Annotated in this window: 42 protein-coding genes, 1 tRNA gene, 1 other RNA gene and 2 riboswitches; of the genes, 13 read left to right on the plus strand and 31 right to left on the minus strand. The window is 44.2% G+C overall.

Annotation, left to right across the window (positions count from 1 at the left end):
- Positions 1-231: 231 nt before the first annotated feature.
- The 14 genes from ACWNM1_RS23030 to rpoE all read right to left on the minus strand — a co-directional run bounded on the left by ACWNM1_RS23030 (position 232) and on the right by rpoE (position 13,110).
- Positions 232-489, minus strand: a complete 258-nt coding sequence (locus tag ACWNM1_RS23030; protein ID WP_371915754.1) for a pro-sigmaK processing inhibitor BofA family protein — start codon at positions 487-489, stop codon at positions 232-234.
- Between the two features lie 43 nt (positions 490-532).
- Positions 533-784, minus strand: coding sequence for a DUF2508 family protein (locus ACWNM1_RS23035; protein ID WP_339268124.1), 252 nt, complete (start codon positions 782-784; stop codon positions 533-535).
- Positions 785-920: 136 nt separating this feature from the next.
- Positions 921-1,520, minus strand: a complete 600-nt coding sequence (gene recR / locus ACWNM1_RS23040; RefSeq protein ID WP_042123249.1) for a recombination mediator RecR — start codon at positions 1,518-1,520, stop codon at positions 921-923.
- A gap of 39 nt (positions 1,521-1,559) precedes the next feature.
- On the minus strand, positions 1,560-1,871 hold the full coding sequence (locus ACWNM1_RS23045; protein ID WP_449602784.1) for a YbaB/EbfC family nucleoid-associated protein: 312 nt from the start codon (positions 1,869-1,871) through the stop codon (positions 1,560-1,562).
- Between the two features lie 47 nt (positions 1,872-1,918).
- On the minus strand, positions 1,919-3,694 hold the full coding sequence (dnaX, locus tag ACWNM1_RS23050; RefSeq protein ID WP_449602785.1) for a DNA polymerase III subunit gamma/tau: 1,776 nt from the start codon (positions 3,692-3,694) through the stop codon (positions 1,919-1,921).
- Positions 3,695-3,831: 137 nt separating this feature from the next.
- Positions 3,832-4,100: signal recognition particle sRNA large type (gene ffs / locus ACWNM1_RS23055), an RNA gene on the minus strand.
- 116 nt (positions 4,101-4,216) lie between these two features.
- Positions 4,217-4,414, minus strand: a complete 198-nt coding sequence (rpmE, locus tag ACWNM1_RS23060; protein ID WP_042123239.1) for a 50S ribosomal protein L31 — start codon at positions 4,412-4,414, stop codon at positions 4,217-4,219.
- 131 nt (positions 4,415-4,545) lie between these two features.
- Positions 4,546-5,823, minus strand: a complete 1,278-nt coding sequence (locus ACWNM1_RS23065) for a radical SAM protein (protein WP_042183978.1) — start codon at positions 5,821-5,823, stop codon at positions 4,546-4,548.
- A gap of 25 nt (positions 5,824-5,848) precedes the next feature.
- The gene (gene rho, locus ACWNM1_RS23070) at positions 5,849-7,201 is read right to left on the minus strand and encodes a transcription termination factor Rho (protein ID WP_042123234.1); all 1,353 of its coding nucleotides are present in this window, start codon (positions 7,199-7,201) and stop codon (positions 5,849-5,851) included.
- A 163-nt stretch (positions 7,202-7,364) separates the two neighbouring features.
- The gene (locus ACWNM1_RS23075; protein WP_060623903.1) at positions 7,365-8,618 is read right to left on the minus strand and encodes a UDP-N-acetylglucosamine 1-carboxyvinyltransferase; all 1,254 of its coding nucleotides are present in this window, start codon (positions 8,616-8,618) and stop codon (positions 7,365-7,367) included.
- 187 nt (positions 8,619-8,805) lie between these two features.
- Positions 8,806-9,660 carry a class II fructose-1,6-bisphosphate aldolase gene (gene fba / locus ACWNM1_RS23080; protein WP_036679934.1) on the minus strand — a complete coding sequence of 285 codons (855 nt, stop codon included), beginning with the start codon at positions 9,658-9,660 and terminating at the stop codon, positions 8,806-8,808.
- A 208-nt stretch (positions 9,661-9,868) separates the two neighbouring features.
- Positions 9,869-10,255, minus strand: coding sequence for a response regulator (locus ACWNM1_RS23085; RefSeq protein ID WP_449602786.1), 387 nt, complete (start codon positions 10,253-10,255; stop codon positions 9,869-9,871).
- 369 nt (positions 10,256-10,624) lie between these two features.
- Complete coding sequence (locus ACWNM1_RS23090) at positions 10,625-12,232, minus strand: CTP synthase (protein ID WP_042183974.1); 1,608 nt, start codon at positions 12,230-12,232, stop codon at positions 10,625-10,627.
- A gap of 326 nt (positions 12,233-12,558) precedes the next feature.
- Positions 12,559-13,110, minus strand: coding sequence for a DNA-directed RNA polymerase subunit delta (gene rpoE / locus ACWNM1_RS23095; protein ID WP_042183972.1), 552 nt, complete (start codon positions 13,108-13,110; stop codon positions 12,559-12,561).
- Between the two features lie 458 nt (positions 13,111-13,568).
- On the opposite strand from rpoE, the gene ACWNM1_RS23100 reads away from it, so the two are divergent.
- Positions 13,569-14,738, plus strand: coding sequence for a S8 family peptidase (locus ACWNM1_RS23100; protein WP_449602801.1), 1,170 nt, complete (start codon positions 13,569-13,571; stop codon positions 14,736-14,738).
- 128 nt (positions 14,739-14,866) lie between these two features.
- Here the strand turns inward: ACWNM1_RS23100 and argS are convergent, their stop codons facing one another.
- From argS to ACWNM1_RS23115, 3 genes are all read right to left on the minus strand, one after another.
- On the minus strand, positions 14,867-16,552 hold the full coding sequence (gene argS / locus ACWNM1_RS23105; protein ID WP_449602787.1) for an arginine--tRNA ligase: 1,686 nt from the start codon (positions 16,550-16,552) through the stop codon (positions 14,867-14,869).
- Positions 16,549-16,992 (minus strand): DUF1934 domain-containing protein, encoded by a 444-nt coding sequence (locus tag ACWNM1_RS23110; protein WP_449602802.1) that lies wholly within the window; start codon positions 16,990-16,992, stop codon positions 16,549-16,551. The genes argS and ACWNM1_RS23110 overlap by 4 nt, the downstream gene beginning before the upstream one ends.
- A gap of 326 nt (positions 16,993-17,318) precedes the next feature.
- Positions 17,319-18,503, minus strand: coding sequence for a WD40/YVTN/BNR-like repeat-containing protein (locus tag ACWNM1_RS23115; protein WP_449602788.1), 1,185 nt, complete (start codon positions 18,501-18,503; stop codon positions 17,319-17,321).
- Between the two features lie 224 nt (positions 18,504-18,727).
- On the opposite strand from ACWNM1_RS23115, the gene ACWNM1_RS23120 reads away from it, so the two are divergent.
- Positions 18,728-20,788, plus strand: a complete 2,061-nt coding sequence (locus ACWNM1_RS23120; protein WP_449602789.1) for a transglycosylase domain-containing protein — start codon at positions 18,728-18,730, stop codon at positions 20,786-20,788.
- A 202-nt stretch (positions 20,789-20,990) separates the two neighbouring features.
- Positions 20,991-21,464 carry an AbrB/MazE/SpoVT family DNA-binding domain-containing protein gene (locus tag ACWNM1_RS23125; protein WP_449602790.1) on the plus strand — a complete coding sequence of 158 codons (474 nt, stop codon included), beginning with the start codon at positions 20,991-20,993 and terminating at the stop codon, positions 21,462-21,464.
- A gap of 87 nt (positions 21,465-21,551) precedes the next feature.
- Here ACWNM1_RS23125 and ACWNM1_RS23130 read toward each other — a convergent pair whose 3' ends face one another.
- Positions 21,552-22,058 carry a YwhD family protein gene (locus ACWNM1_RS23130; RefSeq protein WP_449602791.1) on the minus strand — a complete coding sequence of 169 codons (507 nt, stop codon included), beginning with the start codon at positions 22,056-22,058 and terminating at the stop codon, positions 21,552-21,554.
- Positions 22,059-22,161: 103 nt separating this feature from the next.
- On the opposite strand from ACWNM1_RS23130, the gene ACWNM1_RS23135 reads away from it, so the two are divergent.
- The 6 genes from ACWNM1_RS23135 to ACWNM1_RS23160 all read left to right on the plus strand — a co-directional run bounded on the left by ACWNM1_RS23135 (position 22,162) and on the right by ACWNM1_RS23160 (position 28,068).
- Complete coding sequence (locus tag ACWNM1_RS23135) at positions 22,162-24,168, plus strand: M1 family metallopeptidase (protein WP_449602792.1); 2,007 nt, start codon at positions 22,162-22,164, stop codon at positions 24,166-24,168.
- Positions 24,169-24,179: 11 nt separating this feature from the next.
- On the plus strand, positions 24,180-25,010 hold the full coding sequence (locus ACWNM1_RS23140; protein WP_341126937.1) for a hypothetical protein: 831 nt from the start codon (positions 24,180-24,182) through the stop codon (positions 25,008-25,010).
- Positions 25,011-25,224: 214 nt separating this feature from the next.
- Positions 25,225-25,363: riboswitch (cyclic di-AMP (ydaO/yuaA leader) on the plus strand.
- A 53-nt stretch (positions 25,364-25,416) separates the two neighbouring features.
- The gene (locus tag ACWNM1_RS23145) at positions 25,417-25,845 is read left to right on the plus strand and encodes a C40 family peptidase (RefSeq protein ID WP_042193080.1); all 429 of its coding nucleotides are present in this window, start codon (positions 25,417-25,419) and stop codon (positions 25,843-25,845) included.
- A gap of 359 nt (positions 25,846-26,204) precedes the next feature.
- A riboswitch (cyclic di-AMP (ydaO/yuaA leader) is annotated at positions 26,205-26,346 on the plus strand.
- A gap of 5 nt (positions 26,347-26,351) precedes the next feature.
- On the plus strand, positions 26,352-26,843 hold the full coding sequence (locus tag ACWNM1_RS23150) for a C40 family peptidase (protein WP_042183954.1): 492 nt from the start codon (positions 26,352-26,354) through the stop codon (positions 26,841-26,843).
- A gap of 255 nt (positions 26,844-27,098) precedes the next feature.
- Positions 27,099-27,584, plus strand: coding sequence for a GNAT family N-acetyltransferase (locus tag ACWNM1_RS23155; RefSeq protein ID WP_449602793.1), 486 nt, complete (start codon positions 27,099-27,101; stop codon positions 27,582-27,584).
- Positions 27,585-27,711: 127 nt separating this feature from the next.
- Positions 27,712-28,068, plus strand: coding sequence for a c-type cytochrome (locus tag ACWNM1_RS23160; protein ID WP_042183950.1), 357 nt, complete (start codon positions 27,712-27,714; stop codon positions 28,066-28,068).
- 91 nt (positions 28,069-28,159) lie between these two features.
- On the opposite strand, the gene ACWNM1_RS23165 is transcribed toward ACWNM1_RS23160, so the two are convergent.
- Positions 28,160-28,447: a 4a-hydroxytetrahydrobiopterin dehydratase gene (locus ACWNM1_RS23165; protein WP_042123209.1), complete on the minus strand. Its 288-nt coding sequence runs from the start codon at positions 28,445-28,447 to the stop codon at positions 28,160-28,162.
- A 228-nt stretch (positions 28,448-28,675) separates the two neighbouring features.
- On the minus strand, positions 28,676-28,969 hold the full coding sequence (locus tag ACWNM1_RS23170; protein WP_060623910.1) for a hypothetical protein: 294 nt from the start codon (positions 28,967-28,969) through the stop codon (positions 28,676-28,678).
- 206 nt (positions 28,970-29,175) lie between these two features.
- Here ACWNM1_RS23170 and motA point away from each other — a divergent pair, with 206 nt between their 5' ends.
- Positions 29,176-29,979, plus strand: a complete 804-nt coding sequence (gene motA, locus ACWNM1_RS23175) for a flagellar motor stator protein MotA (protein ID WP_449602794.1) — start codon at positions 29,176-29,178, stop codon at positions 29,977-29,979.
- Complete coding sequence (gene motB, locus ACWNM1_RS23180) at positions 29,963-30,781, plus strand: flagellar motor protein MotB (protein WP_449602795.1); 819 nt, start codon at positions 29,963-29,965, stop codon at positions 30,779-30,781. The genes motA and motB overlap by 17 nt, the downstream gene beginning before the upstream one ends.
- Before the next feature lie 99 nt (positions 30,782-30,880).
- Here the strand turns inward: motB and rluF are convergent, their stop codons facing one another.
- Both rluF and ACWNM1_RS23190 read right to left on the minus strand, forming a co-directional pair.
- Entirely contained in the window at positions 30,881-31,582 is a 702-nt protein-coding gene (gene rluF, locus ACWNM1_RS23185) for a 23S rRNA pseudouridine(2604) synthase RluF (RefSeq protein ID WP_449602803.1), read from the minus strand.
- Positions 31,572-33,899 (minus strand): ATP-binding protein, encoded by a 2,328-nt coding sequence (locus ACWNM1_RS23190; RefSeq protein ID WP_449602796.1) that lies wholly within the window; start codon positions 33,897-33,899, stop codon positions 31,572-31,574. The genes rluF and ACWNM1_RS23190 overlap by 11 nt, the downstream gene beginning before the upstream one ends.
- Before the next feature lie 452 nt (positions 33,900-34,351).
- Here ACWNM1_RS23190 and tadA point away from each other — a divergent pair, with 452 nt between their 5' ends.
- Both tadA and ACWNM1_RS23200 read left to right on the plus strand, forming a co-directional pair.
- Positions 34,352-34,825 carry a tRNA adenosine(34) deaminase TadA gene (gene tadA / locus ACWNM1_RS23195; protein ID WP_449602804.1) on the plus strand — a complete coding sequence of 158 codons (474 nt, stop codon included), beginning with the start codon at positions 34,352-34,354 and terminating at the stop codon, positions 34,823-34,825.
- A gap of 112 nt (positions 34,826-34,937) precedes the next feature.
- Complete coding sequence (locus tag ACWNM1_RS23200; RefSeq protein WP_449602797.1) at positions 34,938-35,507, plus strand: GNAT family N-acetyltransferase; 570 nt, start codon at positions 34,938-34,940, stop codon at positions 35,505-35,507.
- Positions 35,508-35,611: 104 nt separating this feature from the next.
- Here the strand turns inward: ACWNM1_RS23200 and ACWNM1_RS23205 are convergent, their stop codons facing one another.
- The 9 genes from ACWNM1_RS23205 to guaB all read right to left on the minus strand — a co-directional run bounded on the left by ACWNM1_RS23205 (position 35,612) and on the right by guaB (position 43,577).
- Positions 35,612-36,703 (minus strand): hypothetical protein, encoded by a 1,092-nt coding sequence (locus tag ACWNM1_RS23205; protein ID WP_449602798.1) that lies wholly within the window; start codon positions 36,701-36,703, stop codon positions 35,612-35,614.
- Positions 36,704-36,805: 102 nt separating this feature from the next.
- Positions 36,806-36,958, minus strand: a complete 153-nt coding sequence (locus tag ACWNM1_RS23210) for a small acid-soluble spore protein P (RefSeq protein ID WP_042183936.1) — start codon at positions 36,956-36,958, stop codon at positions 36,806-36,808.
- A gap of 12 nt (positions 36,959-36,970) precedes the next feature.
- Positions 36,971-37,312, minus strand: a complete 342-nt coding sequence (locus ACWNM1_RS23215; RefSeq protein ID WP_042183934.1) for a hypothetical protein — start codon at positions 37,310-37,312, stop codon at positions 36,971-36,973.
- A 173-nt stretch (positions 37,313-37,485) separates the two neighbouring features.
- A tRNA-Ser gene (locus ACWNM1_RS23220) sits at positions 37,486-37,574 on the minus strand.
- 68 nt (positions 37,575-37,642) lie between these two features.
- Complete coding sequence (serS, locus tag ACWNM1_RS23225; RefSeq protein ID WP_449602799.1) at positions 37,643-38,929, minus strand: serine--tRNA ligase; 1,287 nt, start codon at positions 38,927-38,929, stop codon at positions 37,643-37,645.
- 73 nt (positions 38,930-39,002) lie between these two features.
- On the minus strand, positions 39,003-39,599 hold the full coding sequence (gene pdxT / locus ACWNM1_RS23230) for a pyridoxal 5'-phosphate synthase glutaminase subunit PdxT (protein WP_449602800.1): 597 nt from the start codon (positions 39,597-39,599) through the stop codon (positions 39,003-39,005).
- 19 nt (positions 39,600-39,618) lie between these two features.
- On the minus strand, positions 39,619-40,500 hold the full coding sequence (gene pdxS, locus ACWNM1_RS23235; protein WP_042123186.1) for a pyridoxal 5'-phosphate synthase lyase subunit PdxS: 882 nt from the start codon (positions 40,498-40,500) through the stop codon (positions 39,619-39,621).
- Between the two features lie 111 nt (positions 40,501-40,611).
- Positions 40,612-41,958 carry a D-alanyl-D-alanine carboxypeptidase family protein gene (locus ACWNM1_RS23240; protein ID WP_449602805.1) on the minus strand — a complete coding sequence of 449 codons (1,347 nt, stop codon included), beginning with the start codon at positions 41,956-41,958 and terminating at the stop codon, positions 40,612-40,614.
- A gap of 161 nt (positions 41,959-42,119) precedes the next feature.
- Entirely contained in the window at positions 42,120-43,577 is a 1,458-nt protein-coding gene (gene guaB / locus ACWNM1_RS23245; protein ID WP_234540954.1) for an IMP dehydrogenase, read from the minus strand.
- Positions 43,578-44,105 lie beyond the last annotated feature (528 nt).

Consider the following 44,105-nt stretch of genomic DNA (forward strand, 5'->3'; position numbering starts at 1 on the left):
TTACGTGATTTCCTACTCACTCGTTGTTCAGTTTTCAAAGATCAATGTCTCATCTTTCGTTGTCGTTGCTTGTCAGCAGCGACCTTTATAATATATCACAGCACCTTTGTTTTCGTCAAGCGTTTTTTTTAATTTCTTTTTTTCGCTTACCGTTTCAGCAAGTTGTTATTCAACATCTTGTCCAAAGGGGCGAGACTTAATGTATCATATTTTTCAAACTTACGTCAAGCATTAAAACAAAATAATTCTTAATCCTATTAACATTACTACGCCCGGAAGGCCAAGAACCGTTACTGCGCCTATGGTTGCGGGATTCAGAGGAATATGAACTTGTGTGATTAAACCCGAGAAATTCACTACATATATCGCGAGCGCAGCTAATACCAAATGAGCTCCGAACAGACTAAGCCATCCAAAACCAAGTTTTTTCCGGAATACAATTACACTCAACAACACAACCGATATGACCAGTACTCCTATAGCTAACATTCTTAGCATGTTGATCCCTCCTATATTTCCTATTAACTAGCGCCTACATCTGACTGCTATTTAATCCAATGCTCTTTGCATGTTTGAGATGTATCTGATACTTACGCTCTGCTGCCTCTAAGATATAAATAGCATAATCAATTTGATCTTGGCCCAACGCTTCATCAAACATTAGGTACGCTCTCTCCCACTCAGATTGCGCCTTACGAACCTCCAGCAACGTTTCCCAGCCCTCCGTATCTTTTCTACCCTGTTCTTCGTCTACTCCCCGCCACAATGAGCTCCACCATCCCATTACTCATTCCTCCTCAGAATAATTTCGATGCAAAATTACATCTCGTTATTCTCATTCATATCGGGATAGGGACAAACTTAGAACAAAAAAAGGAGGCCCAAGGGGCCTCCTTTTGAAAAACACGACTTTAGAGCTACTAGAATAGCTCACGACGACCTTCCAACGCTTTGGACAAGGTAACCTCGTCGGCATATTCAAGATCGCCACCAACAGGCAAGCCATGGGCTATTCTGGTGATTTTAATCTCAAAAGGCCGAACTAGACGAGAAATATACATCGCCGTTGCCTCACCCTCAATGTTGGGGTTGGTCGCCATGATAAGCTCACTCACTCTTTCATCACTCAAACGAGTCAATAATTCCTTCAAGCGAATATCATCAGGGCCTATACCTTCCATAGGTGAAATCGCACCCTGAAGAACGTGATAATACCCATTAAACTCTTTGGTTCGTTCTATTGCCACCAAATCCTTGGAGTCTTGGATCACACAGATTACTGAAGGATCTCTAGTTTTGTCCTGACATATCTTACACGGGTCCGTATCCGTAATATTACAGCAGACGGAGCAATAATGAAGATTACGCTTGACACTTACTAGCGCTTTAGCAAAATCAATGACGTCATCCTCTTTCATGTTAAGCACATGAAAAGCTAACCGGGCGGCTGTCTTCGGCCCAATCCCGGGCAAGCGCGTAAAAGCATCGATCAGCTTGGCTAGCGGTTCGGGATAATACAAATTAATAATTCTCCTTTAGAAGAAAGTGGAGTGAGTGAATTAGAACAAGCCTGGGATCTTCATTCCACCAGTAAATTTACCCATATCATTGTTCGCAAGGTCTTCAGCTTGAGTCAAAGCATCATTAACTGCAGTGATTACCAAATCCTGTAGCATTTCAACATCTTCCGGATCAACAGCTTCTGGCTTGATTTGGATAGAAAGCAACTTTTTGTGGCCATTAACTTGAACTGTAACTACACCGCCACCTGATGTGCCTTCAATCACCTTGCCACCTAGTTCTTCTTGAGCTTTAAGCATTTGCTCCTGCATTTTCTTAACTTGCTTCATCATTTGGTTCATATTATTCATACATCATCTCTCCTTTGGAATGCGCAATTTGCGCTAGTATGCTTACATTACTCTTTTATGACAACAAGGTCTTCTCCAAAAAGCTGGATAGCCTCATCAATCCAAGGTTCAGATTTCGCATCTGCAGTATCATGTTCATGCTCTAGCCGCAACTCTTCCTTGCTAGGCTGTCCCACTGACTTCTGAGCGGCTTCGTTCCAATCGCGCTGCATTATAGTTACTAGTCTATAAGGTTTACCAAGACGCGCTGCAAACACATTCTCAATGACCTGTCTGTTTGCTGGCTTCTCCGTTGTATCACGATGAATCGTGTTCTTAAACGCAACAAGCACAGCATCGTCCATTACAGATACAGGTTCTCCGTCTACAAACCACGCATGAACCGTTACCTTCTCCTCTTTTACCCCTTGCAAGACAAGACTCCACTGTTTGTAGATAGCTGCAAAATCAGGACTATCCTTACCAGCAATAAACTTATCAACATTTGGAGGCATTTTGGAGGTAGCAGAGATTCTAGGCGCAGAACTTGGAGTCGGATTCGATTTCGCAGAAGAGGCACCATCTCGCCCACCTCCGGAAATACCGCCGGACTGCAATGCCTGCTCCAGCTTTTTCTCCAGCGCAGTAATCTGTCTCTTGAGCAGATCCAGTTCACCAGAGTGGACTGCAGGAGCATTCGCCCCTGATCCAGCCTGCAATGCACCTAACGGAGTAGCTGATACGGTCTCACTTTCCTCTTGCTGCAAGCTACAAAGCTTCATCAGCGCGACTTCAAACAAAGTCTGCGGATGAGTAGCATATTTCATTTCACCCAGGTACTTATTAAGTGTATCTACGATCTGGAACAGACGATCCCGGGAAAATGCGGTGGCCATATCTTTAAACTCGGCGGGATTTAGCACTCGCTCCGTCAGTTGATCGGCCCCAGGTACCATCTTAATCATCAATAAATCACGGAAATAATACATAAGATTCTCTAGACATTTATCAGCACTCTTACCTTCATGCATAAGCTGTTCAACAAGCTCCAGCAGAAGACCCATATCACCTTCCAATATGGCAGTGGCAAGACGCGCAAATTGCTCAGAGGGTATTCCTCCGGTCATCCCCAGCACTTGTTCGTACGTAACTTTGCCATCTGTAAAAGATGAAATCTGATCCAGCAAACTCACTGCATCGCGCATACCCCCATCAGAAAGGCGGGCAATATACTGCAATGCGTTAACATCGGCTGTAATCCCTTCCTTCTCACAGATAGCACTTAGATGTGATGTCTGCTCTTCCAAAGCTACTCTGCGGAAGTCAAAACGCTGACAACGAGAAATGATCGTCGCTGGCAATTTATGAGGTTCCGTAGTCGCAAGGATGAACATTGCATGTGACGGCGGTTCTTCCAATGTCTTTAATAGCGCATTAAATGCTTCTGTTGTCAGCATATGCACTTCATCAATAATATACACTTTACGGCGCACCTCGGTAGGTGCATATTTCACCTTGTCCCGGAGGTCGCGAATCTCTTCTACGCCCCGGTTCGATGCCGCGTCTATTTCCTGCACATCCATCACATTACCCGCAGTGATTCGCAAGCAGGAAGGACACTCGTTGCAAGGCTCCGGACCTGGCCCACGTTCACAATTGACCGCTTTCGCTAAGACTTTAGCAGCACTTGTCTTACCAGTTCCCCGCGGACCACTGAACAGATAGGCATGCGAAACCCGCTGTTCACGAATTGCGTTCTGCAGCGTTTGGATAATGTGCTGTTGTCCAACCATGTCTTGAAACGACTGCGGCCGCCAAGCACGGTACAGCGCGATATGTTCCACTATGCATTACCCTCTCTTAGGCTGCCTCTTTCCCGGCATTTGTCGCAAATTTATTATACTATATTCATCGGCTATTGACCAAAAACAAAAAGCATCTTTGCTTGTGGCAAAGATGCTGTTATAAACAGAATTATAAACCGTGCACCTGTTATTGATGACTACGATCCAAGCGGCAACCCTACATGACTGCTCGGGCTAGGCCACCCTCCGGCACAAGAGTAAACTTACTTATGGCTGCTTCCTTCCGGACCTGACCAGGTTCATAAGCACTCATTGCGGAGGACCCAACCGTCAACACAGCCCGTAGGAACCAAGGCCTCACATCGATAGCACCTCTAACAGGAATTCAACCTCGCTACAGCGGATTGCGAGTTACAGGGCACCGCTACCTCCCCGTCTAGCACGGCGAAGATAAGTATAGCTCACGCTCGGACAAAAATCAACTCCAAGACATAAAATGAGCCCCCAGCGAGAAAGCTGGGAGCTCGATCTAACCATTAAGCCGCTAAGCGGCTATTCCAATTAGATACCGTATTTCTTCTTGAATTTATCAACGCGACCGCCGGCATCCAGGAACTTCTGCTTGCCAGTGAAGAAAGGATGGCAGCTGGAGCAAATTTCAACACGAAGCTCTTGTTTAACAGAGCCAGCTTCGAAAGAGTTGCCACATGCGCAGGTTACCTTAGTTAAGTTATACTTTGGTTGAATTGCTGCTTGCATTTTGAATTTCACCTCTCATGCCCTAAGCCTCATGCGGACCCAGAGTTATATGATTACACTGTGGTATTTTAGCACGAAAAATTCAATTGATCAATATGTTTCATTGGTAATTCATTGGTACATTTAATCTATTAAATGTTGAGTTGCCGTTGCTTTACCCGAGCCATATTTGCTGGTGGTACATGTGTGTAAGAACCAATAACAACATCCGGCAATTCGTCCCGGAAAATTTCCAGCATCGTCTTCATGCCGAGAATTTCACCCTTAGCAGGAGGAATTAACTCCAAATAACTCTCTGGATCAATGTTCAGATTACGCATCTGAATAAGCTTCAGATCCGTACGTCTTACAAACTCCACCATCGCCTCAATCTCTTCTTCGCGATCAGTTACTCCAGGGAAAATCAGATAGTTAATCGATGTGTAAACACCTTGCGAGGCAGCATATTTCAAAGACTTCTCTACATTAGCCAATGTGTAGCCACGTGGTTTGTAATAAGCATTGTAATGATCATCTAGAGCGCTAATCGTGCTGACACGCATCAAATCCAGCCCAGCATCGACGATTCCACGAATATGATCGCTTAAGCCAGCATTGGTGTTGATATTAATGTAGCCCATGTCAGTAATCGAGCGTACTTCACGGATTGCTTCTATAATAAGTTTTGCCTGCGTAGAAGGCTCACCTTCACAGCCTTGTCCAAAACTGATAATCGATTCAGGCGTCTTCAAGTGCTCCAACATAACTTGTGAAATTTCATTGACCGTTGGTCGGAAATTCATCCGAGTCTGAGGAGACACAAAACCACTATCATCAGGTTGCTCAGAAATACAGCCAAAACATCCAGCATTACATGAATAAGAGACAGGCACACCGCCCTCCCAACGCCCTAAGAAGGTGTTGGAGGAAGTCAGGCATTCATAACCAAGCGCACAGTTAGAAAGATGCTCATAGAGACGGTTATCAGGATATTTGGCAGTCAACTCGCCAACGCTTACCTCAAGATCCTGTTTATCACAGTTCAGTGGGTTCCACTTCTCCGGATTATCGGTTGGATCCGCAGCAACATAGAACCCGCCATCCTTCCACACTACAGCCGAATACCCAAACAGAGGAAGTTTGTAAGACTTATCTGTCTTTACATACCCAGGAAGACACAAGCGAGTATAGCCCTGAGGCAGCAGTGCGCCTACAGCCTGTGAGCCATCCGGCAACGCCATCATTTCACCTGTCTCAGGATCCATACCCACAGCCCGCGTACTAGGCAAGCCCACAAGAGTAGCTCCTTCAGGCAGCGGAATCAACTCTTCCTCCAACATTTCAACGATCATATCCCCACTACGGGCTAGCCCGTACAGTTCTGGATGATCATATACGTTTCCTTGCCCGTCGGCATATACCAAATACATGTTAGTCTCCTCTTATTATCAATTCTCAAGTTGTAGGTACTGAAGAAGTCTTTGCCCGTGTTGTGCGACGAGCAGCCGTACCACTGTTGGAAGTTCCTCCGCTACTTGCAGTTCCATTTGGCGATTGTTTAGCTCCCGCAACGTCAAATGATGCTAAGAATTCAGCATTAGTCTTTGTATCACGCAGCTTTTTGATGAATCCCTCCACAAAATCGTAGGATTCATTCATATTTTTGCGAATCGCCCATATCGTATCAAGCTCTTCTTTGCTCAAGAGCACTTCTTCACGACGTGTACCTGAACGACGAATATCAATAGCAGGGAATATACGGCGTTCCGCCAATTTGCGGTCCAAATGAAGCTCCATATTACCAGTACCCTTAAACTCTTCATAAATAATATCATCCATACGCGATCCGGTATCAATTAAAGCAGTTGCTAAAATAGTCAGTGAACCGCCCTCTTCTACATTCCGTGCAGAGCCAAAAAACCGTTTCGGCCGATGAAAGGCTGCTGGGTCAATCCCCCCACTAAGCGTGCGTCCAGATGGTGGTACCACAAGATTATAAGCACGTGCAAGACGGGTAATGCTATCTAAAAGAATAACTACATCCTTCTTGTGCTCAACTAAACGAAGAGCTCTTTGCAACACAAGTTCAGCCACTTTAATATGATTCTCTGGAAGCTCATCAAACGTCGATGCAACAACTTCGCCTTTTACTGAACGCTGCATATCAGTTACTTCTTCGGGACGCTCATCTATTAGCAATACAAAGAGTTCAATCTCAGGATTATTAGTGGAAATACTATTGGCAATTTCTTTCAAGAGGAGCGTTTTTCCTGCTTTAGGAGGTGCTACAATCAAACCCCGCTGCCCCAAACCTACAGGAGCGAGCAAATCCATTATTCGGGTAGACAAATGAGTAGGGGATGTTTCAAGCGGTAGCTTGTCTTGCGGATAAAGTGGTGTTAATGCCGGAAAATGTAGTCGCTCCGCTGCGCTAGCAGGGTTCTCGCCATTAACAGCATTGACTTGAAGCAGGCCAAAATATCGTTCATTTTCTTTCGGCGTCCGGCATTTCCCAGATACAAGATCTCCGCTTCTGAGATCAAACTTCCGAATTTGTGAGGCTGAGATATAAATATCTTCAGCGCTAGGCAAATAGTTAATCGGCCTTAGAAATCCATAGCCCTCGGGTAGAATTTCCAGTACGCCTTCCATAAACATAAGACCGCTTTGCTCTGCCTGTGCCCGAAGGATCGCAAAGATCAGTTCCCGTTTCTTCAGCTGTCCGTAATAAGGGATCTGGTATTTCTTTGCCAGCTTATACAACTCGGTCAGCTTCATTTCTTCCAAATCGGAAATTTGAAGATCCATGTAATAACCACCTATTCAATTTTTAAATGAGTTCGCCCTAGTCTATCTACTAGGCAAAATGATGAGTCTATTAAAATGCCCATTAGGATATTAATACCCAATTTGGAAGGATATATGCGGTAAATAAGCAAATAAACCTCCTTCCAAATGGGATATCCTAATTTTATTCGTTCTCACGCCAAACATGAGCACCAAGTTGTCGAAGGTTGCTCACTAAATTATCATAACCACGGTCAATATATTCTACGCCGGTCACCTCGGTGATCCCATCCCCTACTGTCAATCCAGCAATGACAAGAGCAGCGCCTGCCCGTAAATCAGTAGCTTTCACCTTTGCAGCGTTAAGCTTACCACCCTCAATAATTGCAGAACGGCCTTCAACGCGTATTTTCGCGCCCATTCGTACCAATTCTGGCACATGTTTAAAACGGTTGCTGTAGACGAAATCGCTAAGCACACTAACGCCTTCCGCCTGTGTCAACATACTTGTCATAGGAGATTGTAAATCTGTAGGAAAGCCAGGATAGGTCAACGCTTTGACATCTGCGTGCTCATATTTAGCTCTACCTATAACGCGAATACTTTCGTCAAGCTCTTCAATATCAACGCCCATCTCTAAAAGCTTGGCCGTTAAAGCTTCCAAGTGCTTAGGAATAACGTTATCTATTAACACATTACCACGCGTAGCCGCAGCGGCAATCATATAAGTTCCTGCTTGAATCCGATCGGGAATAATGGAGTGACGGCAACCGTGCATCTCCGATACCCCTTCAATTCTGATGGTTTCTGTACCGGCGCCTTTAATAACAGCGCCCATAGAGTTCAATAGGGTTGCTACATCTATAATCTCAGGCTCTTTAGCCGCATTTTCAATAATTGTGGAGCCTTTGGCACGTGAAGCCGCCAGCATGATGTTAATAGTGGCACCTACGCTTGATACGTCTAAATAAATCTTCGCACCGCGTAGCTCTTTAGCATATAAGTGGATAGAACCATGTTCGTTGGTAACTGTTGCTCCCAGTGCCTCAAATCCTTTGATATGCTGATCGATTGGACGAGGTTCGAAGTTACAACCACCGGGTAGACCAATTGTCGCTTCTTTGAATCTTCCAAGTAGAGCTCCCATCATATAATACGAAGCTCGAAGTTTCTTAACCGGACCATTAGGCATAGGTATAGATACAATACGCGAAGGATCAATTTTCATCTGGTTGCCTGACCAAGATACACTTGCGCCAAGCTCTTGCAAGATTTCGGAGTAAACGGCTACATCACTAAGGGACGGTAAATTATCAAGAACAACTTCAGATTCGGCCAAAATCGCCGCAGGAATAAGTGCAATAGCACTATTCTTTGCTCCACTGATGGTTACAACGCCCTCTAGCGGACGTCCACCGCCAATCATTAATTTTTCCATAGATTTATCAATTTCCCCCTACGTGTATTGCAGCTGTGTGGGCAATACGTGCTGTGGACTTTTAGTGATGAAAATGGAAAGACACCGGCTAAGCGGTGTGCTTTCCTCATCAAACTATTCAACTGGGCAGAGCTACACCCTGCCCTTTACAAATTGCTTGTCCACCTGTGGCGGAAGCTAACAATGATTAGGCTTTGTTGTTGGATCCAAATTCGCGGATTTTACCGATAACGGTTTCTTTGATCGCATCGCGACCTGGTGCGATGAATGTACGTGGATCGTAAGCATCAGGTTTAGCAGCTAGAACTTCGCGAACCACTTTTGCGAACACGATTTGGTTCTCAGTGTTTACGTTGATTTTGGAAGTACCCAAGGAGATAGCTTTCTTGATGTCATGTTCCGGAATACCTGTACCACCATGAAGAACCATTGGGATGTTAGTAGCGTCGCGGATTTCTTCCATTTCTTTAAATCCGAGGTTAGGCTCGCCATGGTAAGGTCCATGAACGGAACCTAGTGCAGGAGCCAAAGTGTCGATACCTGTTTCTTTAACAATACGTACGCACTCATCAAGCTTAGCATACATGATGCCGCCGATAACGTCGTCTTCTTGTCCACCAACAGTACCCACTTCTGCTTCTACAGAAACACCTTTAGCGTGAGCATATTCAACGACTTTTTTAGTCATATCAATGTTCTCATCGATTGGGTGGTGGGAACCGTCGATCATTACGGATGTAAATCCAGCATCAATTGCTGCTTTACATTTATCAAAGCTAGATCCATGGTCAAGGTGGATCGCTACAGGAACTGTGATATTCATATCGATAATTAGACCTTCTACCATTTTAACAACAGTAGTGAAGCCGCCCATGTGACGTGCTGCGCCTTCGGATACACCAAGGATTACTGGTGATTTCTCTTGTTCAGCGGCACCAAGAATAGCTTGTGTCCACTCCAAGTTGTTAATGTTGTACTGACCTACTGCGTATTTTCCTTCAAGTGCTTTGTTCAACATGTCTGTCATAGATACTAATGGCATGGTTTCATCCTCCTAAGAATGTTGGTTGGCTATGTTTTTAAACCGACATCACATACAGGCTTATTATAACACATCCTGAGTCAAATACTAAATAGGATAAACAAAAAAATGTCCCGGTGGGACGATTTTTATCCAGCCCGTATAGCATTTGCACTCAAACTGTTTATAATCACCATTACCAAATAGAATCGATACAGAAAATATCACTTTAACTGCATTGATCTACAGACTTATTATGAAGATGCATATTGACCGCTACCCGCATTTCATCGATGTCAAATGGCTTTGTGAAATGCATCAATGCGCCTAGCTTGGTTGCTTCCTTAATCATATCCAGCTCCCCATAAGCGGTCATCATTATGACCTTAATGGATGGATTTAGTTCCTTCAGATGCTTCAGAATCTCGAGTCCATCCATTCCCGGTATTTTCATATCGAGCAAAACCAAGTCAGGAGACTCACTGCGAACAATGTCTAAGGCCAATTTTCCGTTAGCTGCTTGATATGTCGTATATCCTTCGCTATTGAACACTTCCATAAGAAGAATCCGAATCCCATTCTGATCATCGACAATTAACACTTTCTTTTTTTCCATATAATACCCTCCCAGAGATTAAGCCAGATTGACTATACCGCGCTCTCCACAGCTAACGGCCCCTTCAGAAACTAACCCATACGAAACCTATTATTCGTGCTTCACTGCTCAAATCCTGCTAATTGGATAAAATGGGTAAATAAAGAGTCTGAATTACAGTGATGTCATTTACACAGCTCTTCAAAATGGACAAACAGGCATAAACACCTTCGGCGTCCCTATAAGGACGGTAAGCGTTTAAGTGAGAAATATTAGACATAAAGGATAGATGAACAACTTATACTTTTGAATAGTTAAAAAAAAGAGCCTCCTATGGGAGGCTCTTCAGGTTTGATACAGAACCCGTAGGTTCCGATTATATTTACAAAATTACTGCTGTTCGGAATGAGTCAAAGAAGCTTTGACGAAATCACGGAACAACGGTTGTGGACGGTTCGGACGTGAAGTGAATTCCGGATGGAATTGAACCGACAAGAACCAAGGATGTCCCGGAAGCTCTACGATCTCAACTAAACGGCCATCTGGAGAGGTTCCGGAAATAACCAGACCTGCTTTTTCAATCTCATCGCGGTAAGTATTGTTGAACTCATACCGGTGACGGTGGCGCTCATAAACCAGTTCATCATCGTAGCAAGACATTGCCAGGGAACCCTCAGCAATCTTACAAGGATACAAGCCAAGACGCATAGTACCGCCCATATCTTCAATATCCTTCTGCTCAGGAAGCAGATCGATCAGTGGATATGGTGTGTTCGGATCGATTTCGGAGCTATTCGCACCTTGTAGACCTAGAACAGAACGGCCATATTCGATTACGGAAACTTGCATACCTAAGCAAATTCCGAAGAAAGGTATCAATTTCTCACGGGCATAACGGATCGCGGAGATTTTACCTTCAATTCCCCGATCACCGAAACCACCAGGAACAAGAATACCACCAATACCACGCAGCATTTCATCCACGTTCTCATCCGTAATTTCCTCTGCATTCACCCAGCGAATCTTAACCTCTGCATTAGCAGCAAAGCCTGCGTGTGAAAGTGATTCAACAACGCTCAAATAAGCGTCATGCAGTGCTACGTACTTACCAACAATCGCAATTTCCACTGTTTTTTCAAGCTTCTGGATCCGTTCAAGCATACTTTCCCATTCACGCATATCTGGCGCAGGTGTTGTAAGCTTCAAATGATTAACAACAATCTCGTCCAATCCTTCATCACGAAGATTCAATGGAACTTCGTACAACGTTGAAGCATCGCGGCATTCCACAACAGCATTAGCATCAATATCGCAAAAGAGTGCGATCTTCGCTTTCATATCTGCGGAAAGCTCATATTCCGTACGGCACACGATGACATTCGGTTGAATACCGATACTGCGCAGCTCTTTAACACTGTGTTGTGTCGGCTTTGTCTTCACTTCTCCAGCAGCCTTGATATAAGGAATCAAGGTTACGTGGATATACATCACATTTTCCCGTCCGATATCACTCTTGATCTGACGAATGGCTTCCAGGAACGGAAGACTTTCAATATCACCTACGGTTCCACCAATCTCTGTGATTACAACATCAGAGTTGGTCTCGCGGCCTGCACGGAACACGCGTTCTTTGATCTCATTCGTAATGTGTGGGATAACTTGTACAGTTCCGCCCAAATACTCTCCACGACGTTCCTTGCTGATTACGGATGAATAGATCTTACCTGTCGTCACATTGTTGTTCTTTGACAGATTAATATCAATAAACCGTTCATAGTGTCCAAGGTCAAGGTCAGTCTCCGCACCGTCATCGGTTACGAATACTTCACCGTGCTGATAAGGACTCATCGTTCCAGGGTCTACGTTAAGATACGGATCAAATTTCTGAATCGTTACCTTTAGACCTCTGTTTTTGAGCAGCCTGCCCAGCGAAGCGGCGGTAATGCCCTTGCCCAGGGAAGACACAACGCCACCCGTTACAAAAATATACTTTGTCACTGTAAAACCCTCCTAAATAAAGTCCAGACATAAAAGCGGCGCATGGTGTTTATCGTAACCCGTTTTACTATCATCAAAACAGGGGAAATCAAAAGTTTGATTCACCGGGGAAAACATAAAACGTAGTCCCGCAAATTACATAAAACTACAGCTACTTTGCATCTAAAAAAACAAAAAAGTGACACCCGTAGAACCGGGGCACTTTTTATTTTAAGAAACGCGTTTATTAACTTACATGATAAGCCCATGCAATAGTTTACTCTGACGTTCCCCCACTGTCAAGGGAGGAATTATACCATCAGCAAGACTCTTTGAAATTATTTATCTTACTTGTCGGCTTCTGCATCGTCTTCATCGGAGTCATCTTCTGCATCGTCTTCATCGGAGTCATCTTCGTCTATGTCATCTTCATCGATCACGACATCTTCGTCGACTTCTTCTTCGCTGTCGTCGTCGGAATAGAGGTCGTCGCGATCTTCATCGATAGCGTCGAAATCCTCTTCTTCAGCAGCGTAGTTTTCTTCTTCTTCAGCAAAGTCGTCATCTTCCAAATCATCGTCTTCATCGTTGATGATACGCACACGTTTGGTGTTACCAACCGGATCATCAGAGCGCTCTAGAGGATACCAGCGTTTCAATCCCCAAAGGTTGGTTCCGACACAGGCAAAACGCCCATCAATGTTAATCTCGGTATATAACTGGGCAATAGTATCTTGGCTTTGTTGATCGGTCATGCCGCGCAACTTGGCTACCTCGACCATCAGATCACGGTAATAATACGGTGTATTGGCTGCCTTAAGCACTAGAAAGGCCAAATCCACCATCGGCATTTCTTTAACTTTCTCAGGGTCTAGCTTTAAATTGAGTGGCGTACTCACTAAAGGACACTTCCTCTCACGCATTGTTCACATTACGGTTTATTTCAATAATATCCATTAACAAAACTAAGTAAAACCTATTTGACAACAAATTGCAAGTCAAAAGCGGTAACAGCTAACAGAAAGAGCCTTCAGGCTGTTATCCATAACAGATACCTGTCTCCATCTTGAAGAAGGATAAACCCAAAACATATGTACCCGTGAGAAACTTATAATTCCTTTTAAATAAAAAAAGGCGGAGGAAACCCTCCGCGCATGACTGTATCCACGCCAAGGATCGGCTCCTTACGTGATGTTACAAAGAGAGTGTTAATCTCTTCTGTCTATTTTATGTAAAGCGCCGTCTTTTGACACGATGGGCAGCCCATTTCGTTAAAAAAGGGCAAGTTCCCATTCGGACCCCCTCTTCCACTCATACAATATGGCAGCAGGGCACCGAGGAGGGGACAGCGAAACCTATGGAATATTACAAATTTTGGCACATGCTTCTTGAAGAAATATCGGTTGCCCCCAACAATGGTGAGCGGCGTATTCTTACCTTCAATGATCCCCGCCAGTATGCCGGGGCATTCACACAATGGAAGGCGCTGAAAGCGAAGCAGCCTGAGCTGCGGCAAGTGCAGGTATCTCCGCTGATTCGGGCCTTTTTTGTGCCTGCTGCCGGAGCTGGAAAACTAATGAATCGTTTTTCAGACCTCCTAAATGTCGAAGAGGATCTACAAATACAAATCCATTCCATAGCTAACGAAAAGAGCGGTAACGCCACACTCCCTTGGGGAGTAAAAGCCATTCATGCTCCTCAGGCATGGTCCAAATCAACCGGAGTTCACGTCAAAATCGGTGTAATCGACACAGGTGCTGATTACCGCCATCCCGATCTGAAGCATTCATTAGCCTCTGGGGTCAACCTACTACACCGCGGAATGTTGCCGCTAGATGATAATGGACACGGGACTCATATCGCCGGCACTCTAGCTGCGGCAGGAGGAACACGCGGTATGATGGGAGTGGCTCCACGAGCGTTGCTATATCCAGTCAAGGCTTTTGATCATAGCGGCTCCGCGTATGTATCGGACATTGTACTGGGCATTGATTGGTGCGTACAGAACAAAATTGATATCATCAATATGAGCTTCGGAATGAAAACTAGAAGCAAAGCGCTTCACAATGTGGTTATTAAAGCGTACCGAGCCGGAATCGCTGTCATCGCCTCATCCGGGAATGATGGAAAACGTGGCGGAGACTATCCCGCACGTTATCCTGAGACGATTGCCGTGGGCGCCATCGATAAAAGATATCGTGTTGCTGGCTTCAGCAACCGCGGTTCTTATATCGATGTCTATGGCCCCGGCGAAGGCGTTACCTCCTGTTGGCTGAAGGAGGGCTACAAAGAGATGAGCGGCACCTCCATGGCGACCTCGCATGTCACGGGAGCCGCTGCACTGCTGCTCGCGGTGCGACCGGGGCTCTCGCCAAGGGAGCTGAAGCTGCTCTTGCGCCGCACCGCGTCCCCGGTGCGGCTGCGCAAGGGGCAGCGACGCGCATCCCTTGGCGGCGGCGCTGCCGATGCCCTACGCCTGCTGAAAGCAGGAGTGAGGGCCAAGCGGGCAGTCTCCGCCAACGTATAGACCCTGCCCGGGCACCGGGTGGGTCACTCTGACGTGAGCGCAGCTTGTGCCGGTGCGAAGAACGGCACAAAATAGAATCCGCCTCCCAGAGAACCGGAAGGCGGATTTTTTGTCGTTTGATGCCTCAATTACATGCGATCCGGTGCAGAAACACCGACAAGACGCAGGACATTAGCAATGGTGGTACGCGCAGCACCAAGCAGTGCAAGACGTGCCACGGTTTGAGCGGCATCCTCAGTGATTACACGTTCAGCTTTGTAATAACTGTGGAACATCGCAGCCAGCTCATATACATAACGGATGAGGCGATGTGGAGCATAACCTTCAGCCGCAACAGCAATTTCTGCTGGGAGCTCACCAATTTTGCGCAGCAGATCATATTCATGCACTGCTGTCAGCTTGGAGAAGTCAATCTCAGCGTAATCAGGAATGGAGATCCCTTGCTCCTCTGCCTGACGGAAGATGCTGCAGATACGCGCATGCGCATATTGAACGTAGAATACAGGGTTCTCATTAGAAGTAGAGATCGCCAAGTCCATATCGAAATCGAGATGGGAATCCATGCTACGCATAGTGAAGAAATAACGAATCGCATCGATTCCTACTTCTTCCATCAAATCTTCCATCGTAACCGCTTTGCCGGTACGTTTCGACATTTTAACCTTTTCACCATTCTGGAACAGGCTGACCATCTGAGCAATCAGAACCACTAACTTCTCAGGGTCATTGCCAAGTGCTGACATCGCCGCTTTCATCCGCGGAATATAGCCATGATGATCCGCACCCCAAATGTTAATCATTTTATCGTAACCACGGCCATACTTATCGCTGTGATAAGCAATGTCCGGTGTAAGGTAGGTGTATGTGCCATCGTTCTTAATCAGAACGCGGTCTTTATCATCGCCATACTTAGTCGTTTGCAGCCAGGTTGCCCCATCCTGCTCATAAACTTCTCCACGATCACGAAGCTCGTCTAGCGAGCGTAACACTTCTCCGTTCTCGTACAGGGAAGTCTCACTGAACCAGATATCGAAGTTTACGCGAAATAGTCCCAGATCACGTTTGATTTTATCGAGCTCTTTATTAAGTCCATAAGTCCGGAAAAAAGCTGCGCGGTCACTTGGGCTCATTTCGAGTAGTGTATCACCCTTTTCAGCCACAAGCTCTTTAGCAAATCCCTTAATGTCCTCGCCATGGTAACCGTCTTCAGGCATTTCTGCTTCTTGACCCAGCTCCTGCAGGTAACGAGTTTCAATGGATTTGCACAGGTTGACTACCTGGTTACCGGCATCATTAATATAATATTCCCGTGTCACCTGATAGCCTGCATAATCGAGCACGTTGCAAAGCGCATCACCGACAGCAGCACCACGAGCATGTCCTAAATGAAGGCTACCCGTTGGATTAGCGCTGACGAACTCCATTTCAACCTTCTGACCTTGACCGATGTTAATACGGCCATAATCATCACCCTGCTCAGCAACAAGGCTGATAATTGGATACAAATAATTCTTGGACAACATAAAGTTAATAAAGCCTGGTCCGGCAATCTCAGCTTTTTCAATAGAAGCGCTGCTAGTATCCAAATGTTCTATAATTGCCTCAGCAATTTGGCGCGGGTTACGTTTTGCGATCTTGGTCAGCTGCATAGCAGCATTCGTAGCCAAATCACCGTGTGCCTTATCTCTTGGTACTTCCAGTACGATATCCGGAACCTCTTCCGGTGCAACAATTCCTGCATTTACAATTGCATCGGCAATGGCTTCTTTTACCCGTTCATTCACTAGCTCCAACGGATTCTTTCTCTGTGTCATAATTTCGGTTCCTCCTGTATATGCAAACTAATAGCAAACTTTCCTGACAATTCCTCGTATACGTACAAATTATATTCCCATGCAACCGTTAGGGAGCGCCCTTCGCGCACCACGTCCAGCTTGTTCGTTTCTGTAGAAAGATTAAACTGTGTATATGGTGAACGATAGAATCCCGGCAGACGCCGTCCGGATTGAAAGCTCTGTTCCGACTGTATCCCACCGTGGCGGATTAGCTTTAGCTGATTGCCTGCAATCTTTATTGTTGTACGAACAGAAATTTCCTCTCCTCGAGGGCCTTGCTCTAACTCTTCATATTGAATATATAGATGCGGTCCTTTGGATACTACCTCTCCATTCGCTTTCATAACATTCCGCTGACCATCTTGAAGGCTCACGAGCGTAATAGAGACGTCATATTTGTTAGACTGTAGTTCGGGCATCACACGTTCCTCCATTCTGCAAGCCTCTGCATTCTGCATAAGAAAAACGCCTGTCGTAAAACTTAAACATTTTTATATTCATTCAAAGGCCTATTCGCTTTCCCATTGTACACTATATCCAGTTCAAAGAAGCATTTCAATCTCAGAATCCATTAGATCTAGCTTAGCTCATAAAATTTTACCATATTGATGGATAAAAGCACACTTGGAACATGTAGTAAAACTGTACACAAGTGCAACCAACTTCATAATTACAAAAAAACGGTTCCCTTAGGAACCGTTTAGAAAACTAAAAGCTATGCTCGCTACCTTTACTAACCCGCCCGTTACAAGGACAAAATTTTCAACGAAAATCTAAGTTGCCAAGATGCGCCGCCATCTTTAGTTACATATAACGATGAATAATCGCGTTCGCGAACGGCTAGCCAGCCTTCTTTATTACTAGTGAACGAGATTACTCCTTCATACCCAGCAATCGCCGGAAGATTGGTCCACTGCTTGCCACCGTTATATGTGCGTCCTACCGCTACTTTTTCTGCTGCGTCGGAATAACCCACCAAGAAGGTCGTATTGTTCCCTATCAGCTCCAAATTTCCCGGTCTGCCAGAAGCAGGCCCTTTATTTACTACAGCTTTCCCACTACCCGGAGCAGGCCCACCCCCAGCAGTTTCCTGAGCGATCACTCTATTCCAGCTTTTACCCTTATTCGTACTTGTATATAGGGAGTATGAGGTTTGACTCATCCCTGAGCCGCCAAAGAGAACCACATCAACTTGATCTCCCTTTGAAGTGATTTGCCCATACTCTGGATCGGTAAAGGCTACCTTTAATGATAAACTCCAAGTTTTTCCACCATCTTCAGTCTTCAATACCCGGTAGCTGGTTCCAGGCACAGTTACAACGGCCCAGCCGGTATTACGATCACTGAAATAAGCACCGCGTGTATTGGATGGGGTTGAAATCATACTCCAGCTAAGTCCCCCGTCCTTGGTGTAATACGTTGATGCCCTGTTATACCCGAAGCCAATCTTACTGTCGATAAAATCGATTCTTTCAAAGCTAACAGCTTTATTCGAAAGTCGTTTCCATTCTGAGCCGCCATTAGAGGTACTGATTAAATATCGAGCTTGACCGTCTTCTACAGAAGCAAGGGCAAAACCATGCACGTTATCGGGAAAATCAATCTGTTTAAAGCTCCATTGGCCTTCATAAATTTCTTGAAAATTGCAGCCTCCATCAGAAGTGCCAATCATAAATCCATTGCCTGCTGCCCGTCCGATATTTCCATTCAGAAACTGAACATCAGAAAAGGTAAGCGGTGTGGATACGTCTCCTGAATGCTTGTTTTGCAGAGACTGTAGTAGCCCATGATCTCCAGTGCCGCACGCCGCTGGTGTAGCCGATGCCGCAGCATGTACAGAAGAAGCTGATGCGCCCCAGCCTGAAACCATTATTAGCGTCGCCGAAAGGGCGGTTATTGTCTTTCTGTGAATCTTTTTCGTCCAGTTCATAGTGACACCTCCTATTGTATATATACCCTAGCTTTCAATCTCTACTCTTTTATACCTCCTGAAGCACGCATGATCCACCATTGAATAGTCACAAAATGGAAACAGTTTGTCATCTCCTATTTAAATCTCTTCCAGCGATAGTCCCTTTAACAGATCACCTAGTTATACAATGAATATCCTTCCAGTTCCTTTCCCATAATACAAGGAGAAGGGAGTCTGGTGTCATGTCACGTGAATCAACGAGTCCATCCAAACGAAAAAGCCGCTTCCGCCGTTTATTCCGGCTGCTGGTAGCCATGATTATATTGTTTCTACTGACCACGGGAGCTCTGCTCGGTTACCTATACCAAAAAGATCTCCCTCCCATTGGCGACGATGTGCGTTCCAAGCTACTCGACTCCAGGGGCAATATTCTTGCCACCTTTACCTCAGACGGGCGTAGCCGTGAACCGGTCAAATTAAGTCAAATTTCTCCCCTGCTCATTGAAGCCACACTAGCCGTCGAGGACCGTAAATTTTACGAGCATTCCGGATTTGACATGAAGGGGATGGCTCGGGCCGTGCTCGTCAATCTGGAAGAGGGAAACCGAACGCAGGGGGCTAGCACGCTAACTCAGCAGCTCGCGAGAAATCTTTATCTATCCCACGAGAAGACGTGGACGCGTAAAGCTAAAGAAGCCTTGTATACGATGCAGCTCGAGATGAAATACAGCAAAGATGAAATCTTGAACATGTATTTAAATAACATCTACTATGGCCATGGTGCCTATGGCATTGAAGCAGCCTCTCAAATGTATTTTGGTAAATCTGCAGCAGACTTAGACTTGGCAGAGAGTACCATGCTAGCTGGGATTCCAAAAGGACCCACCTATTATTCGCCGTACAATCATTTAGACAACGCTAAAAAACGGCAAAAAATCATTTTAACTGTCATGACCAATTTAGGAGAAATCACACAAGAAGAAGCAGGACAGGCTGTTCAGGAGGACTTGAACTTAAAACCACAAGGCCAGAAGGATACCACTGTGGTTGCACCTTATTTCAGAGATTATATCCGCAATCTGGCCACAGAATCTCTTCACATCAGCAGTGATGAGCTGGAACAAGGGGGACTAAATGTTTACACTACCCTTGACCCTGACATACAGCATGCCGCAGAACAAGCAGTCGACAAAGAGATGGATCAAAAGAGTGATCTGGAGACCGCTCTTGTTTCCATCGATCCTCGCACTGGCTACATTAAAGCTATGGTCGGCGGAAAAAATTATCGTACCAACCAATACAACCATGCTCTAGCCACCACACGTCAGCCTGGCTCGTCCTTTAAGCCGATCATGTATTTAGCAGCACTCTCTTCTAAAGAGATGACTGGTCTTTCCGTTTTCAAAAGCCAGCCAACGATGTTCCATTATGATAACAATCGCAAAACCTACCAGCCTCGGAACTTCGGGGATAAGTATCTGGGCGAAATCAATATGCGACAAGCCATTGCAGCATCCGACAATATCTATGCTGTGAATACGATCATGAAAATCGGCGCGGATAAGGTGAGCGAGATGGCAGGCAAGATGGGCATTGATAGTCCGCTTCAAAGCGTGCCGTCACTGGCACTCGGTACCTCACCGATCAGTCCGCTAGAAATGGCTGCGGCATTTGCTGTTATTGGAAACAGTGGTCAGAAAATGCCCACCACAGCCATTCTAAAAATAACGGATTCTAATGGTATGGTGCTGTATGAAGCACCACAGCCAAAAGGTGAAGCCATTGTAGAGCCTTCTGCCGCCTATGTGTTGACCCGTTTAATGGAGGGGGTATTTGAGACTGGGGGGACAGGAAATCGCGTAGCTTCTATAATCAAACGTCCGGTAGCTGGCAAGACTGGAACTACGGATACAGACGGCTGGATGGTAGGCTTCACCCCCGAGCTATCCACTGCAGTTTGGGTTGGATATGACAAGGGGCGCGACATCACAACTACCGATGGTCGACGGGCAGCTCCAATTTTCGCGGAGTTTACTGAAAAAGCGTTGGAAAATATCCCGCCTAAGATTTTTCCCATTCCAGATGGCGTAGTCAGTGTATACATCAATCCGCAATCCGGTAAGCTAGCTACAGCAGCCTGTCCCGAAAAAGAACTGGAGACTTTCATTAGTGGAACTGAGCCCACCGAATACTGTGATCAGCATGGCAAAGCTCCCGCTGTCGATGATGTACAAAGCAAAGTAGATCCTGCTGAAGAAAGTCGTTCCCTGTGGAACAATATTAAACGCTGGTGGTTGAATTAACCTCTTCATTAATTGAAGAGGTTTTTCTTTTTTATTACTTATTTATTGTAGAATTCATAGGATGGCCAAACTCAATTTTCACCTCTCCCACAAAGGATGTAACCGCTTCATTAATTATATTCACCCCATTCTCTTAACTCACAATTACTGCTATAATAGTTAGTAGCAACCAAAATATAAAGATGTAAATGAGGGACATGGGATGAAGGATACAGGCATGATCCGGAGTTTAGACAGTCTTGGGAGAATTGTGGTTCCCGCAGAAATCCGTATGACTCGTAATATCGACATTGGTGATCCTATCGAATTTTTTATATTAAACGATAACACCATCATACTCAGGAAGTACACCTCGACAGAATGTACGTTTTGCAGAAGCCACGACCATGTCACCTACTATAAAGAGCAATTTATTTGCAGTAGCTGTCTAAAAGAAATTGCCGACCCTGAACGCATGTCTCAAGTGCCTGAGACGCGCCAAGATTTTGCAGGCGAAGTGTCAGAGCACAGCAGCACGATCCGGAAGACGAAGACAGAGGATATGTGTCAACGCCTGGAACAGGCCATAGAAGAACATCCATATGCCAATCAGAAAGAGCTTGCTGAAATTCTTGGGATCAGTCAAGCCAGAGTAAGTCAACTCAAACGCAAGCTTAGTACGGCAGGCAAATCGTGAACTAATTCATTGTGTTCAATTCAAAAAGGCTTCGACTCTCCTATTTCAGGATGTCGAAGCCTTTTTTCTGTATCAGGTAATCTTGACCTACTCGGTCAGTGCAGCCTTAAGCTCATCGGAGGACGCAGTCCACCATGCCTCATTATGAGAGATCAAGAGGGATTTGAGGGCAGCTTTTTCAACTGCGCCAAGCCCTTCCACATCGATTTTTCGTTTTAGAGCAGCATCCAACTTATTGACATGCTCGGCGAGAATTTTCCATCCGCGACGCGCTTCCGTATCGATCCACATTTCGCAGGCCGTTATTCCACCATAGAATTGACTATCCTGTGTACGATCCACTGCTACCCATACCACCCAAACCTGTCTACCATTAGGTACATCTTCACGGTTCATGGAGAATTTAATACCCTTTTCAACCTTACTCTTGGCATGCATGGCACCGATATCAATGACTGCTTCCCCGCCATCAATAATGACAGGTGATACGTTATTGAGCTCTATAGAGCCTGCCCCAAAGCCTTTATGTTTACTTTTTGCATTCACAATATTTAAGGCAATCTGTTTCTTGCCCTCCGGTTGTATGTTGTCCACGAGTGCACACCCTTCCTCTTACGAATAATTTAATTTTAGCTAATAATGCGGCGATTGCAAACATATACATCCCGTAGATGCTTGTCACGGGAGGAATCACACTATGAAGTCACTGTCATTAAGGTACATCATCATCTTTGCGACCCTGGCCACCCTCGTGCTATTAGGAGGCATATGGGTCTATTCGGGGGATAACTCTACATCTTCTGTTACTAGCTTTGTTTTAAAAGAGGCCAAGTCCTCAAGCGGCACAGCTCCTGCAGCTGCACCACAGCAGACACTGCCTGATAGCGCCCCCGTTCCAGCAGAAGAGGCATTAAGTCAACGAGTTGTCGAGTATCACATCAATGTTCAGCTTGTTCCTGATACAGAAACCTTAATCGCTTCTGAGACGGTAACCTGGACACACCCCGGTGTAAAACCGGTAAGTGATCTATATTTTCATATGTATCCAAATGCCTTTTCTTCACCAGATACTACCTTTATGAAGGAGTCCGGAGGAACGCTCAGAGGTGACACCATGCCAGAGAACGGCTTCGGAAGTATGACTTTAACCGATTTGCGCACATCAGAAGGAACATCACTAATGCAAAGAGTGCAATTTGTACAACCCGATGATGGTAACGTCAACGATAAGACACTCCTAAAGGTTCATCTCCCACAGCCGGTTAATGGCGGAGAAAGTGTCACGCTTAAACTCCAGTACGAGGTCCAGCTCCCCAAAATATTTGCCCGTATGGGCGCATCAGGAAATTTCGTGATGGCTGGGCAATGGTTCCCTAAACTTAGTGTATACGAGCCTATGGGCACACGTGGGGTTAAGGAGGAAGGCTGGGATTTGCATCAGTACCACGGCACCTCTGAATTTTACAGCGATTTTGGAATCTTTAATGTAACGATTGCGGTTCCTTCCGACTACACGGTAGCTGCGACCGGATTTCCTGTGAAGAATGCCAAGCTAAAGCAAGATCAAAAAATATATCAATTCTACGCTGACGATGTCCATGACTTTGCGTGGGCGGCATCCCCTGATTTTACAGTAGCCGAAGAAGCCTTCTCTACGCCAGAAGTGCCTGGTGTACGGATTAAGGTGTATCTCGATCCATTACACAAAGACTTAAAGGAACGATACCTTCAGGCCGCTAAGGCAGCTCTGACCTACTTCAGCAAATGGTATGGTCCTTATCCCTACTCGACTCTGTCTATTATCGTTCCGCCTAAGGAGGGGAATGGGGCTGGAGGAATGGAGTATCCAACACTCATTACAGCGTTTGGAGCCACAGACTCTTCTCCTGACACCTCACTTGAAAGAACCGTCGTTCATGAAATTGGCCATCAATACTTTTACGGCATGGTAGCCAGCAATGAATTCGAAGAGGCTTGGCTAGACGAAAGCTTCACTTCTTATGCTGAAGACAGACTCATGGAGCAAGAATATGGCATCAAAACGAATCTCCCTCTTCAGTCCAGCTTGGTGACCAAATCAGAGCCGCTAAATTTAGAGACATGGAGATATGCCGGGACAGAATCCTATAGCCGGAATGTGTATATTCGCGGAAAGCTAGTACTTAAGGATATTGAACGGCAAGTTGGCACTAAGGCAATGAACAGCATCATGTCCACTTACGCACGTAAATTCCGTTTCCAGCACCCCACTACGTCTGATTTTCAAAAAGTCGTTGAGAAGATAACCAAAAAATCATGGCAGCCTTATTTCGAAGATTATATTTATGGTGGTGGTGCTCCTGATTTCTCAGTAGATACGATTACGATCAAAAAGAATGGCAACAGCGATGCTCAGAGCTATGAATCCATTGTAAAGATTACAAACAAAGGGAGCCATTATGTTGACGTTCCCATTAGATTCACATTCGACGATGGCTCTGCGACAGAGCAGGTCTGGAGCGGTGAAGGGGCAGAGACTACATTCCAATTGTTAAGCGATAAGCTTCTCCTCTCTGCTGAGATTGATCCTGAGCATACCGTTCTTTTAGAAAGCAAACATCTGAACAACTTCAGACTGGCGGAAATAGAGCCCAAAACGCTCTCCCGCTGGACATTAAGTGTAACTAAACTAGTTGAAACTGTGCTCGGAACTCTTGTCTGGTGAGGTGAATGATTGTGAGAACATCGATAACCCGCGGCTGGCAAAGCATGAAGGAGCAATTTTATATTCTGATTCTGCTCTTCATCTACCGACTGCTCTGGGGCTACTTTATGTACGGCTTCATCCGGTCTGCTATCGTTCCAATTCTACTGCGCTATCCAGATAAAGACGCTGGTGGCAGCGGAATGGGCAGACTACTCTATTATGTCGAAGGGCAGTTCAGCTTAAACACAGATCCTGCGATACGTACTTGGTTATGGATGTTCCTAGGGCTTGTTGTCTTACGACTGCTACTCTCCCCCTTCATAAGGGCAGGATTACTGCATGAACTCCATCAGGAGCGAAAAGGAGAGCGGGGCCTGTTCTTTTTTCCCGGTATGAAGCTTTATGGATTTCCAGTGTTTATCTTCAGTCTAATCGAATGGGTGCTGGCTCTACTTCCGTTATACTGGCTTGCTCCAAAAATGTACGGGCTATTCTTGTCCTCCTTTCTGAACTACTCTTTGTTACTTCATCTAGTTCCATACGTATTGGCATGGCTTATATACATCTTTATCGTGCGCCTGTTCCTTCTATATATGCAGTTTGGTTATACCAGCGGCACGGGGATGTTCTCCTCCTTATTCATTTGCTTGAAGTCGCTGATTCCGGCAATAGGAATTTCAATCATACTTGGTGCAGCAGGCCTGATCCTTTTGCTAGTGTGCGGACTAACGGGTATCTTCTGTCCTGGCCTACCAGCACTTCTTATTCGTCAACTTTCATCACTGCCCTCAACACTCTTCAAAATGTGGGGAATTTCAGCTCAGTATCATCTATGGCACAGTAAAGCATTTCCACAATAATTTGAAGCATTACAGAACATAATATAAGAGTCCCGGTTCCTGAATCAGGAGCTGGGACTCTTTCGCGTTATAGACAAATTATGAGGATTTGCAAAATCGTAAAGACTTTGTTACAATAAGTCCTGTTCCATTGGTAACAAGTTTGTAATCATTTGAAACGATTTCTACATAACTTCATGTATTTGTCGTAGTCATGTCGATAAGTCACTATCTGGTGCATAAAACGCCGAATTCCTTGCACCGGGAAGTGGGGGAACCATATTTTGGGTGAATTGATCTCGCTTTGCAGTGATCATAGGGGAACCTTCTACCGAATCCTTAAGCTAACCTCACAGGCATTGGAAGGGGTACAATTTTTTTGAAGAATTTAAGAAAAGCATGCGTCGCTGCGGCGCTAGGACTTGTGATGGCGTTCTCTATTGGTGGAGGAAGTGCCTTTGCAGATTCTAAGATGGACAGTGTTATTTCAAAGACAATTGGAGTTGCCTATAAAACCGGAGGCACTAGCACTGCCGGGTTTGACTGTTCTGGATTTACTACGTATGTATTCAAGAAGGTGGGTCTTTCTTTGCCCCGTACTTCAAAAGCTCAATATAATGTCGGAACTCCTGTAGCCAAAAGTAAATTACGTTCAGGTGACCTAGTTTTCTTTAACACATTAGGCAACGGCGTATCCCATGTCGGCATTTATGTTGGAAACGGAAAATTCGCACAATCATCATCTTCATATGGCGTGACCATCACTTCACTTAGCCAGTCCTACTGGGCCAATCGCTACGTTGGTGCTAAAAGAGTAATGAGTACTTCCTCATATCAAGCTATAGCCTACGATTAATACTTCCCCACAACTATAACCTCACAATTACATTATATAGACCTGGGTTTGATTATTAACTTAATCGAATCCAGGTTTTATTTTGCCTTATTATATTCTTTACACCTCCAGAACGGACTTTAAACACTTTTATTTGATAAAAATTTCAATAAATATAAAAATTAGTTTAATATTATCGCTTACATATGCATTTTGTCTTTAAAAAAACGAAATTTTCTGCATGATTATGTTAAAAACGATTGCCAAGCGGCACTCTGTTTGTTACAATAACTGCAGTAAGATTTTAGTAACATTTTTGTAATCATTAAGTTGTTATTTACAAAGGTTTTGTCATGTATTGATTACAAGCTATTCCTAATCAACAGTATCAGCCGAGTTTCCTAACTATTAGGAAAACGGGGGAACCAACTTTGGGTGAATTGACCTCCATTTTTAGAGGGGTCATAGGGGACCTTCAACCGAACCCTTAAGCTAACCTCGTAGGCATCCGGAAGGGGTATAAACTTTTGAAGAAGAAGCTAGCAGCAGCAGTACTTAGCTTTTCCATTATTTTCACCATCGGAGCAGGAAGCGCTTTCGCGGATTCCAAAATGGATAAAGTGATCGACAAGACCATCGGAACTAAGTACGTATCCGGCGGCATCTCCACAAATGGATTTGATTGCTCCGGATTTACAATGTATGTATTTGATAAAATTGGTATAAACCTACCACACCAATCAGGTTCCCAGTATCAAATGGGTACTGCTATCTCCCAAGATGATTTAAGATCTGGAGATCTTGTATTCTTCAATACAAGTGGTAAGGGTGTCTCCCATGTCGGTATTTATGTCGGTGAAGGCAAGTTTGCACACGCATCTTCCTCACGCGGTGTAACGATTAGCTCCCTGAGTGATAGCTACTACGTGAAACGCTACATCGGTGCTAAACGAATTATGAGCACGGATGCTTATCATTCTGTTGCTTCTGAGACAGAAGATAATGATGATGTTCAATAAGTAAATCGTACATAGGCTCTTTTCCAAGATGTTGATTCTTGGGGAAGAGCTTGTTTTTTGTCTTATTTAGTATTTACCCCTCTCAGAATTTGTAAAACAATAATCTTCATAAATTTCTGAGTCGACCATGCCTCTTTTTGTATATAATTAGTTACAAGCATAAACGCCTTCGATCTCCTTATAAGGACCATAAGTATTTTAAGCTAGAAATACAAGACATTTTAAGTCGCCCCGTGAAAGGAGGTTCTTGACCTTATGATAAATCCCCCTGTTACTTTTCATGTAGCGCCTATGGAGACCAGTCACGCGGAAGAGATTTGCAACTGGGATTACACTGCCCCTTATAATATTTACGGCTGGATGCCGTGGGAGCAAATGCAGGCTCTTGGAATCGAGTTCGGTGACCCGCAGCTACGGAATGAGCAATATGTCTCCATATTAAATGGGCAAGGGATGTTGTGTGGATTCGCGCAGTTGTTTCCAATGGAAGGTGTTGTTCGCTTGGGGATTGGTATGCGCCCTGATCTATGTGGTCAAGGTCTAGGAAAAATATTCATGGATGTAATCGTGCAAACAGCCTTGCTTCGTTATCCTGAGCGTGAGATTGATCTAGAGGTATTGACCTGGAACCAGCGGGCGATCCGAACTTACCAAAAGTGTGGATTTACAATTACCGATACGTATGAACGCCTAACCCCCACAGGAAACAAACCTTTTTATTGCATGGTCTATGATAAATAATATAAAATTCCATATTTTTCAATGATTTGATGGCATTATCGTTCATTTTTTTGTCACAAACCCTATGATAACGCTTCACCTTGAGCTATAATGTAGGGAGCAGCTTACATAGAAGGGACGAACTGGGATGCAGAAATGGATCATGAGCGGTTTGTTTTTTGCCGCCTGTGCCTTTGCGGTAGTACTTATGTTTACACTTCCAGGTAAAGAAGAGGTAGCTGAACAGAATAAGCCGACGATGCCGGAAGTCCAATTGGATGCGGCAAAGGCCGAAGCAACCGTGAAAGCCAGCTGTATCACCTGTCACGGCGATCAGCTTCAAGGTGGAGTTGGACCCAGTCTTCAAAATGAAGGCGGTCAGCATGATGCTGAAGAAATCTACAGTATCGTCACTAAAGGACGAGGTCAAATGCCTTCCTTTAAAGAAAAGCTAGCCCCTGAGGAGATTGCAAACGTCGCCCTCTGGCTCTCAGAGAAAAAGTAACAGTAACTACTACCTAAGCAACTAAAAACGCCCGTGCCAGAAGATAGTTCACTATCTGCGCACGGGCGTTTATTTATGAGTTTGGGCGACACTAACGATTTTTCTCAAAGGCTTCATTAAATTCATGTGCCTCTCGAATATCTAGAGCTGTAATTCCGTCTTCCTCATTTGATTTCAGTCGTAAAGTCACTGTCTTATAATCAATCGTAATATGTGGATGGTGATCAAAGGCTTCTGAAATGGTGGCTACTTCATCAACGAAAGCAATACCCTTCATATATTGGCTGAACATATATTTTCGCACCATGGTATTCTCTTCCAGCTTCCAACCTTCCAGCTTGCTGATCTGCTCACGCAGTTCTTCTTCGGTAAATAACAATTCGTTTCCTCCCTTACTAAAAATTGCAGTAAAATCCGCAGGTCCCTTTACTCGTCTTATTCGTTAAACAAAACATCCCTTAGCTTCTGAGGTCCAAGGGATGTGCCAGGATAAAGGCAATATTTTCGATTAAATGTATTCAAGAATCCCAGCGATTATAACTCGGCTACACCAATTTTAACACGGGCTACTAACTACGGGCAAATTACGCCCCGCCGGCCCCTCTTCTTAAATCAAAACAACAGAGGCTAAATCCTCTTCTCCGACTAAAATATTAATGCGGTGCGTGTCCTTATCGTAGATGATAACGCCGCTCCCCACCTCAATCATAGGTTCATTACCCAGCGCGAAGAAAAGATCCTCAGCCAGCGCCTCCCATACCTCCAGCTTGGATTCCTGCGGCAGTTCTTGCCACTCTTCCGGATCCATTTCAAAAAATAAGTACCCATCGGAAATTCGTCCGACAGCCTCGGTTAAATCCGTCAGAATTTCACCGTAATCTCTACCATGCTTTACACCCACATGTATCACTCCGTTTTCTCCACAGATGAATAATTACTTACCTTATCCATTATAGCCGAAAAAATGACTTCACAAAAAACGGAATGATGTCGATAAATAAGAATATACGTTATTCGGTTTCGAACAGAGTGCCTTGCCGCTGTTTCAAGGATGATATACGCGGCTTTGTCGGAACACATCTTATAATCTCATGGACGAGGTGCATAATGGAAATTTCAACAATACTCGGTTTAATTTTTGGTCTAGTTGCAGTAATTTGGGGTATGATCCTCAAGCACGCTCCTCTTCACGCTTTAGCCACACCCGCTGCTTACGTTATTATCTTAGTGGGGACGGCGGCCTCCATCTTTATGGCCTTTCCAATCTCGGAGGTCAAAAAGATTCCAAGTCTGTTTAAAATAATTTTTGTCAAAAAGAAATTAATCAGTAAATCGGAATTAATTACTATGTTTATGGAATGGGCTTCTATTACACGGCGTGAAGGTCTACTGGCTCTTGAATCTAAAGTCGATGAAATAGAAGATAACTTCCTCAGAAACGGCATGCGGATGATTATTGATGGGAATGACCAGGACTTTGTCCGCGATGTTCTCATGGAGGACATCCATGCCACAGAGGATAGACATAAAGCAGGCGCGCTCATTTTCACACAAGCAGGTATGTATGCTCCTACACTCGGGGTACTCGGGGCTGTTATTGGACTTATCGCCGCTCTGGCTGATATGAGTGATATGAACAAATTGGCTGCAGCAATCGGGGCTGCCTTCATTGCAACACTACTCGGTATCTTTACAGGTTACGTATTATGGCATCCTATTGCCAATAAGCTAAAACGACTTTCCAAACGTGAAATTGAAGTTCGAATGATGATGGTTGAAGGTCTACTGTCCATACAATCCGGTGTATCCACTATTGCCATCAATCAGAAGCTTGCTGTCTTCCTGACACCTTCGGAACGAGCTAAGTTAAATGATCAGAAGGAGGGTGGATCGGGTGAGCAAAAAGACTAAACGACACGAGGAGCATGAAGAACACGCCGATGAATCGTGGCTACTGCCATATTCTGATCTTATGACCCTTCTGGTAGCCTTGTTCATCGTAATGTATTCTATGAGTGCAACGGATGCCAAAAAATTCGAAGAGATGAGTCAAGCCTTCAGTTCCGCTCTTAATGGCGGCACAGGTATTCTTGAAGAGCGGGCGGCAATGCCATCTAAGACTCAAGAGGATTTAGGAAAAAATGATCAAATGGATAAATCAGTAGCCAAGAAAAACGAACAAACAGAAATGGCTAAGCTGCGGCAAAAGGAACAAGAGGATTTAGAGAAGCTTAAAAAGCAGTTTGATCAATATATCAGCAAGAACGGTCTAACCGATCTTCTTAGCACTAAGCTCAATCAGTCTCAGCTTATGATTACGATAAGCGATAACGCGCTGTTCGCTTCCGGACAGGCTGTAGTTAAAGATGATTCTCGTCAATTAGCAAAGTCCATCTCAACCATGCTGCAGCAATTCCCGGATTATGACGTAGTCGTGCAAGGACATACCGACAATATCCCTATCTCTAATAGCAATTATTCTTCCAACTGGGACCTGAGCGCGGATCGTGCCCTTCAGTTTATGAAGATCTTGCTGACGAATACGAATCTGAATCCACGGAAATTTAGTGCGATTGGTTATGGGGAGTACCACCCCATTTCTGAAAATACAACAGCTGTTGGACGAAGTAAGAACCGCCGGGTTGAAGTATCCATTATTCGTAAATATCAAGAAACCAAAGAGTTCTCAGGTATTGCTCCTTCCGATGAATAATGATTATCCTATTACAAGCATAAAGAGCTGTCCCAAGGTCTTAGACCGATGGAACAGCTCTTTTTTGACACATTGTATTCAAATCTAGGTTCTTCTGCGTTATAGAAGTTTATAGTTCAGTGTAGCTCCAAGTTCTTGCTTCTCTTCAGCAGACAGCTCACGCCATTCTCCTGTTTGTAATGCCCCTAGACGAATATTCATAATCCGAATGCGTTGCAGCTTTCTAACCTCGTAGCCAAAAGCGCTGCACATACGGCGGATCTGACGATTCTTACCCTCCGTCAAAATAATACGGAATACACGCTCTGTAATACGAGTGACCTCACAAGGCAGCGTCTTTTCACCTAATATCTTTACGCCACTGGACATGCCGGTAATAAATGATGGCGTAATCGGTCTGTCTACAGTAACAACATACTCTTTTTCATGCCGACCTTCGGCCCGCAAAATCTTGTTAACGATGTCCCCATCATTGGTAAGCAGAATCAATCCCTCTGAATCCTTATCGAGCCGCCCAATCGGGAAGATTCGCTCATGATGACCCACAAAATCAACAATATTCCCCTTAATATGCTGCTCTGTAGTTGAAGTGATACCCACAGGCTTGTTTAACGCAATGTAAACCGTCTGGCTTGATGTTTCAAGCGCAATACCATCTATTCTCACATCATCGCCTGGAACGGCCTGACTGCCAAGCACAGCAGGTTGTCCGTTGATCGTAACTCTACCACCTTCCACCAGCTTATCTGCTTCACGGCGTGAACAGTACCCTGTCTCACTGATGAATTTATTAATTCTCACGTTGTCCTTCACTCCGTTCATCCTTAATATTAAGCCAAGGGGTATCCGTACCAGCTGCAGGCAGCTTGATCATAACAGTTGTCCCTTGACCCACTTCACTTTGTATTTCCAAATGACCCTTATGAGCCTGAATAATACGTTGGCTAATCATTAGCCCTAAACCTGTTCCCGACTCCTTATTGGTGAAGAAGGGCTCACCCAGCTTTGGCAGCATGTCCTTAGGAATTCCTTCGCCTTGATCTGAAATAAGAATGAAGACAGAATCTAAAGTATTTCTTAACTCCATTGAAATCACACCACCATCAGGCATAGCTTCAATAGCATTTTTGACGATGTTAATAAATACCTGCTTTAGCTGGTTCACTTCACAATGTACGGTGGATGGATATTCAGAGAATGTCGCACTAAACTGAATCCCAAACAAATGAGCTTGACTATCTAATAGAGAAACCACGTCACCAAGGATATCCCGCACATCTTTTTCCTGGAAATGAACAGCTTGAGGCTTGGCCAAAATCAAAAATTCACTTACGATCAGATTAATCCGCTCGAGCTCGGACAACATCAGTTCAATATGGAGGGGGACCAAAATCTGCTTTTCTTGTTGAAGCTGCAGAAATCCTTTTAGCGTCGTAAGAGGATTACGAATCTCATGAGCTACTCCCGCGGCTAATTGGCCAACTGTAGTCAGCTTCTCAGAGCGTCTAAGCAGTTCCTCCATTCGGTTACGTTCCGTCATATCACGTGAGACGTGAATAAAGGAATGTGGATACCCGTCTTCATCACGAATCACTGAGGTACTAACACTAACTTCAACAATTGTTCCATCACGTTTAAGTCTTATGGTTTCAATTGGTGGTAGAACCGCACCACTCTTTAACGCATCAAGCCGCTCTTCCTCCTGCTTAAGCGCTGTCGCAGGCACAAGGTAAGGCTTATTCCCTAGCACCTCTTTGGCACTCCATCCATACAGCTCTTCGAAGGCTCTGTTCGTACTAGTAATTCGGCCGTCCATATCGATCGTATGTATCGCATCAGAGGTTCCATTAATAACCGATTCCAAATGCTCCTTAACTGCTCGATTCTCTTCCAGTGTCTGTTTGAGTCGATTAGTGCGCTGCATGAGATGAGCCGTCATAGCGTTGATTCGTAGTGCCAGCTGCCCTAACTCATCCCGGCTAGTTACCTTAAGTGGAGGCTCGAATTTCCCTTTGGCTACATCGTTGACTTTGGCAAGTATCGCCTGAATAGGACGAGTAACAAATCCAGACAGTATGTAACTACATAACAAGAATAATGTAAGTAATAACAGTGACGTTGTCAGATTATTAATTAATTGTTCATGAACTACAGATGAAATCACGGAGTAATCCAAAACGACTCCAATCACATAAGCTTTCACTCCAGGTGATTGGATAGGGATGAAGCTTTTGAGCACTCTTTTTCCAAGCACTTTCGTCTCCAGTGTAACCGGCTTCTGCTTCTCCTGAGCCAATAGAATTGCTGTTCTATCCTGCTCCACATTACCATAAGTATAGGTGCCGTACTTAATGGGACGGTTACCAAGATTCTTATTCAATGTGTCAGTTCCGTCAGCCTTCATACTTGCTGAACCAAATGTTACTGGGTTAAATCCTGTGAGTTCTAAGATCCCTGGATTAGCTTCTTTTGTCTGCGCTGCGATTTGATCGGGATTGGTAATCTTAACATAGTCGCTGGCTGCAGTATTAAGAATAACAGGATTTATGATGTAGTTGCTCTCTTCATCATGGTAATATCCCCACTTCTCAATGAAATCGAGATTGTAGGTTGAATAATCAAAAGGGCCTGACCAAAAATGGTCCATGGCCTGCCCCTGACCCACGGATACCTCCTGATTATCGAACAACTCCAAAAAGGCCAGATACCAGTACCCCCAGTCCTTTGTGGACACCCCAATATCACTAGGCACCGAAGACCTTGCTATTACAATATCATTATCAGTCTTTACCAGAATTGAAATATTAGACACGCCCACCTTGGAAGTTAGGGCCTTGAGTTCTTCATTCGTCACATTCTTATAGTCAGGGTCCAGCTCCTCGGAGGCAAAGATAGCCGCCATCCTTAAATTATGCGCAATTTGATATTCTACATAGTTAGAGCTATAGTTACTTTGTTCTACAGAAACGGCCATTTGCATAGCGGTTAGTTGCATATTATTAATACTTTCATTCCGTAGATTATTTTGGGCGGCATAAAGGTTAAATGTCAGGTTCAGTGCTAAAATTAGCAACACCGCCCCAAAAATAATAGCAGATAGTTTTGTCTTTATGGACAAACTGTTTGTTCACCTCTTATCCACTGGTAAATCCTTGCGGGGCCTACAATAAACATCATACCTTTTGCCCTCACATTTGAAAAGACATTTCAATGAAGCGTTCCTGTTCAAGAAATATTGAAATTCAAAAGGTCTTTCTCTACAATATAAAAGTATAAATGCCTTCGACGTCCTTATACGGACGGGAAGCGTTTTAAGCGCGAAATATCGCGAAATATAAGGATAAGTATAGCGTGAAACTTATATTTTCTTATATTTTAAGAAACCATCCACAGCTTATGCACATATAAACATTTTATTATAAAACGATGTGTACAAAAATGTGCATAAGTAGGCGGTTATCCACAGAGTTATGCACATTTTGTTAAGAACGAATATTTGTTCGTTGTACAATGGATATAAAGGAAGGGAAGATGATCTTGAATATTAAAGCAGGTGGATCGTTAGATGATATGCGAGCGGTTCATGAACACTGGATGAGGCAGGCGATAGCAGAAGCCCGCAAGGCTGAAGCATTAGGGGAGGTTCCCATTGGGGCGATCATCGTATGGCATGGTGAAATTATCGGACGTGGATACAATTTAAGAGAAACTACAATGGATTCTACAGCTCATGCAGAAATGGTTGCCATTCGTGAGGCCAGCAATGTCTTGAACTCATGGCGACTGCTGGATTGCCAGCTGTATGTTACTTTAGAGCCTTGTCCTATGTGTGCGGGAGCGATTGTACAATCAAGAGTACCCCTCACTGTATATGGCACTCCTGATCCTAAGGCTGGATGTGCTGGGACCCTCATGAACTTGCTTGAAGAACCGCGTTTTAACCATCGCACCGAAGTGATTCAGGGGATTTTACAAGAAGAATGTGCAGACCTACTGACCTCATTCTTTCGTCGTTTACGTCAAAAACCATCGAAACAAGCATAAACGCCTTCGGCGTCCTTATAAGGACGGTAAGCGTTTAAGCGAGAAATATAAAACATAAAGTATAGGTGCTAAACTTATACTTTCTTATATTTAGAAAAAGGAGAGACCTGAAATGACCCTTACTTTATATCATACCTCACATGGCATCTATATTTCTCCTCTAGAGCTAAAGGATACAGAGAACTTACTAGAGCTGCGTTTGAATAATCGACTAATACATGAACCATTTGAACCAAAACGCGATGAGCAATTCTACACTTTGGAGAGTCAACGACGGATCATCAATCAGCGTCTGGAGGATGCTCTGGAGGACAAAGCCTATATGTTCGGTGTCTATCTGCTTGATGGACAACTAATAGGTCAAATCACGCTATCTAATGTCTCAAGAGGTGTAGCTCAGTATGCTGATTTAGGCTATTTAATGGATCATCGGATGCAGGCAAAAGGTTACATGACCGCTGCGGTCGGATTAGTTCTCGGCTACGCTTTTCGAGCCTTAGGTCTTCATAGGGTTCAAGCAGCCATCTTATTGCATAACGAGGCTTCTCGGAGGGTGCTGGAGAAGAGCGGATTTAAACCTGAAGGTATCGCCCGCCGGTATCTCAAAATAAACGGCCAGTGGCAGGATCATCAAACCTACTCAATATTGGCCGAAGATGTATTACCGGATGAACATAAATAACTTCCTACTGACTCGTTCAGAATTAAAATCTTTTTTTCGAATAAAAAGACCCGCATGGGCGTATATCATACGCAACATGCGGGTCTTTCTCTCGTAACTTCTTATTAATAAGTCCCCAAGCTACCGAATTGCTCCTCTAGTTGATCCATTGTAATTACATCATCGCCCTGAGGAATGCCAATCTTGAACGCTGGCTTCTCGTTAATCTTGCCATATTGACCTGTTCCGTTTACAGAGAAGGCTACGTTCGTGCCATCTTCCGGATCATTTACTTTAATGTCCATCAATAAATCCTGATACACAGGGAATCCGTCTTTATTGATCGCTGTATTGTAGTGGAACTGATTAATTGTAAGATACTTATCAAGATCCGCCAAACTCTTATCGAATTCAGTTCTAGTTTCACTTGATGTGATCTCTTCTTTAGCCTTAGCCAGATCAGCATCATTAATCTGCAGCATATCCTTGTATTCTTCCTTGCTCACAATATCAATGATTTTAGGCAGGGCATTATTCACAAAGATGGTGATTGCTTCTTTAACATTATCGTTTGTCACTTGGAACTGAACGACTTGTTTAGCTTCAACACCTTCTGGTAAATTTGCTTCCTTTGGACTAAGCTCTTTGAAATACTTTCCTTCATCATATTCAGCTAGTACAGTGTCCATCACTTCATTAGAGAACTTTTGCATTTTCTGCGTATCCAGAGAGCTTGGATTAAACTCAGCACCCTCTTGCTCTGCCAACGCCTTCAGATCCACCTCTACAAACTTGTTAACGATTGTCTCCGGAATCGGGAAGAACGGAATCGATGGAATCTTAACATACAACTTCTCAGTGGTCATCACCATAGGGACATTGAAGCTCATGCTCATATCGCCCTTGAGATTCAGAACCATAGTTAGCTCTGTCTGCATTGGATCAGCCTGATAAACCCCGTCGACGGTAATATCAGCATTCTTGAGCATGCTGAGTACCTGTGTGGTCATTGCAGCAGATTCAGCATCAGCAGTCTCGATGGTTAGATCATTGATCGAGAATTTACTCTTCATCTCATATGAAGACATCGTAGTCGCTTTTGACGCAGCTGATTTTAAGGCCTCTTTTGGCGCCTCCTGTTTACTTGCACATCCCGGCAGAATTACTGCTGCTGTAAGCAACAGTGCCGCGGCCGATAAACCCCATTTTTTGTTCATTATTTTTCTCCTCTCCCATGTAAAAAAAATCTCCCCCACTTATCATAAACTATTTGTAAAAATCAAGAAACACTTCTTTATAATTCTTATTGTTTTTATTTGTTATCCTTGCGGATTATGATGGTCTACATGATTAGCCTGCTTCACCTTTTTAGAGCCAGAAAGTGGTTCTGGTGCAGAAGAATTATGCTCCTTTCTACGCTGGCCATCGTTGGGCTGTGCCCCGGGAACTGGAATACTTTTTGGCTTTGACATTGTTCATTCCTCCTAAGGATTAGTTATATTCTGTAGAGCCTGAGCACATTCGTGAATTTGTCGTGAATACTGCTGTGCTAATAGCTGTACTGCATCACTATGCTCATCAATATGAATTCCACTCTGCTCCACATCAAGCAGATCAACAGCGACCTCCCTGCTATCTACATACCTGCAACGAAAATCAAGTGAGTATCCTTGACGTCCTGCTGCATTAAAATGAATAAGCAGACTATTCGGATCACCATCATCCGCTAGTACATTGAAACTGTCCCCATCCTCCATTAACGCAGGCAGGCGTTCTTGCCAGGCCGAGACAAGATTATGCTGATCTACTTCCAATTGTCTGTCCATAATTATGATCATCCTCCTTCTCTAATACATTGCGGAGAAATCAATCTTTTTATTCTCAATGGAACTAGGTTCATCAAACAATAACTAAAACTGTACCAGTTCAAGCACAACAAAAAAACCGCCTCCAAAGGAGACGGTTTCTATCTGCTTATTTCTTAAATTTCATAAAGGAATGGCGGAGAGGATGGGATTCGAACCCATGTGGGCTTGCACCCTAACGGTTTTCAAGACCGCCCCGTTATGACCGCTTCGGTACCTCTCCAAATGCATATAAATTTCACATGCATTAGTAATTGTACCATATGGTGCGAAGAAAAAGCAACTATTTTCTTAAATAATTTTAGGTTGGATCGATTTTACATTGCGCATATATGGTTGTAGACATTCCGGAATCAGAACACTACCATCCTCTTGCTGATAATTCTCAAGAATTGCTGCAACAGTACGCCCAACAGCCAAAGCAGATCCGTTCAGTGTATGAACAAATTCAGGTTTGGATTTCGGATCTTTACGGAAACGAATATTTGCCCGACGCGCTTGGAAGTCCTCCGTATTTGAGCAAGAAGAGATCTCACGGTACATTCCACTCTCAGGCAGCCATACTTCCAAATCGTACGTCTTAGCCGATGTAAAGCCCATATCAGCTGTACATAGCCCAAGTACGCGATAAGGCAATCCAAGAAGCTGCAGCACACGCTCAGCATCTGCTGTCATTTTTTCTAACTCCTCATAAGAGGATTCAGGTGTAGTAAGCTTCACCAGCTCTACCTTGTTGAATTGATGCTGACGGATCAGACCCCGAGTATCACGGCCAGCTGAACCCGCCTCAGAACGGAAACAAGAGCTGTAAGCTACATGATACTTAGGTAGATCTGCTGCTGTCAAAATCTCTTCGCGATAGTAGTTGGTTACAGGTACTTCCGCTGTAGGAATCAAATAGTATTCAGTATCACGTAACTTAAACAGATCTTCCTCAAACTTAGGAAGTTGCCCTGTTCCGTACAAGCTGTCTTTATTCACAATGTAAGGCGGCAGCATTTCTTCATAGTTATGCTCACCACTGTGCAGATCCATCATAAAGTTAATAAGCGCCCGCTCTAAACGTGCTCCCAGTCCTTTATAAAAAACAAACCGAGATCCCGTAACCTTCGCTGCAGCTTCAAAATCAATAATATCGAGCTGCTGCGCAAGCTCCCAATGTGATTTCGGAGTAAATTCGAATTCTTTTGGCTCCGACCAGCGACGCAATTCTACGTTATCATCCTCAGATTTACCAAATGGAACTGAATCATGAGGAATATTCGGAATACTCATAGTAAGTTCAGCAATCTGAACTTCCAATTCACGTACTTCGTCATCAAGCTCTTTAATTCGGTCAGATACCGTACGCATTTCTGCAATTAGGTCATCTGCTGGCTCACCATTCTTTTTCTTCTTCGCTACTTCACCAGAAACCGTATTACGACGGTTCTTAAGACCTTCTGTTTCTTGCAGTAATTCACGTCTGCGTAGATCAAGTTGTGGAAAATCAGCAATTAAATCCAGTGATTTACCCCGTTTCTCTAAGGCTTGTTCAACTCGAGCGTAATCACTGCGTAATACTTTTACGTCTAACACAAAGTTTCCCTCCTGAAAACAGCCTAAACTCTTTCAAATTGCTGCTTACAGCTTTGAAAGAGTCAGGATGTTCTTATATGCGATTCTGTTGTTGCACTTGCCTAGTAGCCTCTACCATATCAGTAAAATATTGATGCAGTCTGAAATCATCGGTCAATTCTGGATGAAAAGAAGACACCAGCAGGTTACCCTCCCGTGCAGTTACAATCTCATCATTATAGACTGTAAGCACATCTACACCCGGGCCTACCTCGTTGATAAGCGGTGCACGTATAAAAACAGCACGCACTGGCTCATCAATTCCTTTAACCTCCAGATCACATTCAAAGCTTTCCCGTTGACGACCGAATGCATTCCGAGCCACCGTAATATCCATTAGCTCCAAATGCCCTGGTTCGCCACCGGCAATTTGTTTGGCCAGAACAATCATACCCGCGCATGTTCCAAAAATCGGCTTGCCCTGATTGGAGAAATCACGTATGGCTTCGATGAAGCCATACTTTCGCATCAGTTTACCGATCGTTGTACTCTCACCACCAGGAATAATTAGCCCATCAACCTCCTCAAGCTGCTCTACTCGCTTGATTGGTACGCCCACTGCTCCGGTCTTCTCTATACTAACAATATGCTCCGTAACTGCGCCTTGAAGCGCCAGTACTCCTATTTTCATCCGGGCAACCTTCTCTCTATTAACGGCCACGCTCCGACATACGTTCAGCCGGGGTTAGAGTTGCAATATCAATCCCCTTCATTGGTGCGCCAAGGTTCTTAGATACTTCTGCAATCAGTTTGTAATCAGTATAGTGTGTAGTGGCTTCAACGATCGCACGGGCAAATTTCTCAGGGTTGTCCGATTTAAAAATACCTGAGCCTACAAACACACCATCCGCACCTAGATGCATCATCAGGGCAGCATCGGCAGGAGTTGCTACACCGCCAGCAGCAAAGTTAACAACCGGCAGCTTGCCAAGCTCATGCACTTCAAGCAGTAGCTCGTAAGGAACTCCCAGGTTCTTAGCTTCATTATATAGCTCATCCTTGGACAAATTAGTTACTTTGCGAATTTGACTATTGATAAAGCGCATATGACGCACTGCTTCAACAATGTTGCCTGTTCCAGGTTCACCTTTCGTACGGATCATGGATGCACCTTCGTTAATACGTCTCAAGGCTTCACCCAAGTCTTTAGCTCCACATACGAACGGAACAGTGAACTCACGTTTATTAATATGGAAGACTTCATCAGCAGGAGTAAGAACTTCACTCTCATCCAAATAGTCAACACCCAAGGATTCCAGAACCTTTGCTTCTACGTAATGGCCAATACGAGCCTTAGCCATAACAGGGATACTTACCACTTTGATAACCTCTTCTACAATTGTAGGATCGGCCATCCGTGCTACACCGCCAGCTGCGCGAATATCAGAAGGCACGCGTTCCAATGCCATAACAGCTACTGCACCCGCAGCCTCAGCAATTTTTGCTTGTTCTGCATTCATGACGTCCATAATGACGCCGCCTTTTTGCATTTCTGCCATGCCTCTTTTAACTCGCGATGTTCCAGTTTCCATGTCCTAGCCTCCCGAATGATCTATCTTAATCTAACTTGTAATTTTACCCCAATGAAGGGAAATATACAATCCACTTAGTCGGATTTAACGCAATTTTCGATGCTAAATTCATTAGAACAAGTTCTTGATCCCTGTAAATAAATCGCCGAAGAAATCTCCTATGGCTCTAAGGAATAAACTGAACCAACCGGCTTTCTCCGCTTCTTCAACAGTAATCAGATTAACTGTCTTCTGCTGAACATCAGACATACCTTCAACTTGGTAGGAATAAGTAACCTTACCCACTTTAGCAGATTGTTCTATAGGAGCAACTAAGGTTGCTGGATCATTTATTTCAACAGTTGTTTTAATTTGAGGGGAGGTTGTCCCTTTAGGGACGATAAACGAAACAGCTTCATCCGTAACTACAGACACCTTTTTATTTTTCCCTTTAAGAACTGGTACGGTTTCGTTGCCGGCTATCACTGCTTTAGGGGCTACGACCTGTTTGATTTCAAAATTATTAAATCCGTAATCGAGTACTTTCTTCGTCTCAGTAAATCGGTGCGGCTCTGTATTAGCCCCCATTACTACACTTATCAGACGCATGCCATCACGTACAGCTGTACCTGCAAAACAATATTTTGCCCTAGCGGTATGGCCTGTTTTCAAACCATCCAATCCCTCATAAGCATAAGCCTTAAAATTCTGTATATTCTTATTCGATTCCAACATCCAGTTAAAGTTAATCATTGGAGCAGTATCGCGTTCACGGAACTTATAAGACTGAACCGTTGTAAATCTATTAAAATCAGGATGATCAGTAACGATATATTTGGCAAGGATCGCAGCATCCATCGCTGACATTACATTTTCTTTTTTATCAGTTGAGCGGTACTTCTTAGGCATGTCAGCTTTGTCTAATCCAGTAGAGTTAACAAAATAGGCAGTTTTCATCCCCATCTTCTGGGCAGTCTGATTCATTAGCTCTACAAATTCCAATTCTGATCCGGAAACCAGTTCTGCCAAAGCTACTGTAGCATCATTTGCAGATCCGACAGCCATTGCTATGTACAGCTCTTCAACCGTATGCTCGTCTTTTTCCGCTAGAAAAATACGTGAGCCAACCTGTTTAGACGCATTTTCCCCTACTATGACTTTTTGATCCCATGAAATCTGTCCAGTCTTCACCGCTTCTGCTACAAGATACTCTGTCATCATCTTAGTCATACTTGCTGGAGGCAAAGCCTCATCTGCATTCATAGATAGAAGAACTTCACCTGTTGTTGGTTCTATTAGAACCGCTGATTTCAAATTTAGACCCAGTGATTCCACAGAAGGGATCTTTACTGCTTTCTGAGTCGTCTGAGTTGCAGTACCAGCTTGTATTGTCGTTGTCGTACCTTCCTCAGCGAATGCCGGAAGTGGAGTAGAAACTAACATATTTAAAAGTAGACCTACTGTGACTGTCTTAATCATAAATTGCTTACCGTTAGATTTTTGTTTGTGCTTCAATGATTACTACTCTCCTTTAAACCTCATATCAATAGCTTGTTCTATTCTAACACAGGGGTACACGCAAAAAAAGACAGACAGGACGAAATAGTCCTGTCTGTCCAAAAAATAGTCTTTCTAGTCCATTACACGGAATAGTTTGGCGCTTCTTTCGTAATTTGCACATCATGTGGATGGCTTTCGCGAAGTCCAGCACTTGTGATGCGAATGAAAGAAGTGTCATTCCGAAGTTCTTCGAGTGACTTGGTCCCACAGTAGCCCATACCCGAACGCAGTCCGCCAATCAATTGATGAACGGTATCCGAAAGAGGCCCTTTAAAAGCGATACGACCCTCAATTCCTTCAGGAACAAGCTTCTTATCGTCATCCTGGAAATAACGATCCTTACTACCTTGTTTCATGGCACTCATACTGCCCATACCACGATATACTTTAAATTTACGGCCTTGATAAAGCTCCGATTCTCCTGGGCTTTCTTCTGTACCCGCAAACATACTTCCCATCATTACTGCATGAGCACCAGCGGCAATAGCCTTAGTGATTTCACCGGAGTACTTGATTCCACCGTCTGCGATGATAGGAACTCCGTATTCACGAGCAACCGTTGCACAATCATAAATGGCTGTAACCTGCGGAACACCGATACCAGCGATAACTCGTGTTGTACAGATAGATCCAGGTCCAATACCTACTTTAACTACAGAAGCTCCAGCTTCAATAAGTTCACGGGTTGCTTCGCCTGTAGCTACGTTACCGGCAACAATCGTAAGATCAGGATACAACTCACGAATTTGGCGAACGGCTTCAATAATATTAATGTGGTGACCATGTGCAGAATCGACAACGATCAAATCAACACCTGATTTCACTAACGCTGCAGTACGCTCGAATGTATCTTTAGAGATACCAACAGCTGCTCCAACCAGCAAACGGCCATGTGCATCTTTCGCTCCGTTAGGGAACTGAATCGCCTTCTCGATATCTTTAATTGTGATTAGGCCCTTAAGAACGTTATTCTCGTCCACCAGCGGCAATTTCTCAATTTTATGACGTTGTAAGATGCCTTCTGCTTCTTGAAGTGTCGTACCTACAGCAGCAGTCACGAGATTCTCATGGGTCATAACTTCTTTGATTGGAATATTAAAGTCATGAATAAAACGTAAATCTCTATTAGTTAGAATACCGACCAGTTTGTTATCACTATCTACAATCGGTACTCCGGAAATACGATATTTACCCATCAGCAGTTCAGCATCGGATACCAGATGCTCTGCTGAAAGAGAGAAGGGATTAGTAATAACTCCGCTCTCGGAACGTTTTACACGATCCACTTCTTCCGCTTGCTGCTCTACAGGCATATTCTTGTGAATAATCCCGATACCACCCTCACGAGCAATAGCAATGGCCATAGCCGCTTCTGTGACTGTGTCCATACCTGCACTCATAAGCGGGATGTTCAACTTCACATTCTTACTTAGAACTGTAGTCAAATCTACTTCCTTCGGCAGTACCTCAGATTTACGCGGAACCAGCAGCACATCATCAAAAGTCAGACCTTCTTTACCAAACTTATCTTTCCACACCTGGGTCATTCCTCCTCGGTTGTTTTTAAATTATACCCGCCTACAAACTTTACAAGCTAAAACGCCTTTGCCGTCCTTTTAAGGATGGTAAGCATTTATGCGAGAATTATAAGGATAAAGTATAGCGTGAAACTCATACCTTCTTATAATTTAAAAGAAGAACCTTCGACTTTAAGTCCATTCACGACAGACAACTCTGTACATCTGGAAGTTAAACAAGTTCATATCTTCAATTTAGGTTTGAGATGCTTATCCAAAAATATATTATTGCCATCTTAGCAAAGGGCATTTGGACTGTCAAGAACATTACATCATCAGAGTAGGTATTCAAAAAACGACTCCCGCGTAAGCGAATTATTGGACTATTGTCCGCACAGAGTGGACATTTAGTGGTGGAATTATACAATCCACCATACCCATCACCAATGCTTACACCTATCTCTAATGTAGTATCTCAAAATGAACCCTAATGAATTCTTCAAAAATACAACAAAAAAACCACTGTCGATTACTCAACAGTGGTCTTGC

This window comes from Paenibacillus sp. Marseille-Q9583, assembly GCF_976954365.1.

Bases quoted from the DNA above. Each gene is read 5' to 3' on its own strand.
- ACWNM1_RS23240 (WP_449602805.1), bottom strand. From the start codon at position 41,958: ATGATTAAGACAGTCACAGTAGGTCTACTTTTAAATATGTTAGTTTCT.
- ACWNM1_RS23045 (WP_449602784.1), bottom strand. From the start codon at position 1,871: ATGAATAATATGAACCAAATGATGAAGCAAGTTAAGAAAATGCAGGAG.
- fba (WP_036679934.1), bottom strand. From the start codon at position 9,660: ATGCCATTAGTATCTATGACAGACATGTTGAACAAAGCACTTGAAGGA.
- ACWNM1_RS23035 (WP_339268124.1), bottom strand. From the start codon at position 784: ATGGGATGGTGGAGCTCATTGTGGCGGGGAGTAGACGAAGAACAGGGT.
- ACWNM1_RS23160 (WP_042183950.1), top strand. From the start codon at position 27,712: ATGCAGAAATGGATCATGAGCGGTTTGTTTTTTGCCGCCTGTGCCTTT.
- ACWNM1_RS23100 (WP_449602801.1), top strand. From the start codon at position 13,569: ATGGAATATTACAAATTTTGGCACATGCTTCTTGAAGAAATATCGGTT.
- ACWNM1_RS23210 (WP_042183936.1), bottom strand. From the start codon at position 36,958: ATGTCAAAGCCAAAAAGTATTCCAGTTCCCGGGGCACAGCCCAACGAT.
- pdxS (WP_042123186.1), bottom strand. From the start codon at position 40,500: ATGGAAACTGGAACATCGCGAGTTAAAAGAGGCATGGCAGAAATGCAA.
- ACWNM1_RS23085 (WP_449602786.1), bottom strand. From the start codon at position 10,255: ATGGAAAAAAAGAAAGTGTTAATTGTCGATGATCAGAATGGGATTCGG.
- ACWNM1_RS23215 (WP_042183934.1), bottom strand. From the start codon at position 37,312: ATGGACAGACAATTGGAAGTAGATCAGCATAATCTTGTCTCGGCCTGG.
- ACWNM1_RS23120 (WP_449602789.1), top strand. From the start codon at position 18,728: ATGTCACGTGAATCAACGAGTCCATCCAAACGAAAAAGCCGCTTCCGC.
- argS (WP_449602787.1), bottom strand. From the start codon at position 16,552: ATGACACAGAGAAAGAATCCGTTGGAGCTAGTGAATGAACGGGTAAAA.
- ACWNM1_RS23200 (WP_449602797.1), top strand. From the start codon at position 34,938: ATGACCCTTACTTTATATCATACCTCACATGGCATCTATATTTCTCCT.
- ACWNM1_RS23075 (WP_060623903.1), bottom strand. From the start codon at position 8,618: ATGGAAAAATTAATGATTGGCGGTGGACGTCCGCTAGAGGGCGTTGTA.
- ACWNM1_RS23030 (WP_371915754.1), bottom strand. From the start codon at position 489: ATGTTAGCTATAGGAGTACTGGTCATATCGGTTGTGTTGTTGAGTGTA.
- ACWNM1_RS23110 (WP_449602802.1), bottom strand. From the start codon at position 16,992: ATGCCCGAACTACAGTCTAACAAATATGACGTCTCTATTACGCTCGTG.
- ACWNM1_RS23205 (WP_449602798.1), bottom strand. From the start codon at position 36,703: ATGAACAAAAAATGGGGTTTATCGGCCGCGGCACTGTTGCTTACAGCA.
- ACWNM1_RS23065 (WP_042183978.1), bottom strand. From the start codon at position 5,823: ATGTATTTGGTATATGCCGACGGGCAAGGAAACGTATATGATCATCCA.
- tadA (WP_449602804.1), top strand. From the start codon at position 34,352: ATGCGAGCGGTTCATGAACACTGGATGAGGCAGGCGATAGCAGAAGCC.
- motA (WP_449602794.1), top strand. From the start codon at position 29,176: ATGGAAATTTCAACAATACTCGGTTTAATTTTTGGTCTAGTTGCAGTA.
- ACWNM1_RS23135 (WP_449602792.1), top strand. From the start codon at position 22,162: ATGAAGTCACTGTCATTAAGGTACATCATCATCTTTGCGACCCTGGCC.
- ACWNM1_RS23115 (WP_449602788.1), bottom strand. From the start codon at position 18,503: ATGAACTGGACGAAAAAGATTCACAGAAAGACAATAACCGCCCTTTCG.
- rho (WP_042123234.1), bottom strand. From the start codon at position 7,201: ATGGATCTTCAAATTTCCGATTTGGAAGAAATGAAGCTGACCGAGTTG.
- ACWNM1_RS23155 (WP_449602793.1), top strand. From the start codon at position 27,099: ATGATAAATCCCCCTGTTACTTTTCATGTAGCGCCTATGGAGACCAGT.
- rpmE (WP_042123239.1), bottom strand. From the start codon at position 4,414: ATGCAAGCAGCAATTCAACCAAAGTATAACTTAACTAAGGTAACCTGC.
- pdxT (WP_449602800.1), bottom strand. From the start codon at position 39,599: ATGAAAATAGGAGTACTGGCGCTTCAAGGCGCAGTTACGGAGCATATT.
- ACWNM1_RS23125 (WP_449602790.1), top strand. From the start codon at position 20,991: ATGAAGGATACAGGCATGATCCGGAGTTTAGACAGTCTTGGGAGAATT.
- ACWNM1_RS23145 (WP_042193080.1), top strand. From the start codon at position 25,417: ATGGCGTTCTCTATTGGTGGAGGAAGTGCCTTTGCAGATTCTAAGATG.